General features: G+C 41.6%; 56 protein-coding genes (2 of these 56 only partly in view). 28 read left to right on the top strand and 28 right to left on the bottom strand.

Annotation, left to right across the window (positions count from 1 at the left end; genetic code table 11):
* The 8 genes from LEP1GSC050_RS09535 to LEP1GSC050_RS09500 all read left to right on the top strand — a co-directional run.
* A protein-coding gene (locus tag LEP1GSC050_RS09535; protein WP_010570994.1) for a TIGR04388 family protein crosses the window boundary here: on the top strand, positions 1 to 225 show its final stretch. The gene continues 4644 nt to the left of window position 1, outside the view; the window shows 225 of its 4869 coding nt (coding positions 4645-4869); its start codon lies off the left edge, out of view; its stop codon occupies positions 223 to 225.
* Between the two features lie 95 nt (positions 226 to 320).
* Positions 321 to 1076, top strand: coding sequence for a hypothetical protein (locus tag LEP1GSC050_RS09530; protein ID WP_010570993.1), 756 nt, complete (start codon positions 321 to 323; stop codon positions 1074 to 1076).
* A 215-nt stretch (positions 1077 to 1291) separates the two neighbouring features.
* A complete protein-coding gene (locus LEP1GSC050_RS09525) occupies positions 1292 to 1783 on the top strand; it encodes a hypothetical protein (protein WP_010570992.1) in 492 nt (163 codons plus the stop codon).
* Between the two features lie 138 nt (positions 1784 to 1921).
* A complete protein-coding gene (locus LEP1GSC050_RS09520; RefSeq protein ID WP_010570991.1) occupies positions 1922 to 2479 on the top strand; it encodes a hypothetical protein in 558 nt (185 codons plus the stop codon).
* The gene (locus LEP1GSC050_RS09515) at positions 2433 to 3065 is read left to right on the top strand and encodes a hypothetical protein (protein WP_010570990.1); all 633 of its coding nucleotides are present in this window, start codon (positions 2433 to 2435) and stop codon (positions 3063 to 3065) included. Before LEP1GSC050_RS09520 ends, LEP1GSC050_RS09515 begins: the two co-directional genes overlap by 47 nt.
* A gap of 560 nt (positions 3066 to 3625) precedes the next feature.
* Complete coding sequence (locus LEP1GSC050_RS09510) at positions 3626 to 4291, top strand: LBL_2463 family protein (protein WP_010570989.1); 666 nt, start codon at positions 3626 to 3628, stop codon at positions 4289 to 4291.
* 37 nt (positions 4292 to 4328) lie between these two features.
* Complete coding sequence (locus LEP1GSC050_RS09505; RefSeq protein WP_010570988.1) at positions 4329 to 5240, top strand: histidine kinase N-terminal 7TM domain-containing protein; 912 nt, start codon at positions 4329 to 4331, stop codon at positions 5238 to 5240.
* A gap of 472 nt (positions 5241 to 5712) precedes the next feature.
* Complete coding sequence (locus LEP1GSC050_RS09500) at positions 5713 to 6627, top strand: histidine kinase N-terminal 7TM domain-containing protein (protein ID WP_010570987.1); 915 nt, start codon at positions 5713 to 5715, stop codon at positions 6625 to 6627.
* On the opposite strand, the gene LEP1GSC050_RS09495 is transcribed toward LEP1GSC050_RS09500, so the two are convergent.
* On the bottom strand, positions 6610 to 7041 hold the full coding sequence (locus LEP1GSC050_RS09495; protein ID WP_010570986.1) for a hypothetical protein: 432 nt from the start codon (positions 7039 to 7041) through the stop codon (positions 6610 to 6612). The genes LEP1GSC050_RS09500 and LEP1GSC050_RS09495 overlap by 18 nt on opposite strands.
* Positions 7042 to 7145: 104 nt before the next feature.
* Here LEP1GSC050_RS09495 and LEP1GSC050_RS09490 point away from each other — a divergent pair, with 104 nt between their 5' ends.
* The 4 genes from LEP1GSC050_RS09490 to LEP1GSC050_RS09475 all read left to right on the top strand — a co-directional run bounded on the left by LEP1GSC050_RS09490 (position 7146) and on the right by LEP1GSC050_RS09475 (position 11128).
* A complete protein-coding gene (locus LEP1GSC050_RS09490; protein ID WP_010570985.1) occupies positions 7146 to 7499 on the top strand; it encodes a hypothetical protein in 354 nt (117 codons plus the stop codon).
* A gap of 548 nt (positions 7500 to 8047) precedes the next feature.
* Positions 8048 to 8974: a hypothetical protein gene (locus LEP1GSC050_RS20835; RefSeq protein ID WP_020987507.1), complete on the top strand. Its 927-nt coding sequence runs from the start codon at positions 8048 to 8050 to the stop codon at positions 8972 to 8974.
* Between the two features lie 45 nt (positions 8975 to 9019).
* The gene (locus LEP1GSC050_RS09480) at positions 9020 to 10147 is read left to right on the top strand and encodes a Kelch repeat-containing protein (protein WP_010570982.1); all 1128 of its coding nucleotides are present in this window, start codon (positions 9020 to 9022) and stop codon (positions 10145 to 10147) included.
* A 270-nt stretch (positions 10148 to 10417) separates the two neighbouring features.
* Positions 10418 to 11128: a hypothetical protein gene (locus LEP1GSC050_RS09475; protein WP_020987467.1), complete on the top strand. Its 711-nt coding sequence runs from the start codon at positions 10418 to 10420 to the stop codon at positions 11126 to 11128.
* Between the two features lie 548 nt (positions 11129 to 11676).
* Here the strand turns inward: LEP1GSC050_RS09475 and LEP1GSC050_RS09470 are convergent.
* Together LEP1GSC050_RS09470 and LEP1GSC050_RS09465 are read right to left on the bottom strand one after the other, a co-directional pair.
* Entirely contained in the window at positions 11677 to 12363 is a 687-nt protein-coding gene (locus tag LEP1GSC050_RS09470; protein ID WP_010570980.1) for an alkylmercury lyase, read from the bottom strand.
* On the bottom strand, positions 12363 to 12764 hold the full coding sequence (locus LEP1GSC050_RS09465; protein WP_020987563.1) for a MerR family transcriptional regulator: 402 nt from the start codon (positions 12762 to 12764) through the stop codon (positions 12363 to 12365). The genes LEP1GSC050_RS09470 and LEP1GSC050_RS09465 overlap by 1 nt, the downstream gene beginning before the upstream one ends.
* Positions 12765 to 12981: 217 nt before the next feature.
* Between LEP1GSC050_RS09465 and LEP1GSC050_RS09460 the strand changes: the two genes are divergently transcribed.
* Positions 12982 to 13176, top strand: a complete 195-nt coding sequence (locus LEP1GSC050_RS09460; RefSeq protein ID WP_010570978.1) for a hypothetical protein — start codon at positions 12982 to 12984, stop codon at positions 13174 to 13176.
* Positions 13177 to 14510: 1334 nt separating this feature from the next.
* Here the strand turns inward: LEP1GSC050_RS09460 and LEP1GSC050_RS09455 are convergent.
* Positions 14511 to 15290, bottom strand: coding sequence for a UvrD-helicase domain-containing protein (locus tag LEP1GSC050_RS09455; protein WP_010570977.1), 780 nt, complete (start codon positions 15288 to 15290; stop codon positions 14511 to 14513).
* Between the two features lie 170 nt (positions 15291 to 15460).
* Between LEP1GSC050_RS09455 and LEP1GSC050_RS09450 the strand changes: the two genes are divergently transcribed.
* Complete coding sequence (locus LEP1GSC050_RS09450; RefSeq protein WP_010570976.1) at positions 15461 to 16159, top strand: YwaF family protein; 699 nt, start codon at positions 15461 to 15463, stop codon at positions 16157 to 16159.
* Between the two features lie 88 nt (positions 16160 to 16247).
* Here LEP1GSC050_RS09450 and LEP1GSC050_RS09445 read toward each other — a convergent pair whose 3' ends face one another.
* Positions 16248 to 16442 carry a hypothetical protein gene (locus LEP1GSC050_RS09445; protein ID WP_010570975.1) on the bottom strand — a complete coding sequence of 65 codons (195 nt, stop codon included), beginning with the start codon at positions 16440 to 16442 and terminating at the stop codon, positions 16248 to 16250.
* Between the two features lie 304 nt (positions 16443 to 16746).
* On the opposite strand from LEP1GSC050_RS09445, the gene LEP1GSC050_RS09440 reads away from it, so the two are divergent.
* Positions 16747 to 17220 carry a MarR family winged helix-turn-helix transcriptional regulator gene (locus tag LEP1GSC050_RS09440; RefSeq protein WP_232225693.1) on the top strand — a complete coding sequence of 158 codons (474 nt, stop codon included), beginning with the start codon at positions 16747 to 16749 and terminating at the stop codon, positions 17218 to 17220.
* Here LEP1GSC050_RS09440 and LEP1GSC050_RS09435 read toward each other — a convergent pair.
* Positions 17203 to 17826, bottom strand: a complete 624-nt coding sequence (locus LEP1GSC050_RS09435) for a TetR/AcrR family transcriptional regulator (RefSeq protein WP_010570973.1) — start codon at positions 17824 to 17826, stop codon at positions 17203 to 17205. The genes LEP1GSC050_RS09440 and LEP1GSC050_RS09435 overlap by 18 nt on opposite strands.
* Before the next feature lie 105 nt (positions 17827 to 17931).
* On the opposite strand from LEP1GSC050_RS09435, the gene LEP1GSC050_RS09430 reads away from it, so the two are divergent.
* Complete coding sequence (locus tag LEP1GSC050_RS09430; RefSeq protein ID WP_010570972.1) at positions 17932 to 18750, top strand: acyl-CoA thioesterase; 819 nt, start codon at positions 17932 to 17934, stop codon at positions 18748 to 18750.
* 186 nt (positions 18751 to 18936) lie between these two features.
* Here LEP1GSC050_RS09430 and LEP1GSC050_RS09425 read toward each other — a convergent pair whose 3' ends face one another.
* From LEP1GSC050_RS09425 to LEP1GSC050_RS09405, 5 genes are all read right to left on the bottom strand, one after another.
* Complete coding sequence (locus tag LEP1GSC050_RS09425) at positions 18937 to 20781, bottom strand: OmpA family protein (protein ID WP_020987216.1); 1845 nt, start codon at positions 20779 to 20781, stop codon at positions 18937 to 18939.
* A 351-nt stretch (positions 20782 to 21132) separates the two neighbouring features.
* Positions 21133 to 21498 (bottom strand): hypothetical protein, encoded by a 366-nt coding sequence (locus LEP1GSC050_RS09420; RefSeq protein ID WP_010570971.1) that lies wholly within the window; start codon positions 21496 to 21498, stop codon positions 21133 to 21135.
* Positions 21499 to 21608: 110 nt separating this feature from the next.
* Positions 21609 to 21983 (bottom strand): hypothetical protein, encoded by a 375-nt coding sequence (locus tag LEP1GSC050_RS09415; protein ID WP_010570970.1) that lies wholly within the window; start codon positions 21981 to 21983, stop codon positions 21609 to 21611.
* The gene (locus LEP1GSC050_RS09410; RefSeq protein ID WP_010570969.1) at positions 21980 to 23152 is read right to left on the bottom strand and encodes a serine hydrolase domain-containing protein; all 1173 of its coding nucleotides are present in this window, start codon (positions 23150 to 23152) and stop codon (positions 21980 to 21982) included. Before LEP1GSC050_RS09410 ends, LEP1GSC050_RS09415 begins: the two co-directional genes overlap by 4 nt.
* Positions 23133 to 23993: a prohibitin family protein gene (locus LEP1GSC050_RS09405; RefSeq protein WP_010570968.1), complete on the bottom strand. Its 861-nt coding sequence runs from the start codon at positions 23991 to 23993 to the stop codon at positions 23133 to 23135. Before LEP1GSC050_RS09405 ends, LEP1GSC050_RS09410 begins: the two co-directional genes overlap by 20 nt.
* A 152-nt stretch (positions 23994 to 24145) precedes the next feature.
* Between LEP1GSC050_RS09405 and LEP1GSC050_RS09400 the strand changes: the two genes are divergently transcribed.
* The gene (locus tag LEP1GSC050_RS09400; RefSeq protein WP_010570967.1) at positions 24146 to 24493 is read left to right on the top strand and encodes a hypothetical protein; all 348 of its coding nucleotides are present in this window, start codon (positions 24146 to 24148) and stop codon (positions 24491 to 24493) included.
* Positions 24494 to 24534: 41 nt separating this feature from the next.
* Positions 24535 to 25182, top strand: coding sequence for a DedA family protein (locus LEP1GSC050_RS09395; protein WP_010570966.1), 648 nt, complete (start codon positions 24535 to 24537; stop codon positions 25180 to 25182).
* Here the strand turns inward: LEP1GSC050_RS09395 and LEP1GSC050_RS09390 are convergent.
* From LEP1GSC050_RS09390 to LEP1GSC050_RS09380, 3 genes are all read right to left on the bottom strand, one after another.
* Positions 25179 to 26696, bottom strand: coding sequence for a PAS domain S-box protein (locus LEP1GSC050_RS09390; RefSeq protein WP_010570965.1), 1518 nt, complete (start codon positions 26694 to 26696; stop codon positions 25179 to 25181). The genes LEP1GSC050_RS09395 and LEP1GSC050_RS09390 overlap by 4 nt on opposite strands.
* 54 nt (positions 26697 to 26750) lie before the next feature.
* Positions 26751 to 27668 carry a hypothetical protein gene (locus tag LEP1GSC050_RS09385; protein WP_020987201.1) on the bottom strand — a complete coding sequence of 306 codons (918 nt, stop codon included), beginning with the start codon at positions 27666 to 27668 and terminating at the stop codon, positions 26751 to 26753.
* A 115-nt stretch (positions 27669 to 27783) separates the two neighbouring features.
* Positions 27784 to 28614, bottom strand: a complete 831-nt coding sequence (locus LEP1GSC050_RS09380) for a hypothetical protein (protein WP_010570963.1) — start codon at positions 28612 to 28614, stop codon at positions 27784 to 27786.
* Positions 28615 to 29039: 425 nt separating this feature from the next.
* On the opposite strand from LEP1GSC050_RS09380, the gene LEP1GSC050_RS09375 reads away from it, so the two are divergent.
* On the top strand, positions 29040 to 30239 hold the full coding sequence (locus LEP1GSC050_RS09375) for a hypothetical protein (RefSeq protein ID WP_010570962.1): 1200 nt from the start codon (positions 29040 to 29042) through the stop codon (positions 30237 to 30239).
* Between the two features lie 105 nt (positions 30240 to 30344).
* Here LEP1GSC050_RS09375 and LEP1GSC050_RS09370 read toward each other — a convergent pair whose 3' ends face one another.
* Together LEP1GSC050_RS09370 and LEP1GSC050_RS09365 are read right to left on the bottom strand one after the other, a co-directional pair.
* Entirely contained in the window at positions 30345 to 31415 is a 1071-nt protein-coding gene (locus LEP1GSC050_RS09370; RefSeq protein ID WP_010570961.1) for a PA0069 family radical SAM protein, read from the bottom strand.
* Between the two features lie 196 nt (positions 31416 to 31611).
* Positions 31612 to 32241 carry a glutathione S-transferase family protein gene (locus LEP1GSC050_RS09365; protein ID WP_010570960.1) on the bottom strand — a complete coding sequence of 210 codons (630 nt, stop codon included), beginning with the start codon at positions 32239 to 32241 and terminating at the stop codon, positions 31612 to 31614.
* Positions 32242 to 32758: 517 nt separating this feature from the next.
* Here LEP1GSC050_RS09365 and LEP1GSC050_RS09355 point away from each other — a divergent pair.
* Positions 32759 to 33820: a PAS domain S-box protein gene (locus LEP1GSC050_RS09355; protein ID WP_010570958.1), complete on the top strand. Its 1062-nt coding sequence runs from the start codon at positions 32759 to 32761 to the stop codon at positions 33818 to 33820.
* 94 nt (positions 33821 to 33914) lie between these two features.
* Positions 33915 to 35828, top strand: a complete 1914-nt coding sequence (locus LEP1GSC050_RS09350; RefSeq protein WP_010570957.1) for a PAS domain-containing sensor histidine kinase — start codon at positions 33915 to 33917, stop codon at positions 35826 to 35828.
* A 27-nt stretch (positions 35829 to 35855) separates the two neighbouring features.
* On the opposite strand, the gene msrA is transcribed toward LEP1GSC050_RS09350, so the two are convergent.
* Positions 35856 to 36485 carry a peptide-methionine (S)-S-oxide reductase MsrA gene (gene msrA, locus LEP1GSC050_RS09345; RefSeq protein WP_010570956.1) on the bottom strand — a complete coding sequence of 210 codons (630 nt, stop codon included), beginning with the start codon at positions 36483 to 36485 and terminating at the stop codon, positions 35856 to 35858.
* Positions 36486 to 36644: 159 nt separating this feature from the next.
* On the opposite strand from msrA, the gene LEP1GSC050_RS09340 reads away from it, so the two are divergent.
* Positions 36645 to 38885 (top strand): SulP family inorganic anion transporter, encoded by a 2241-nt coding sequence (locus LEP1GSC050_RS09340; protein ID WP_010570955.1) that lies wholly within the window; start codon positions 36645 to 36647, stop codon positions 38883 to 38885.
* An 85-nt stretch (positions 38886 to 38970) separates the two neighbouring features.
* Here the strand turns inward: LEP1GSC050_RS09340 and LEP1GSC050_RS09335 are convergent, their stop codons facing one another.
* A complete protein-coding gene (locus tag LEP1GSC050_RS09335) occupies positions 38971 to 39372 on the bottom strand; it encodes a GreA/GreB family elongation factor (protein WP_010570954.1) in 402 nt (133 codons plus the stop codon).
* A 402-nt stretch (positions 39373 to 39774) separates the two neighbouring features.
* On the opposite strand from LEP1GSC050_RS09335, the gene LEP1GSC050_RS09330 reads away from it, so the two are divergent.
* Positions 39775 to 40368, top strand: coding sequence for a hypothetical protein (locus LEP1GSC050_RS09330; protein WP_010570953.1), 594 nt, complete (start codon positions 39775 to 39777; stop codon positions 40366 to 40368).
* Between the two features lie 400 nt (positions 40369 to 40768).
* Positions 40769 to 41299 carry an SET domain-containing protein gene (locus LEP1GSC050_RS09325; RefSeq protein ID WP_010570952.1) on the top strand — a complete coding sequence of 177 codons (531 nt, stop codon included), beginning with the start codon at positions 40769 to 40771 and terminating at the stop codon, positions 41297 to 41299.
* 43 nt (positions 41300 to 41342) lie between these two features.
* On the opposite strand, the gene LEP1GSC050_RS09320 is transcribed toward LEP1GSC050_RS09325, so the two are convergent.
* From LEP1GSC050_RS09320 to LEP1GSC050_RS09275, 8 genes are all read right to left on the bottom strand, one after another.
* Positions 41343 to 41930, bottom strand: a complete 588-nt coding sequence (locus LEP1GSC050_RS09320) for a DUF2179 domain-containing protein (protein WP_010570951.1) — start codon at positions 41928 to 41930, stop codon at positions 41343 to 41345.
* A 443-nt stretch (positions 41931 to 42373) separates the two neighbouring features.
* A complete protein-coding gene (locus tag LEP1GSC050_RS09315; RefSeq protein WP_010570950.1) occupies positions 42374 to 42685 on the bottom strand; it encodes an LIC_10461 domain-containing protein in 312 nt (103 codons plus the stop codon).
* A complete protein-coding gene (locus tag LEP1GSC050_RS09310) occupies positions 42673 to 43050 on the bottom strand; it encodes a Bor/Iss family lipoprotein (RefSeq protein ID WP_010570949.1) in 378 nt (125 codons plus the stop codon). Before LEP1GSC050_RS09310 ends, LEP1GSC050_RS09315 begins: the two co-directional genes overlap by 13 nt.
* Positions 43047 to 48836 (bottom strand): beta strand repeat-containing protein, encoded by a 5790-nt coding sequence (locus tag LEP1GSC050_RS09305; protein ID WP_010570948.1) that lies wholly within the window; start codon positions 48834 to 48836, stop codon positions 43047 to 43049. Before LEP1GSC050_RS09305 ends, LEP1GSC050_RS09310 begins: the two co-directional genes overlap by 4 nt.
* Positions 48837 to 49176: 340 nt before the next feature.
* Positions 49177 to 50679, bottom strand: a complete 1503-nt coding sequence (locus LEP1GSC050_RS09295) for an HTTM domain-containing protein (RefSeq protein WP_010570947.1) — start codon at positions 50677 to 50679, stop codon at positions 49177 to 49179.
* A gap of 12 nt (positions 50680 to 50691) precedes the next feature.
* Positions 50692 to 51648, bottom strand: coding sequence for a DNA-processing protein DprA (gene dprA, locus LEP1GSC050_RS09290; protein ID WP_010570946.1), 957 nt, complete (start codon positions 51646 to 51648; stop codon positions 50692 to 50694).
* Between the two features lie 40 nt (positions 51649 to 51688).
* Positions 51689 to 52573 (bottom strand): tetratricopeptide repeat protein, encoded by an 885-nt coding sequence (locus LEP1GSC050_RS09285; RefSeq protein ID WP_010570945.1) that lies wholly within the window; start codon positions 52571 to 52573, stop codon positions 51689 to 51691.
* A 374-nt stretch (positions 52574 to 52947) separates the two neighbouring features.
* Entirely contained in the window at positions 52948 to 53301 is a 354-nt protein-coding gene (locus LEP1GSC050_RS09275; RefSeq protein ID WP_010570943.1) for a hypothetical protein, read from the bottom strand.
* Between the two features lie 136 nt (positions 53302 to 53437).
* Between LEP1GSC050_RS09275 and LEP1GSC050_RS09270 the strand changes: the two genes are divergently transcribed.
* Positions 53438 to 53881 carry a GNAT family N-acetyltransferase gene (locus tag LEP1GSC050_RS09270; RefSeq protein WP_010570942.1) on the top strand — a complete coding sequence of 148 codons (444 nt, stop codon included), beginning with the start codon at positions 53438 to 53440 and terminating at the stop codon, positions 53879 to 53881.
* Here LEP1GSC050_RS09270 and ispF read toward each other — a convergent pair.
* Positions 53878 to 54360 carry a 2-C-methyl-D-erythritol 2,4-cyclodiphosphate synthase gene (gene ispF / locus LEP1GSC050_RS09265; RefSeq protein WP_010570941.1) on the bottom strand — a complete coding sequence of 161 codons (483 nt, stop codon included), beginning with the start codon at positions 54358 to 54360 and terminating at the stop codon, positions 53878 to 53880. The genes LEP1GSC050_RS09270 and ispF overlap by 4 nt on opposite strands.
* Complete coding sequence (nadA, locus tag LEP1GSC050_RS09260; RefSeq protein WP_010570940.1) at positions 54360 to 55331, bottom strand: quinolinate synthase NadA; 972 nt, start codon at positions 55329 to 55331, stop codon at positions 54360 to 54362. The genes ispF and nadA overlap by 1 nt, the downstream gene beginning before the upstream one ends.
* Before the next feature lie 246 nt (positions 55332 to 55577).
* On the opposite strand from nadA, the gene LEP1GSC050_RS09255 reads away from it, so the two are divergent.
* The 3 genes from LEP1GSC050_RS09255 to LEP1GSC050_RS09245 form a co-directional block, all read left to right on the top strand.
* The gene (locus LEP1GSC050_RS09255; protein WP_010570939.1) at positions 55578 to 56645 is read left to right on the top strand and encodes a lipoprotein LipL41; all 1068 of its coding nucleotides are present in this window, start codon (positions 55578 to 55580) and stop codon (positions 56643 to 56645) included.
* Positions 56626 to 57015, top strand: coding sequence for a LipL41-expression chaperone Lep (gene lep / locus LEP1GSC050_RS09250; protein WP_010570938.1), 390 nt, complete (start codon positions 56626 to 56628; stop codon positions 57013 to 57015). Before LEP1GSC050_RS09255 ends, lep begins: the two co-directional genes overlap by 20 nt.
* 336 nt (positions 57016 to 57351) lie before the next feature.
* Positions 57352 to 57671: the 5' end (the start) of a B12-binding domain-containing radical SAM protein gene (locus tag LEP1GSC050_RS09245; RefSeq protein ID WP_010570937.1), read on the top strand. Its footprint extends 1594 nt past the window's final position; only the first 320 of its 1914 coding nucleotides appear in the window; the start codon lies at positions 57352 to 57354; its stop codon lies beyond the right edge, outside the window.

Raw genomic sequence — 57671 nt, 5'->3', positions numbered from 1 at the left:
AGTACGAGTGGACCGGGCGATTCGAAGACGCCCACAACCACATTAAAAAATGGTTCCCCATGGCCTGAATATGGGTCGGGCGGAACGTTCGGTAATCTAAATCCTAAAAATAACTCAATAATTAGCAATCCAACTACGCCATTCTCTCCCGCACCAATTGGATTGATTCCACCTTTATTGACGACAACACCAAGTCAACCAAGTGGAATTTACCGAGCGCTTTGATAATAGAAATTTCAGAATTAAATTGTTCTTATTTACTTCTGGAATTTACGCGAGAAATATTATTTCTTAATGTAAGCGAAGGTTAATTTAATATTATGAACGCTGAGAAAAAAGGAGATAAATGTATCTTTAAAGTTATTCGGCAATCTTTATTGCTTTGTCTTTATTCTTTCTTTGTCTATAACGGCTGCGCGGTAATTGATTATCCGATTGTTAAAAGAACAAACAATGAAAATCTTGTAGAGTCAAATCTTAGACACAAAATCCGAATTCATATCGAGTTAAACGATATAGTAAGATATACCCAAATTGATAATCTTGAGAGAAGGTTAAATAATAAAATTGTAGCTGGAAGTGCACCGCAAAAGGATAATTTTCTCGCTTCATTAAAATATTATTATAGATACTCAAAGGAAGTTGCGGATCAGAGTAAATATTTTATTTATAATTCTAATGAAATACAATCCGAAACGGCTGTCATCCAGTTAAAAGTAGAATTCACGGAAAAATCTAGTACATTTCGAACAATAAGCACTTTTATAACGTTGTTCATCTTTCCATACATATTCGATTCTGAAATTATATTAAGTGCTAAAATTACAGGCAACAAGTATTGGGAGGGAAATGCTTCAAGACAATTTAGACAATACAATTTTATCTGGCCACCTATCGGTATTCCTGTAATGGTTTACATAAATAAGATTAAAAATGGAACAGGATATATTGATCATGAAGACATCTATAAGGATATGTTCTCAGAGATCTTAGAGAAATACGCTGAGCATCTGGAATCTGAGAAGAATCACCACCATAACCATGAATCGACTATGAATGAATTGCCTCAGCCTTAATATTATGTAAATTGAATAAAAAATTAGTCTTTAGCCTGGCAAAGGTCTTTAGATAAAAACTTGCAATTTCAAATTTTCGAAGCTTTACAAATACTATTTTTTATCTACTTTTACATTTTGACAAAATTTACTTTTAAAAATAAACATTAATTAAGATCCTGCTTTTGTACCTTTCCGACCAGCTTTATAAATCGAGAAAAGTACTAAGGAAAATAATGAAAAAAGTATTTTTGTTTACACTCTTAATACCTATATGTTTGTTTTCGTGCAAACACAACGGCGGTAAAAATGATGATTATATACATTTAGAACTCCTATATAATTTAAGATGCCAAATTGGGGCCGGTGCGATTACGACTAATTCGCAATTCATTAAATTAAATCAATTAAGCCCTTACAATTTTAGCGGATATTTTCAGGTAAATATAGCTGCAGGACAGAGTATCGGATTTAGTTCAACATCTACATATCTTAATGTAAGCAATCCAAATCCATTGACTCAGATTGTAGTATTGCCATTTCAAGATTGTAATACGCCAAATATAAATGTAGCAAATTCGATTGTTGCGGGGACAAATACGACGTATAGCGCCGCTTATAAATTTCAGCAAGCTTTCACGGGAATTTTGCTCGTAAAATTTTCTTACTCAATACCGAGTACTCAACCAATTATAAATCCAACAGATATTCAAGCGAATATTTTCTAAGATTTAAAGCTAAGCTAATTGGATAAGTTATCGTATCTTAAACTATTACGACATACAAGATGTGTCCTTTGAATTCAGAATAAATATACTCTTGGGAAATTTGAGAAAATACTTTAGAAATGGTTTAAGGAAAAACATGTGAGAATATTAATTATCGTTATCGTTTTTATTTCAGTTAATTGCGCTCCTCAAATCCGACAGGTAATTCCTACTCGGACATTTACAGGGAAGATAGGCAGCAGGGGCGTTGGGTTTTTCAAATTAACGACCCCATCTATGTCGATAATCGCTAAAGAAGCAAGATTAGGTATTAATACCAAGGATGGACTTTTAGTTAATTTCACTAGCGATTGGAATCTAGATTTTAGTATTAGGTCCGCGATGGTTAATGATTGCGGAATCATGATCGCTGATCCGAATCGAGAATATCGATTCACTGGGTATTTTGAAACCGTTTATAATGGGAATATTAGAACAACATTCTTTCCGCGGGTCTTTACAAAAAGAAAATTCTTACTAAGGTCAGATGAATTTTCTTACTTTGGAACTTTAAAGCGAGACCGATACGGTAACTTTACTCAAATAAACATTGAAAAAGATAAGGAATATTGCATGCAAGAATTGAAAAGGATATTCGGAGATCAATTCAATGAAAATAAAGTTAAGCCAAGGTTATTGGTTAAATATGATGATTAAAAATTTGAATCGAATAACAATTATATTCCTATTGATGACAATCCAGTGTACGACGATGAAAAGAGACGTTCCGAATGAATTTCCGATTCCCAGTGCGCTAATGACACCAGTATCGGTCTTTATTGAGACGAGTGAAGATCTAAAAAAAATGTCTGGTGAAAGACGATTGTTACTATATAATGAATACAGTAATTATATTGCCGCTTGTGCCTGCTTGGCGGAGTTTAATTTATTTATAAATCAAGAACCGCCAAAAAATGAAGTTTATGATCATATACTAAAAATAAATTTTACGAACACGGTAACTACGCCGAAGGTGGCTAAAGTATTGCTATACTTTTTTATTTTCTCCGCTGGTATAATTCCGAGTTGGATGTCGGACGACTTGAAATATGAATCAACGCTATATGATAATAATAGTAATGAAATAAGAAAATTTTCTTCCGAAGGCGATAGCACAACATATTTTCAATTATTGCTCGCCCCTGCAATGTTTACAAAATATTGGAAAAAGCCTCACCCGATAACATGGGCAATTCAAGACTTGTACAATTCATCGCTGATATCAAAAATTAACGATTATTGATATTACAACTCTGTAAGCTAAGGAAGTGGTCTCCTTGCAAATTTAGCGGGGAAATTTCAAAATAATCTTAAAATTCTATTATTATTTGGAGAAGGCCTAGTTAGATTCATCCCCTACGAGTTGCGGTTAATTTATCATCGACCCGTATTCTTCCCGCATTCGAAGACTAAAAGAAAGGCGCTCCGTGACCTACCTAAGATTGAGACCGAATATTTTTCAATTATGGTAACCCTCCTTTATGATTGAATAAAAAAATCACAACTGAAATTAAATGACAGAGGTTGAGGTTCAATTATGGCGGCAAATAATACGCACGTCTTTCAAAATTTCTTAAATACTGCTTAGCATTCATGGATGAAAAATTCGAATATAAATTTGGAGCAACGTATTCTACGATTTATAAGCAGCGGAGTTTCCAAACCTCAGCGTTCTAAAAAAAGAGGACTCTAAATCATACTAACTCTATTGGATTAGTCAGAATAGATTCAAAACAAAAGAATCAAACGGGTGGGTGTTTTTAATCTTGAATTTTTGGTTCATATGAGACATAATGTTGTTATATGGAACAAATCAAAGAATCCTACAGAACGTTAAAACCTTACGCAATTGAGACGACCGGTACGAGAATCTATTGTATTGATTACCTGAATAATCCTGAGATTGTTTTCGAACTCCGGAACTTTATCAGAGAAAATTACATTTCTCATGGATATGTTGGATTTTCGGACGATTTTGACAGTTACAATGACCCTCACTCTTGTTATTTATTCTCTACTTCAAAAGAAGGGGAGGTCTTGGCAGTCTTACGAATTATTTACAAAGCTAAAACGAACCTTTTACCATTTGAATGGGGATTAATAGAAGGGGAAACGAAAAGGTATGGGCTTATCGAAACGAAAGTGGCGGACCTAAATTCATTCATTTTTACAAGAGCACTGGAATCCCGAAAAGCAAGTAGGTGTTTATTCGGGTATGCTGCCAGACATATGCTAAAGAGCGGGATAACGAAAGCCTTTGGAATGTACGATATTTCCAATTTAGTTATTAAGAGCGTTTATGAAAAATACGGAGCGATCGACTCAGCCGACTACAATAAGGCAATTTACTTTCCAGATTATGGGGTCATGAGAGATAATAAATTTTATGTCTCATATTGGAGAATTATTGAGATAGCGGATTCACAGCTTGAAAAATTAACTCTTCTTGCCAATCCAATTGTAGAATGAAATATTTGTTGGAAAATAAGGTATTTCGGAGATTATTTTGGCACTTTTTTCATCTATTCTATTATTTGCCTCGGCCTATTATTTTTATAAATGGTCTGATAGGAATAATCTTTGTAAAACATATGCACTTTTGACATTCACTATATCTCTTTGGTGCCTGTTAATGTTTCTAGGTCAGCTTCCTTTTCCCGCTCAATTTAGAATTTTAATAGTGAATTTTACACCGATTCCAACTCTATTTGTTCCTCTCTGCGCAACCTACATTGTTCTAAATTATACAAGACCAAATGATTTAGTTTCTCCCCCTAAAATACTGACATTGCTGCACTCGATAGCAATTTTAGGTTTTTCATTTCTATCTTTGATTGGCTATGTGTCACCGGTCTATTTTGAAGGAGATGAAGTGCGCTTTAATGCAAGCGTATCCTATTTTTTTGTAATAGGATACATTTACTTTTCTCTTTTTATAAGCTTAGGAGTGATCGCTTATAATCTGATTTTTGGAAATTATTTCGTAAGGTTACACTCGATTTATTTATTTGCCGGTATTGTATTAGCTAGCATTGTTTCTTCAATATTCTTAGTATTTCTACCTCTTCTCGGAATCTATCTTAATTCATTATCTGCAATCGGAATGCTTGGGTTTTTGTGGCTTTCTTGGATACCGATTGCTAAATACAGATTATTTAATGTTGAATTAACAGAATTTGGCCAGGATTTTAGAAATCCGAAGCTCTCCTCTGTGATCATTACTATAAATCGTTACTTATTAAATTGGATGGACCCGAAAGCATTCAAGGAAATTTGTGATCAATTTGAATTGAGAAGAAGTGAAGAAATTTTCGGAATTCAGGCAGAATTTATTTTGGAAACTGCTTATAACGGCGAAAATATGACTGAACAGACACGAAAATTCTCAAAGAAAGTTACAAACATTTTTTTAAAGTAGGTATTCGTTTCTAAAGCCTTAATCTTAAAAGGATGACGTTTCGAAATATCTAAATTTTCTCATTCACATAGGATATTTCGTAAACTATTTCATTCAAAAGAATATTTTGTATAATTTCCTTTTTAACTTTTAGACCATTATCAATTGATGCCGACCTTAATTTGGAGCGGCTCTTTCTTAACTTCGAATATTAATAATTCCGATACTCCTATTTTGAGACCTTAACAACGATCTGTTATCATTTGGCCCTCGGGGATGGGTTCCCTTGATTATTTTTTGACATTTTGAAAAATAATTACTTGAAAATTGATAGAATTGTTTTTTAGGATGGCAGAGCGAAATGCACAACTTTTGAAGATTCTAATAAGCGAATTTACTTAGTTTTAATCTGCAAAGCCGCCGAAGGTTCATTTCGTACAGATAGGATTGTGTAAATCGAAAAATCTTCAAAATTTAAATGCGGAGACTTAACTTGGGCCTATTAACGTTCATTCTACTTTTATTATCATCAGTTATGTTTTATAAGTATTCGAAACGAAACGCCCTTTCTATCGTATTTATTATCTTAAGTCTATCGTTAGCGTTTTGGGGACTATTCGTCTTTCTTTCGGATATTCAATTTCCAATTTTGATACGGGTCCCGATTATAGATTTAATTGTAGTTTTTCCGCTCTTTATTCCAATACTTTTAACATATATAATCTTTAATTATACGAGACCTAATTATTCAATTTCGCCGCCAGTAACCGTTATGATAACCCATCTTGTCATAATTACCTTTTTCCTCTTACTATCTTGGGAAAGCAGGCTTACACCTTTTATATTGGAAAATGACGAAGTAGTATTTAAAGGTAATGTTTATTACTATTTATATTGCGGTTATTTGTTTGGATCTATTTTAATTTCACTAATTTTAATCATCAGAAACATTAATAGAGAAGAATATTTTGTTCGACTGCATTCCCTTTATATGTTCACGGGGATCACTGTTGGCCTTCTTATATCCACCGTGCTGACTCTAATTTTGCCTTTAATCGGTATTTCCTTAAATTCAATTTCGGTGATTGGTCTTCTAATATTTTTATGGGTAACTTGGATTCCAATAGCCCATTACAGATTGTTCAACGTCGATCTTCTTGATTTTAAACAGGATTTGCAAAACCCGAGAATTTCATCGGCAATTATTTCTATAAACCGTTTTCTGTTGAATCGACTGGAGCCTGAAGCATATAAGAAAATTTGTGAACAATTGGAAAACGAGCAGAAGCGAATTCTTATGGAAATGAGTGCTAACCTAGTGATCGACCATAGTATAAATCCGACAGGATTCGAGAAGAAGCTAATAGAATATATTGGGAAGGTTAGAAATCTATTTTTTAAGAGCTGATTTTATTTTTTTGCGATCCTTTTGAATTTTGGCTGCAAGTTTTTCAAAAAGTCCAAGCTCCTTTTCGCTAGCTGTACTTAGTATATCCACGATATTGCTAGTGCGAAGATCGATGCGAATTTTATTGAATATGTTCTTTTCAAGATGAAGTAAATCCAGTCTCTCCTGAAGAGTCGCCAACGGCTCGCCTGTATTATTTAAAATGAATTTTTTAGAGACTTCTTTTTTTAGCAGAAGGAGATCGAGCCTAGATTCCGATATTTTAGTTTTGTTTGAACAGTATTTGGCGAGCATATCCATTGTTATGCCCATTGCAGCCCAAGCATCTTTCCACTTTATTCCAAGAGTATGCAGTGCGTAAGAGAGCCTGTCTCCCGGAGTTAAAAGTGGCCAATGCGTTTTTTTTTGTTTCATATGTTAAAATAAACTTGAAATTCTATAATTATTATAGAAAAAATTAATCGTGCTTCAGTTTAAGCTTAATCTTTTTCTGGAATACCGGGCAATCTTAAAATGTTATGAAAACACCAAAATGGTATAGCGTAGCTCACTTTGAAGATACTTTAGGGTCGCCGTATTATGTCAGGGGTTTAAAAAAAGCCAATTTCTTGAGAGAGAAAATGTATCCTGGGAAAAGAATTTCGAGGGCCATTAAGAATGATCTCTTTATCTGGCGTCTCATTTCAAAATTGAAATTTGAGAAAAGAGAAACATTAAGATTACGTGAAGAATTGAAAGTTCTAGAGTTGGAATTATATAATTCAAAAAATTCCTTAATATTAGCGAAAGAGACAATTTCATTCTATAAAGAATGCAACAAGGGCATTTTCGAAAGTAACTCCTTGCTACCTCACTTCAAGAAAAAATTATGAAAAGGAATATACGAAATCGACTTGCGAATTCTTTCGACACTTTAGATTGCAAAAATTGAGAACGTTATCTAAATCAATCTTTCTAAGTGACTCCCGCTCCCGATTGGCGGTAATTCTAAGAAACGATGTATTTGAGAAAGAATTGAAATGGCAGTAAAACCTAATCAAGCTAAAGGTGAATGATCAGCAGTAAGCCTACTGCAAAAATCTAAACTTTCTCCGTGGCTATTTTTTGAAAAATGGGTTAGAAAGGTATTAGGAAATACGGAACATTTTTCGAAATCTCCGTTAAACACGCTTAGCATATTAAAGAATTCCATAAACGGTTTTAGACAGTTAAAAAATAACATTCCTCGACGCAATTATCACTTTTCTGTGCGATTGACATAAATTCTTCAAATTGCAGCTTGACTTTCTATAATTATTATAGAAAAGCTGTAATTAGAGCATTAAAAGATTCGGGTACTTAATTCAAAGTAGAAGGCCGTAGGCATTTTCTTTTGGAGATAACGTTCTATTTTTTTTAATTAATCGAGGAATTTGATAAAATGAAAAACGCAAAATATTTGCTAACTGTAGTACTTTTAGGTTTTGGGTTCCTAAATTGTCCCGGTAAAAGTAATAGCAGTTCCTCTATGGACACTCTTTTGCCTATTGCGCTACTCGGTGCTTCAAAAAAGCAAACTGGAGTCGGGACGGGCGGTTCAGGAGCAAGATGCTCTTCTTCCTCAGATTGTAATGCATCTACCGTGTGTGTTAGCGGATATAACTTAGATTCCGCGTTTAGCACTTCCATCTGTTATTTAATTCCAACGGCAAATATTATGACTGTTAATGGAACGGCAGTAACTGGCACAATAAATGATACTACTCAATTAGTTGATTACAATATTAGCATTCCATCTGCCGGTACATATCTTTTAGCTGCATTTGCGCCTTCAGTTTCATCTTTAGATTTGGTTATACAAATTATGCAAGCCGACGGTAGAACAATAGTAACCGGGCAAGTGGACGCAACAGGAAGTGGGCTGAGAGAAAGGACAATATATAATTTTCCAGCGTCCGGTATATATCGCTTACGGGTAGCTAGTTTTTATACATCCGGAACTTTCGGAGGCAGCTTCAGTGCACAAATAGTTTCCCAAGCTGTATCCGGCGGAGGAAGTTGTAATTTTATAACGAGTGGGGTTGGTAGTTACTGTCAGGATTTTTCTCCCGGATCTACTTTTAATTCTAGTGCGTGCTCAGGCGGTACGTTTAGCTCAAATCAATCATGTGCTACTGTAAATTCAGGAGCTTCGCCAACAGTGAGTGGACGTTGCACATACTCACCGAATATAGCTCTGTCTTCGGGACAGGGCTTTACGACAAGAGTTTATTATAGTGCTGGGACAGGAGTTGCTGTTCCGTTTTCTCCAAGTGCTGCCTCAACTGACTGTAGTAGTGTAGATTCTATAGACAGTATTTTCCAGTGATCAGGTTCTTAAATTACATAGAACAATATTAAGGAATCTAAAAGGATGCTAAGATTCAGATATTTAATTTGGTTAATAATATTTATTCAAAATATTATGTGTAAGCATAGTTCAACTAATGCTAATCCGGTTGAAGAGTTTATTATTTTCGGACTACTTGGTAACATGAGATTGTCAAGCACTGGCACTTTCAATAACCAGAGATACGGTTACCATACGGCACAATTATCGGACGGAAGAATCGTAGTTATTGGTGGAAGGAAGTCATACAGCAACGCTCCAGCAACGTTGGCATTCGAGAATACTGTCGAAATTTATGATCCTAGTACGGGAGTATTCAAAGTAACGGCAAACCAGACAAATTTAAATATCTACGGTGGACAAACTATTGTTTTACCCAATGGAAATGTCTTTTTATTCGGAGATTATACTGCTAACAATAATGCAGTCGTTTCTGGTTTTTCTTATAATTCTACCGTAGATAATTTTACGTCTACTAACAATACAATCTCAATATCTAATATTGGCAATTCTCCTGGAATCCTTCTTCAAAATGGGAAAGTTTTAATTCCGGGCGATTCAGCCGACAAGAGCACTGCATTATTTGATCCAAGCACGAATAACTTTTCTGTCGGAGCTAGTAAACAGGTTAGTCGCACATGGCCATCTTCAGTGCTACTTCAAAATGGCAAAGTATTAGTATCGGGTGGTCTCTCAGGGGTTAATAGAGTCACGTCTGCGGAGTTATATGATCCCGTTGGTAATTCCTTCACAAGCACAACTGGCTCAATGCTTGAAGCAAAAGACCAGCACACCTCTGTATTATTAAAGGATGGAACTGTTGCAATATTTGGTGGATCAATAGGCTCTTCTAGAATAAGTGAGATTCTAATTTATAATCCAAATTCACAGCAATTCTCCCAAATCGGTAGCTCAACTGTGATTTCGAATTTAAGTACAATAAACTTGCCGGATGGCAGGATATTTGTGGGGTGTGATCCTTACAATATGGGATTTTCTTCAGTAGGATTCATATATAATCCAAACACGGGTAGCGTATTTGTAGATCAACTCGCGAATGTTCAATGCACCTTCGGGGCTTTATTATCAACGGGAAGAATATTTATGTTGAGCGATAATGGAGCTTATTTGTATACACCTCCTTCGCAGTAAGAAAGCTACAATCTGACTGCTTTTTTCGGCTGGAAAAAGAAAGATAAAGAGGTACGTATAGAAACTCTGCTTTTAATAACGATTAAAATCAGGCAATACTCGAAATTTAATCGGGTAAAATCATTGGGAAATATAATTTATTTTTCAAATTCATCAGAAGGCAGAGCATAAAATATTAATGATTTGAAATAAATATTACAAATACAAAATATGCTGAATGTGAATTAAACTGAGTGATAAAATACAAACAAAATTAGCGAGGAAATATTAGTGCTAAATAAAATGCATCGAAAATTAGGGTATCTACTTTTAGGAACGGCCTTACAGGTATCCTGTTCAACACACCAAACTTGGATTTATAAAACCAATGCTAAACCGGCAAATGGACCTTCATTGTCTAAGGACGCGGTGGTCGTAATTCCTTTTAGCGATCAGCGTGCTAGTAACAACGATAATAAAACCGCTTTATATATGGTCCCTCTTATGCCGTTTGGCTGGGCAAACTACCAAGCTCCGGAAGGAGTACCTAAACATATAACTTCCGGGTTGTGGCAAAATTATAAACCTGTCGATGATTTTGCTAAAGCATTAGCTCTAGAATTGGAAAACGCAGAGCTATTTAAAGAAGCTAGTTTCGATAATAAAAAAGGGGATAAATACTATATACAAGGAACAATCATTAATACAGGCTATAAGGGTAAAATGTTTTCGTACCTACTAAGCATTTATGGACCCATCCTATGGTTAATCGGATTTCCTGCCGTAACTGTTGAAAATACTTTAACTTTAGAATTGAATCTGATGAATAATAGAACTAAAAAATCGTTATTCAGCAAATCTTATTCTGCTACACCGTTCAGCGAAGTTGGCTGGGTCTATGATCTCCCGAATGATTTTCGCTATGCAGAAATGGTAAAAGAAATTTACGGGCAATTTGTTGGAGATTTGAAAGCACAATTTCCAAAAGGGTTAAAGGATTAGTTCTTAATGTCATTTTTTGATTTTAAGGAACTGTAAAATAATCTCATAATAAAATGTGTGAAGGATGGGCATTTCTCCATCTTTCGCACATTTTAGTTTTATAAAAGAGGTGATGAAAGTGCCTTTAAAATTCGGATATAAAAGATTGCGTTGGCATGATTTTTAGAATCTAACCTAGTTACGTTTTAGGAGACACTTTTTAAGCAACTAGGATAGGGTTTCGCATACCCAAGAAATTCGTCCTATGAATTGCGGGCGATGCTCCTCGAATTCAAGAAGTAATGTATAGAAGATATGCTCGATAGCTGCTTCTAACGAAGGTTGTATTGAACTAGTTGAATTCATTACTCTTAATTTCTTTTTTCTGAAGAACTTATTCCGACTATTTTTATAAGACTCAAAATTCTCCCTGTTTCATTTATTGGATTTGAAAGGATGCATATAACAACCGTTCATGGGCGAATGTTTTTCATTGATAAATATCAATATGATTCGGTTTGGATCGATATGATTCGGCTAAAATTTGGCTACAGAATAGGCTCTTGAGCTTAACAGGTGCTACAAACTGCCTTCACTTTTCTCCCGACTTCAAATTTAGATAGAATGAATCCGAAAACGAAAAGTGAAATTCCTATTATGGATAAAGAATCCATTTCAAGGAAAAGTTTACTAAGACCTAGGAGTAGAATTCCAAGAAAGACAAAACTTGCCGACATCCATTTTTTTGTTCGATCATAATAAAGAGAAACTCCGATCACTGCAATAAGAGAAAGAATAAAAACAAAAGGCTTTAGATACGGAGTATAATCAAAAAAACCAAAACCTATACTTGCTAATACGCTTCCATACAAAGGATAACACGCAGGGCAGGACATTACCGGCAAGAATGCGCTACCTAACAAGGGTAAAAACGAGAGTAAAGAAAAATGAAGGTCCTTATTTGCTTTCAAAATTGAACGTTGTAATAATTCCTTTGAAGGGACTCCAGAGAGTTTTCCCAATTCATTCTTATAGAGTCGACATGCATTTCCACCCGAACCTGAATCGATGTCTTTACCGTCGATTAGAATAGTAGGGGAAGAAAATCGCTTAAAATAAACGGGAGTTTCAGGATCGTCTTTATTGATCTCTAAAAAATTCGCAGATATACGGTACTCCTCAAGTATTTCTTGAAGTAACTTTTTTGTAGCTTCCTTGTTCGGGCAGGTTGTTTCGTAGATTAATTCGATTTTCATTATACATCCTCCATAAAGTCCAATATAGGACATCCTTGCCTTGTCGCCTTTGAAGATTCGCAAATCTTTTGGATTTCAATTAAGGAACCCTCTAACTTTCTTAGAACGACAATCTTATCCTGTATTTCGTTAAGTTTTAAATTCACTTTTGATCGAACGCTATTGCATTGATTTTGTGTTTCCAGTTTCAAGTCCAAGAGTTCTTTGATTTCCGAAAGTCGAAAACCGAGGGCCTGCATGTTTCGAACGAATTGAATTCTTTTAGCGGAATCATCCGAATAAATTCTATATTTCGATTCATTTCTAAAGAGCGGATTTAGGAGTTTGAGAGATTCATAATAGCGAATCGTTTCGACCGACACCTGGGTCGCTTTCGCAAGCTCTCCGATTTTTAAGCTCATATTGGGAAGTATAAACCCTGAAGTATACTTCAAGGTCAAGAGGCGATTCAAAAAATTTAGTAAATCTAAAGAGCCAAGGCCCGGAATAGCGATTCCAGGGGAGTCTCGCAACAGAACCAAACTTAAGGAGAGGCTGGATAATTTTTGGAGAAAATATTCAATTTTATATCTGCACTAGATATCTTTCGGGACCCGGAAATAGCAGGAGGATTCAAAAATGAAATCCAAAATCATTTCATTAGCTGGATATAAATTACGTAGGGGATTTCCCGGTAACCTTGCAGAAAATAAAAAGTATAAGACTCAAATCATAGACCTAAATGAGTATAAGCGATCTCTCTGGGAATTAAATGAGATATCTAGGGATATCGATAGCCTGTTGAGAGAAATTGATGACTACGAAATACTGTAATTAGATCCATTTAAAGCGAGTTATCAAATTACAGGATTTAGTTCTGAAAGAAACAATGCGATTCCCGAAGATAGCCTTTAGGGCTAAGAAAAATTGGATTAGAAAATCATCTAGAAGCATCTTTGTAGACAATCTCGAAAATTCTCAGAAAGGGTTAAAAATTAGTAGTATACTTCGGCTATTTTCGCTAAAATCGCTCCAAATGGCAGTTACATTAAGTGGATATCCCTTCATCACCTTTCACAAATCGCAAAATGCCAGCACCCACACCTTCCTACGGAAAGTGCTGGGCACTGATAATTTGCCTACTGTTTCAGGTGAGAATGGATTAGTCGTAACCTCCGACTCGCGTCGCAGTAGTACTGTTAAGCAACTAAAACCTTCAGCAAAAACTCGCTTCAACAGTAAATTTCCTCATATCAATATTTTCTACCATACAGAACTAACGAAATCGCTTCTTAGAAATCTGTATCCTAAAGATTGTCCTAGCTGTAATGTTTCTCTTTCTAAAGATGTTTCTACGAGGGAGAATGTAATTCGATGCCCAAAATGCAAGTATCAGATTTCTAGGACTTCTGGGACACCCTTAGAGCATTTAAAAATTCCATTGTGGACCTTCAGCTATGTATTATTAGAAGCGATTCATAGATTTCCATTAGGATTATCTGCGTCGGAGATACAACGTAGGTTAGGGATTTCTAGTAGAACCTCAACTCTATTAAAGAGGAGACTACAGGTATTTTTAAGTGATCTTATACCATCAATTAAAGATGAGATGGTTAAAGATATTAAGAAAGCTTGGAGAGGTAAAAATTTGCCAGAAAATGGCGATTTAAGACCTTTTATCGAAGGTAAGCCAGTAGTAAGCATTGATACACTTGCTTTGTTTTCTGCTAGTCAAAGAGCCAATGGTTTTCGGAAAAGATTTAAGCATAAAGGTCAAACAGCAAGTATCTATTTGTCAGATGCCGTAGCAAAACAAAAGGGAGTTTATCAGATCGGGACCTTAGCATTAACCCAAGCTATTAAAGGTGGTCCAGTAATATTCGATTCTATTCCAGATCAAAAACAGAGAACTGTACAGCCTTTCTTAGATTATTTACCTAAGAATACAGTTACTTTTGGTGATGAAGGTTTTCCCTATTTAGAAAGAAATAATGTTAACTATCGCCAGGTGAATCATTCTTTAAGAGCGGTCGATAGTAAAAGGAATGTTTGGGGTAGAAATAGATGGTCTACAGAGGCAGGGGTAAATAACCAGTGCGCCGAAGGAAATCAAAGATCTATCAAGTATTCATTTTTAGCTTCTTACAGTTATTTTAAGCCATCAAATTCTATATTATATTTAAATGAATATTCTGCTTTAAAGGGAATTCGGGTATATGGTTTAGAGAAATTAAATAGTAAAAATCTAAAATTACTGCGAAATGTAAGTAGTAGATCACGACTAAAATTGAAGCGCTGTCCGACAAAAGCTTTACGAAAGCTAGCTGTTCATTATTGGTATCTTGAAATTCGTCCACCAATATTTTTTTGAGAGAGGATCTAGGAGTTTCAGTCCAAGCTTCTCTCTCTTCTAAAGCTTGCAGAAATATTGCGACAAGATCGTCGAAATCCATTTTTCCCTGATCTTTCTTGAACTTCGCATATTCCTCCCGTAATATCGGTAACCAATCTTTTGGAAATTCCTCCGGAAGCACCGAGACATTAGTAAGTAGCTCGTAAGGAATTCCGCCGATCAAAGAGGGATCTTTCCGAAACCAGTTTCGAAAAAATCCGTTACGTTCGGACGGTAGTAAGATTCCAGGCATACGTCTTTGAAAATCCGGGTGATGCCGGGCCAAAGACTGAAAACAAAAAGAGTGAAACGTATGAACTCGAACTCCTTTTTGTCCTGTATTGATCTGGATTCTGTGTTTGATTTCCCCGGCAGCTTTTCTCGTAAAGCTAAGTACAAGAATTTCTTGGGGAGCCGTTCCGTCCGAAATACACCTTTCTACAAAGCCGACCATCGTGCTGGTTTTTCCGGATCCTGCCGCGGCTATTACTTGAATGTATTGAGAGGAATCATTTATAATCTCTTCTTGAGCGGGATTGAATTTTGATCTTTGCATCCGAATATACGGGTAGACATTTTACGCTTATGCGTATCGGATTTTCTTTTGAGGGAATAAATCCTGCTCGAGTTCTCTTTTTGAAATCTATGGAACAAAACGGATATAATAGATTTCGCGATGTGACAATAAGCATGGATAATTAGAAAAATATAACTTAGGACGAAGCCTTGGAATCCCATTTCGAACATTGGTCGATCTTACATATTTTTATCTTATTTGGAACTTTTCTTTCTTTGGCATTTTTGATTTACGTCGCGAGGAGATACTCTAATAGCTCGGTTCCGAAGAGGCTAGGGCGGTTAATCGCTTCGATTCTGCTCCTTAATTACGCTGTCTATATAGCTTACAGAATCAGCTTGGGTTATTGGGAAATTCGATATGATCTTCCCATGGAATTTTGTGATTGGTCACTATTCGTTACTTGCGTAGCATTGTTTACTCGGAACAGAATGATGGCCGAACTTTCTTATTTTTGGGTCTTAGCAGGGTCGATCAACGGAGTTGTCACCCCCGATTTACGGGTATCGTTTCCGCATCTTTATTTTTTTATATTTTTTATCGCGCATTCCGGATTAGTTATCGGGGCATTGTACGCCGTATTCGGTCTAAAGCTATATCCAAGGAAATGGGCGGTTCCTCGGGTAATCCTTCTTTCACAACTATATTTTCTCTCCGCCCTTATAATCGACTTTTTGTTTAGGGCAAATTACGGTTATCTAATGGAAAAGCCGAACTCTCCATCTTTGATCGATCATTTGGGAGTCTGGCCTATTTATCTGATCAATATGCAACTCATCGGTTCGGTGCTGTTTTGTATTCTTTATCTTCCATTCTATTTTAAGAATAAAACAAACGAGCAACACTAATCCCGGCCAAATCCGATTTAGAACGTTTTGTCGGTAATCGGCTTTGAAAGAGTCGAGAACCGACTTTGTTTGAATCAGGGGTATCACATTATTCTTTTTTTATCTGCAATTCGATTTCCGATCCTTTCACTCCGATTTCCAGCAGCTTCTTGACGGCTGTGCAAATCAGAAGGGCTGAAATCGCTAAGCTTATAAAGAAAATTCCAATGCCGACCGGCGATCCCCAGCTATACCATTTGCTGAACATCTCGGCGTATTTCATTTCATCACTTTCTTCCATCATTGTTACCTCCTTTGGCATTCATCGTATTTTTAGTTCTTATTGATAGATTGAGAACTAAAACATTCCCTCTGGGCGCTTGCTTGATATAGTTAGATATATAAATAGTAATAAAATCTAACTATATCAAAATCAAACATATTTCGAAATGAGGTCAACTGTTTTTTATTAAGATTTACGGATTTTGTGAATCGAGAGAGGCAATAAATCGAAGCGACATTTCTCCTTAAAAAATAAAGGGTTGAGAAAACTTACGTGCAGCCGTCTTAATGAGGAATATTATCGTTGAAGTGCGATGAATCGAGAAATGGGTAAAAACGAATACATTCAGGCAATCGGGCAGGCCGTTCAGCTGTTTCAGGAAGCAACGGAGGCGTTTGACGACGCAGCTGCGGAAGTTCTAGGATTGAATCGGACGGATTTAAAATGCCTATCGATTATCTTTAAGAACGGATCGGTTTCAGCCAGTGAGATTGCAAGAATCACAGGTCTGACTCGAGGTGCGATGACCACAGCCTTAGATAGGATTGAGAAGGCTGGTTACGCCAAAAGAGTACCGGATCCGAACGATAGACGGGGAGTTCTTTTGGAACCAACGAAAAAGGGCGAAAATAATGTCGGAATGATATGGGGTCCGTTTTTTGAAGTGGGTAAAAGGCTGCTTTCAAAGTACACCGTTGACGAATTGAAAGTTATTCAACAATTCCTCATCGAATCTAGAGCGGCTCAATTCGAGCAGATGGATCAAGTCAAAAAATTGAAATTAGGCAAACGAACCTAAATCATTTTCGAGTTTTAAAAGTTCCTTTTCCAATCTGTTCAGGTATTTCATGTCGCCGCTCATTCCGTATAATTGCATCGCTCCTTGGTAGTACAATAGGATGGCTTCGGCCGTCTCGCGTATTTGTTCGAGCGTTGCCTTTTTCTTCTTTTGAATCCCTATTTCCGACAGGTAATTTTCGAAAAGCTTCTGCCATCGACGGATAAAGTCGGTTGTTAAGCGTCTAAATTCATCGTCTTCGTGAGTTTGATTGGCAAAGTTTGCAATCGGACAGCCGAATTGGTAGTGGGACTTAATTCCACGCTTTACGACTCGAATCCAAGATTTAATAAATTTTGAATATACTTTCTCCCTCCTCATAATTCTTTCGATAAGGGCAAGAATCGAAGCTTCCTGAAGAGACAGGTATGACTTTCCCAAATCCCTTTTGGAGGGGAAGTGGATATATAGAGTTTTCTTGAAAGAACCCGCAGTTTCTAGAATTTCATTGATTCCGGTATTAGGATATCCCTTTGCATAGAAAAGTCGCAAAGCCGCCGATATAATTCTGTCTCGCGCCGAACTATCGGTCGAAGGCGGGGAGGACGAGTTCGTTTTATCATGCATATGAAATTTCCTAACTAGAATATAAAACAGGTAGACAAATTTGTCTACCTGTTTTATATTCTCCTCAAGGGTAGACAGGTCGGTCTACTTGGATCGGAGGCATTTATGGAAACCCTAGAAATTCAGCGAGAAACAGACAATCTACGCACTCATACGTTTGATGTTCAGGTTCGTCGAGTAGATCTGGACGTAAACGGGCATGTAAACAACGGAACATACCAAAGCTATTTCGAGGAAGCGCGTACTGTGGCATTTTCAGAATCGGATGAAGATCGATTTTCAAAAACGGGATCGTCCGAGCTTCCGTCTGCTTTCGCATTCGTTTCTCTTGAATATAAAGCCGAACTAAGATATCCTAATTCCGCAAGAATCATAACCTTTTCACCGGAATTCAAGACGGACGAATTTGAGATCATCCAGGAGATGTACAGACTATCCGACAATGCGTTAGTGGCAATCGCTAGATTCAGATCCGTAAGTTCGGAACGGGAACGCCAATCCTACGGGTCGGAAGCGATTAAATACTTCGATCATAGTATCGATATTCGATGGACGGACATGAGTCCTGAAAATCATCCATTTCTTTCCGCTTTGCAGTATTATTTTGACGATGCGAGAATTAAGTCTTTCTGGAAGGTAGGAATCGATTTAAATAAAATGAATAAAGATGGGATTGGACCGGTAATTTATAAGGCAACCATTGAGTATTTCGATTCTCTTCATTTTCCCGAAACGATTTCCGTTCGAACTAGATTTGAAAGAGGTGAAAAGAATCGATTAGTTATCGTTCAGAATATTTTTAGGGAAAACGGCAAAGTCCATGTATGTCGCGGAAATTTTTACGGTCTTTTTATGAATCTCCACTCAAAGAGGCCTTATCGGTTTTCGGAAGAAGAATTTAATAAGTTTCTACTAAACGAGTAGGATTTCTGTAGGTTTGCTTATCGCGCCTTTATGCCTAGCTTAAGCGAATTCCCGAAAGATTTGCTTAATTGAAATAGGGTAAAATCTTCTGAAAATATCTTTCGATTCGGATCCGGTTTAAAGGAAAAGTTACGTTATGTGGTCTTATCATTGAATCGGACCGCCAGTCGATTTAGATGGTATCGATTATTCTACGATTTGAAAAACGACTCGTCGATTTTTTTGTCTACCTTCCGGGGTATCGTTGGGCGAAATAGGTTGCGAGTCTCCATATCCTTTGATTTGCACTCGATCTTCAGTGATTCCGTGTTTCATTTTAAGATATTCTGCGATTGCGTTCGCACGATTTTCGGAGAGAGTTTGGTTATCCGTTTTTTTGCCTACGTTGTCGGTATGCCCTTCCACAAGAATTTTTAAATTAGAATTTGATTTCAATAATTCGGCAAGTCGATTTAGTTCCGGTTCGGACTCTTTCGAAATTTCGAATTTTTTCGTTTCGAAAAATAAATTATTCAACTGAATTTGTCGGCCTACCGCTATGGAAGGCAATATGAATTCGACGGCGACTTTTTCCTGATCGGACGAACTTCCTAAATTTAAATTTCTAGATACGGTAAGAAATCCTTCCTTCTTGGCATAGAATCCGTATTTCTCGCCGTAAGGGAGTACTAGGCTGAAAGACCCGGTTTTAGGATCGCTTTTTGCAATACCTAGTTCCTTGAAGTTGGTTAAGGATTCGTAATGTATTTCGGCGGAAATCGGATTTCCGTTTTCATCAGACACTTTTCCGTTTACGACGACGACCGAATTCGGACGGAAATCTTTGGGTAGATACGCCATATATAGTTTGCCGTCTCTGCTGACATAAGCCCATTTACTATTTGCGGGGATGGAGAAAAAATTAACGCCTTTCAAATTTTCGGAAACTTCTATCGGCTTAGTCCATTGAGTCCAATCGCTCCCTACTCTCCGAGTCACATAAATGGAGATTCCTTGATGACCGTCGCTGGAAAAATAAAGAGTTCGATCGTCGCTTGCAAGAAAGGGAGCCATCTCTTCTTTTTCGGTATTGATCGAGCTTCCTAGACTCTGTCCAAACGAATAAGTTCCGTCTTCCTGTTGAAAGCTAATGTATAAATCGAGTTTTCCGACCGAATCTTCCCGTTGAACCGAGAAGATCATGACCCTACCGGAAGAAGATAATGTGGAACCGCCAAAAACTTCTTGAGAAGGGTTGCTACTTTTTCGATAGTTATTATAAAAGCCGGGAAAGTCTATGATTTTGGGAACTGACCAAGTACCGTTCTCGCGAAAGCTTTTATATAGAGGGACGCGTTTGGCCAAAGCCTCCCTTTTCTTCCGATGCTCCTTCTCTATCGTATCGAGTTTAGCGGAAATATTCGGGTCATTGTCGATATCTTGATATATTTCCTTTCTTTTATATTCCAATTCTTCATCTATTTTTTTTCTTTGTTCCTCTTCATCGTAGCTTCCAAAAACATAAAGTTCGTTTCCGCCGGGTAAAGCGGACAATACTGCGGACGGCATATCGTTATTTAAAGGGTAGGGCATTTCCTTTCCGTCTTTCCAGAAACCTTTTTCGTCCTTTTCCGCGTACCAAATTTTCTGAGTCCCGTGTCTTCCTTGGGGTCGAAATACTGTCCAGAATAAGTATCGACCATCGGGAGTGACTGTCGGGTTGATCGAATATTGATTTCGACTTACATAGTCAGGAATTTTCTTCAGAGTCCACGGATGAATGCCAGCATCTTCGTCAAAGGGAGATAAATCGAAACGCAACGGCATGCAATGCCGCTCCTTCATTTCACATAAAAGGCGAACGGTATGCTGTTGGTACTTTGAAAGTTCGGGACCGAGGTCGTTGGATTCGATTTGTATAAATTCTTCCCCGGAGTGGATGAGTTTTCCGAATTGAAGAAGCTTTCCTTCCACAATTTTCTCTTCCGCCAAGACGGGCAGAAAACTGGAAAAAAGAACGAAAGTATAGATACTCGATATCCGACACTTCATGCCATTTCCTCTTTGGGAATTTTATTTAGATCCGTTGTTCTGAAAAGAATTTCTTTGCCTTCAGGTTCGCGAAAAGCAATTTTGGGAAAGGCGAGCTGGTCCCGATTTAAGTGGCCAGTCATAGGTTATGGGGGGATGAATTAAGAACTAGTAGATTTTGGATTCAGATCGTCCGTCTAAATTTTACGTCAAAATGGCATAATTTAAAAAAGTCTTAGAACAGTTTTCTCAACTATTCAGAAAATGAAACGAAGTTAGTGGAGGGGAAATAAGAATCGAAAGAATTGCAAAGAGGCCTAGCTCTGAATTTCCGGAATTGCCGAATTGGATATGGTTGAATCAATCCGGCTCTTAAAATTCAAGATCGGAGGATTGCGAATCTCCGATGATCCTCATTCTAAAACCGTGAGGTAATTTATTCCAAACTGCGACGAACATTTTTTTCCAGATCATCGCTTTCGGTTTCCTCGCATTTGGTGTGATTTTCATGTCGCTTACCATTAACCGTTGATAGTATGTATGACGCGGAAAATCGTTAGGAATCACCCGTACTGATTCCGATTTCGGATTCGGAATTTCGGTTAGAGTGTCGAAAAAGGTGTTATGATTTTTCCGATTTTTTTCGTAACCGGTGGAATTCGCGCAAAACTTGGCCGCCTCCTGCTTTGCAGGACCAAGCTGCTTTGGGTTCGGGCAGTCACCCTCATCCCTTCGCACCGTTTTCCAGAGATGAAACTCGAGATCGTTAAACGCTCGGGACTGGCGCCCGACGCATCCTTGGCGGGATCATCAAAGTAGATTCAAGCGTACTCGAATGCGAATTTAATTTATTTCGAGTCACCTTCCGTTACTAGACGACAGCCCTCAGGAAATCCATGGAATCTTGCGGTTGCTTTGAATCGTCCGTTCGTCATGAAGAAAGATACGCTCAAAGAATTTTCGGTTTTATTCCATTCGTCGGGGGGATAAAAAACGGTCGCATATCGTTTGCAATACTGATCGTTGCCCTTGACGACAAAGAGACAAGAGCATCCTTCCTTTGCGGCAAACCTAGACTGTATCTGGGCCAATTCCCCCGGTACTAAGCGAAATAAAATTAGCAGATACAGGATGAGCGGCAGGATGGCAATTCCTATTAGGAAAATGGAAAGGACTTTCCGAATCCATTTCGATTTACGAAATCCGAAAAGATTCGGTCTCATTGAGTGCTTTCCTCGTTCTCCGAGATTGCCAAAAGGATTTTTTTAGCGAAATCTTTCATTGGAAATCTACCTAAGCGGTCGTTTCCAAATCTAACAATCACCAATTTCCTATCCGGATCAATGACTAAGGATTGTCCCCAGTGGCCCGATCCGAAGATAGAATTTCCGGATAGGAATTCGAATACCGGAATTTCAGGAGTTCCCCTCTTTCGATTCGAGTAAAGATGACCTCCCATTGACGGGATCGGTAAGTACGATAACGGAAACGGAAGTGCCGTTTCCTTAGGAAATGGACCTGAGGTCTCCCGCATCCAAGTTTCGGAAAAGATTCGTTTTCCTTTATGTAGTCCGTTGTGAATGTAGAGTTCCCCTATCCTCGCCAAATCTTTCGGCCTAAGATACGCATACGAAGAACCGACAGGAACTCCTTTGGAATCGGTTTCCCAAACATATTCTTTGATCTCCATTCTTTCAAAAAAAACTTTCGGAAATCCTCCTTCCCTTTCGTAGATCGAAGCGAGTACTGCGGAGAGAAGGTTGGAATCGCCGCTAGAATATTTTACGGCTAAACCAGGTCGAAAAGATTTCGTCGAAACGTAAGCGGCGTGATCGTCCGTGCCGATTCCGTAAAGCATTGCGAGGACATCCGATCTGAACGGATTCCATTCGTATCCTTCCTTCCAATCTCCTCCGCTGGCATGATAGAGAAGATCCTTTACTGTAAGCGTTTTTGGTAATATGGATTCCAATTCGGGTAGATAACCGGCGACGGGTAGCGATAGATCCAGTTTTCCTTCTAGAACGGCCATACCGGCAACCGTATTTAACAGAAATTTGGAAATCGACCAAAGAGGCTGCAGATGTTTAGGATCGAAGCCGTTACCGTATGCTTCCAAAACCGACTCACCATTCGATAAAACGTAGATCGCATTAGTTTGAACTCTGCCGTGAGTTTCCTCCGGGATATTGCGAACGGCTTCCGTAGCCGCCTCTTGAAACTTTATATTTTTAGTATATACTAGATTATATGAAGGGGACTCCGACGCTCCCCCGCAATGAACGCTAAAGAAAACTATCATTGCGAGTAGGGAAATAAGAATCCTTGAATTCATGATTTTTAATCGAATAAAGCGATAAAATCTGAACGATTTATTCTTCGGATTTCGCATTTTCCTGAGGCGTATTCAATATCAATGGCAAACTATCTTTTCCGGAAGGTACAATCATAAGTTTCGAGTTCGGATTTTCGAACGCTTTCAATTGCAGATATTGTTTAGTCAACTGAGAGGCGATCAATTTTTGAGCCTTCGCTTTTCCTTCTGCTTCTATGACCGTAGCTTTCGCTTTGGCTTCGGCATGAATAATCGTTATCTCGGCATCTTTCTTCGCGATGTTGATCTCGAATTTCATCTGTTCTTGTTCTTGCTCTTTCGTCAATTTTCCTTCGATAGCGGTTAAAATCGGTCGACTATATTCGATATCATCTATGATTACGTCGTCGATCTCTATATGCTTGCCTCTCAATTTCTCACCTAATGCCTGCCTGATATCCTGGGAAACTTTCGGAGTTTCCTTGGATATCCGAATCATACTGTACGCTGATAATGCGTTTCTTACCGAGGTCCTAAATTGCGGACGAACTACTTTTTCGTAGTAATCAGGTCCGATCTCGATTTGTAGATTATAGATTTCGGATGCGACCGGTCTCAGAATGACCGCCGCCACCACGTTGATGGTAAGATCGTCTCTGGTCAACACGTCGACTTTCTCTTTGTACGAGGTCCATTGGATCGGATAAAGATAAATATCGTTCCACGGTGCATACAAATAGAGTGCGTTTGTCAGAAGATCCTTTTGCAATCCGGATGTGAGAGGATGCCAACGGAGTCCGGCCTCTCCCGGGCGAATATTCGTAAAGCACCCGTAACTGGCAAAGATCGAAAGTAAGAGTGTCACGAAGGCGATCTTTTTTGCCCGTGACAATTTGTTAGGATTAAAGTTGGTTTGCATTGGAAAACTCCTAAAAAGCCGGACTTACGAATATTGGACCCGAATTTTGAAGGGAATGTTCCTAATAACTGGATAGGGAGACTCCGCACGCAAAAAACGATTGTCCTAAGAGAGGAAAGGATCGCTTCTTAGTCGCAGAACGGAAGAAGAATTTGAAGAAAGAGTTGGAAAACCTACCGAAAATTCGAACTAGATTCAGCGGGACTGTCGGTTCTGTCCTTATCCATAGAAATCCGGAACAATCTCGAATTTTGATAAGAGACATTCGATTACTAGTATCCGGTAGAAAAATTATTTCGGCGCAAGATTTCTATTACTCTTTAAGGTTCCGAAATCTTCAAGTAGTTGTGGGGGATAAGATCGAATTTGATGCAAGAATTCGACCCGATAAGAGAGGCGTCTCTTCCGAGAAGATTCGATTAAATTATCCGACGAAAATATTTCGTAAGGGCGGGGAGATACATTCTCTCTTTCCGGGAAGCGAAGTTGAAGACGTTTGACTTCTCCGGAGAGCCTTCGATCCTGACTGAGGAGGCGGCTTTTGGAGACGATTAAATTTATATTGGATTTCTTTCTTCATTTGGAACATCATCTGGATATTTTAATCCAGTCGTACGGCATTTGGGTTTATCTGATTCTTTTTCTTATTATCTTTTGTGAAACCGGCTTGGTTGTGACGCCTTTCCTTCCCGGAGATAGTTTACTTTTCGCCGTCGGCGCCTTTGCTTCCAGAGGTTCTTTGGACCTGATTACGGTCATTTTACTCCTTATTATCGCCGCAATCCTGGGAGACACGGTCAACTACACGATCGGCAATCTCGCGGGAGAAAAAATCCTAGCTCGGAAAAAAATTCCGTTCCTAAATAAAAAGCATCTGGAAAAAGCCCACCTGTTCTACGAAGTATACGGCGGAAAAACGATCATCATCGCTCGCTTTATTCCGATCGTTCGAACATTCGCGCCTTTCGTCGCGGGCATCGGAAAAATGACCTACTCTAAATTTATTATATATAATATCGTCGGCGGAATTGCCTGGATTCTAATTTTCAGTATCGGCGGTTATTTATTCGGAAATCTTCCGTTTATCCAGCGGAATTTCAAGTTGGTGATTATCGGAATTATTATCGTTTCGATTTTACCGGCGGTCGTTGAATATATTAAGGAAAGAAGAAAAGGCAGACTGTCTTAAAACAATTCGGGCTTTTCTAAGGGAAAGACGATTCTGAAAACAGATCCTTCCCCCGGGGTTCCCGAGGATTCTAGGGTTCCTGAAATTTTTTTCGCCATTGCCTCCACGAGATTCAATCCTAGGGAAGTCCTTTTCTTTCTATCCGGATTGAAGCCTTGTCCGTCATCCTCTATCTTAAGTTCAGCTTCTTTGCGATTCGATGTCAGCGAAATTTGAATTCTGCCGGATCGTTTGGGGAAGGCGTGTCTAAAACAATTAGTAAGCAGTTCGTTAAAAGCCATACCGAGGTGAATCGTTCGGTCGATATCCAACGGGACTTCCTGCAAGTTACATATCACTTCGATTTTATCCTGGTCGAACAGAATCGAAGATTTAACGTTTTCCGTTAATTGTTCAATATATTCCCTAAGTGAAATAGAACCTAGACTGCGTGCAGAATATAAGTTCTCATGAATTAAAGCCATTGATCGGATTCTATTTTGGCAATCCTCAAAGATCGGAAGAAGCGAAGCTCCGTTTTCTTCCTCGGATAACCTCATTTTTGAAAACTCGAATAGGCTTTGAATAATGGCCAAGTTATTTTTCACGCGATGGTGTATCTCTCTGAGCATCACTTCTTTTTCACCGATCATTGCCTCTAATTCCTTTTGGATTTGCTTTTGATCGGTGATATCGATTGCGGCCGTAGTGATACCTTTGACGGTTCCATCGGGAAGCCTTAACGGCTCTACCGTTAAATCAAAATACGTGTCTTCGCCTCGGTATGGAAGAATTACCTCTCCGCGGAAGGGCTTGCCTGTCCTGATGACTTTCTCTTTTAATCTGGTAATCCGGTATGCGGTTTCTTTCGGGAAAATATCGTATTCGCCTTTACCGATAATCTTTTCTTCGGAATCTCCGAGGTTTGGATGAAATACCCAGGTATAGCGCAACTCTATGTCTTGGGAAAAAAACATCACTTTCGAGTTTTTTAGCGCAAGATGGAACATCTCGAAATTTTTCTTCAATGCATCCTTGGCTTCGTTCAGCTTACTTACGCTTTCCACCAGCATCGAGTTTGCCGTCAGTTTATCTTTAACGACGCCGATTAATTGTTCCGCTTCTCCGACCGCATCGGGCGCGTCCGGAATCAAAGGAGACACGTAGGATATCATTGCCACCCTTCGATCTCCCTGAGTTATGAAACCGATTCGAGAATCAACGCGCGTTAGTTTACCGTCAGCTCTGATTGCTTCGGCCTCCACTTGCACGATATCCGGGTAGGATCTAAAAGCATCCTTATATTTGATTATTGCGAATTCTCGAGCGGCCTCGGGTAAGACGATACTAATCGATTTTCCGATAACATCTTTTTTGCTAACGCCGTAAAATCTGAAAAAAGCCGAGTTCACGAAGAGTATCAATCCGTCAGGATCGGTAATTACGATCGCTTCTTTAGCCGATTCAAAGATCGATAAAGGAACTGAAGTGATCGGATTGCTCTCTTCTTTTGTTTGAGTTACGACTGGTTCCATTGATTGTTCATTAGACAGAAAGTACTTTCAAAGAACTCCATTCGGAACGAATCTTTATTTTGGGAGACTGCAATCCCTGATCCGATCGGTATATTTCACCATAGGCCGATCGGAATAGTTTCGAAATGGAGCGGGCTCAAGTTCCCTCGCTTTAGATGAATCTCCTCCGGTCCCTACCGGACTGATCCCTACTGGACCGAAATTTGTGGGAGGAAAAAAGCAACGAGGGAACTCATTCGCCTTAGTTAATATTCCGTCTTTTCGAGTTATCTTCACGACCTGTTCACCGAGTCGAAGGTAGATCGAGGACGAATCCGCAGACCATCGAAGTTGGTACGTGGGGATTTCCTTCCAATCCGATAAAAGATTCTCAGAATAACCTTTATCTAATGCGGACGATTGCCCGTTCGTGTCGGCGAGGATCAATTTCGGAGAGATGACCTCCAGACTTTCGTCGACTTTACCGATTAATAAAGCCGCCGTTCCTCCGTCCGGAGAAGGCACAAAATGTAATATAGTTTGTTCATTACTTAAGAACCGCCTCGGCTCGAAGGATCTGAATCCACGGGGAGACCAAACGGATGGGGTTCTAGAATTTCCTCCATATTCGTCGTTCACTCCCTGGATCCAAAAGAGTCTTGCAGTCGAGGAATGATAATAAACTGATCCGGGTAATGTCCAATGAGCCGCTTCATAACTATAGATGGGAGGTTCTCCCTTGGGATCCGGCGCGCCGGTTAAATCGTATATTCTGAATTTCGTTTTATAATTTCGTTTTTGACTCGTTCCGGCTAAAGGATTCCAGGAAAAACGTTCTTCGTACGTGACTTCAGTTTGTACTAGTTCCTTTCCGGTTTCGGACCATCCACGTTCGATTGCGAGTCCGGCGGGGCGCCAAAGCATACGAGAGCAAGAAGTAAAAAGGAAAGTTGATAAGAGGCAGGTTATTTGAATTAGATTCTTCCGTATCAATCGATTTGTTCCGTTCATACAGATATATTAAGAACGATTCTCTTCGGTGGAAGAAGTTTATGGATTTTAAGATAAATAAGTTCGCCGCACAGCCGTACGGCGAACCATCGTTAAATTAACGCCAGCCTTCGCCTTCTAACTCTATGTGATCAAGGTATAATCCCCCGGATCCCACAGAAGGAGCTCTCGTGTGGCCCTGAAACTGAGTATAAGTTACGTTCGAATTGAACGGCCAAATACCTTCGCTTTGGGTTACGGAGGATTGACATACGCTTAAACCGCCAGCCTTATTGTATGCGCAAGAAGAATGGAATGCAACGGCTCCATCGTCGTTACCCGGAAGAATCCAGGAAGATGCCCCTTGAATTCCCGAAAATCCTTTATAACCTGGAACTTGGTACAGAGTCACTCCTGCGGTGACATTATGGTTGTATGCACCACGAGCAGTTCCAACGATTAAGGCTTTATCCATGGCATTTCCGCCGAAACCGAAAGTGATTCCGTTCAGTGCTGAAGCCAATTCGGATCCACCCGATGCCGAAGCTAATGCGGTCACTTTCGTGATATGATAGCCTCTGCTTGCAGTGGTAGCTCCGAGATTGGAAAGCCAATATTCCGTTGCATAACAGCCTGCACTGTGGCACACGATTTTACAAGAATTGGATCCTTTGCAATACGTGTTTAGGCCGGTAGTCAGGTTGGTTTGGGCTCTGGCTGTGCCATACGTTCTAGGGTCGCTCGTTCCATCGTATCCAACGAAAATCTTCGCTCCGGATACCGAATTAGGAGCGGTTCCCCAGTAGTTGTTCACATCAGTTGGGCCGACGCCGTTGTGGTTTGAGCTCGATTTTCCGTGCACGAATATTGTATATGTTTGTGCCGAAAGGGAACCAGCAAACAACAATGCGAAAGCTAACCCCAATCCCATACTCTTCCAATTTTTCATCTTCACTATTCTCCGATCTTTTGAGAAATTCCTGAACAAGTGTTCGTGAATTTCTCGTGATACTACTATGTACTATGTTGTGCTATGCGTCAAGTGATTGGAGAGTTTTTTAACATAACAGTTAGAATGTAAAATAAATGGAAGGCGTTCAAAATTATTATAAAAAATTTATATGTAATGGTCGTTACAATTTACGTACTGTGTTCGGCACTATTTGTAACATTTGTTTTACTTTAAAAACAGAGTCTTCAATGATATTTCACTTATATTTTTTAGGGAAGGTCGCTACTCGTTTCTACTCGTATATAAAATTAATCCGTTAGGATTACTAAGCTCACCAATGTCCTCGGACAAAATAAAACGGTTGAGCGGAAAGACATCTCTGAACAAACAGTTAGGCCGAGAGTGGAAGGAAAAATTAATTCATGAAGAATAAAAAAAATTGGATCTATGCAGGATTGCTAATCGCAAGTCTATTGATTCTTTTTGTATTATGGGAAGAGGCGAAGGAAGAAGGACTCTTTCTTACCGAGAAAGAGAAAAAAGAAAAAGCGGAATTTATGGCTAGGGGAGTATCCCCGTCGGCTTCCGGAACATCCGATTCCGGTTATTTTCAAAGTTTGGATGAAAGCATTCCACCCGAAAAAATTTTAAAAGATTATCTTGAATGGTCCGAGTATCCTCCGAATTCCAGACCTCTAACAAAATATAACGAAGATCTATTGAATCCGTACTTCATAGGCATTTCTGCAGTACCGATGGCGGATAAACCGACGGACAAACAACCTAACGGCTACTCCTGCAAGCTTCAACCTTTACAATGGGCGGCGATCGGAACCCGCGATCCTTTATACATTACTCTTGAATGTTACGATAATAAATTTCAAAGAGTTCCTTTGGACGTTCGAAATGTGAAATTAACGAGGGAATTTGACGGTAACAAATTCGGAGCTATAAGTCCGGACGGAAACGATAACGGGGTAGATGGAGACGTAAAAGCGAAGGACAATCTGTTTACGTTTCAATGGAGACCGACCTCTAAAGATTGGGGAGATATGTTTTTGGAAGTGGAATTCGTTTACGGAAAAGAGAAGAAGGAAGGCAAAATCATTTCTTCCTTCTTCTCCTCGCCTAATCAACCGGCGGAATGGAGCAGTTACTTTTCCGATTCTCCTTCCGACGGATCCCTTTCCGTTCGCGCGGCATTAAATGTTTTTAGATCCGGCACCTATCATTTGGAAGCGAATTTGATTCATGCCGCGAGTGGAGAACCAATCGCTTGGGCCTCCTATGACGGAAAGTTGAACGGGGGAAGACAAGAAATTGATTTCCTATTCTTCGGTAAATTGATTCGTGAGAGCGGTTTTGACGGGCCGTATGCACTCTCTCAATTGCGAGGGCATCGAGTGAATCTTCCGATCGATCCAGAATGGTTTTCACAGGGTGCCGACGGGATGAGGAAGATTCTCGCGGCTAAAACTACCGAGCCTGACAAGGAATTAATTGCTCCATACAAAGAAAACTACGTAACCAGGACCTACGATCAAAACACCTTCTCTTATAAAGCTTGGCAATCTCCCGAGAAGGAACAGCAAGTCAAACAACTTCAAGAGCATATTAAATGATCTAGTGCGTTCGGGTAGAATCCTAGTACGACTCTAGGAAGTTCAATTTTAGTATCGAATGCTCCCTTGCGCGCCGATTTCTGCTCCGGGTTCCGATATGGAATACTAAAAAAGTCCAGGCAATAGATCCTGATTTTTGCTCGGCTGAACTTGGTATTCCTCCGGAACTCGGAATAAGTCTTTGCGAAAGGAGGCCCTTTCGTTTAGATTGAAGCGTTTTGTCGCCAACCGGAATCTAGTTTGTAAAAGTTCTGCATACTTGCCCGTTCCGGTCATACGTTGGCTAAAGTCGGAATCGTATAATTTACCTCCGCGGGCTTCACTAAGCACTCGAAGGATCTTCTCCTTTTTTAACGGGTAATTGATTTCCAGCCATTCGACGAACAGTTGGGATACTTCGTATGGAAGGCGGAGAAGGACCATTCCGGCACTGGAAGCGCCGACATTCCTTACTTCTTCCAAAATTGTTTCCATTTCCGAATCGTTTAAAAAAGGAATCACAGGAGCGAACATCGCCCCAACCGGCACCGATCCCTTTGATAAACCGCGAATCGCTTCCAATCTCTTTCCAGGAGCGGGGGCTCTGGGTTCGAGCGTCGACCAAAGTTCTTTATCTAGCGTAGTTACCGAAACATATACTTTCAGGATGCCTAATTTTCCCATTTCCGACAAAATATCTATATCTCGTAGAATTAACGATGATTTGGTAATGATGGCAGTGGGTTGTCGAAATTTGAGTAAGACTTCTAAAATTTTTCTCGTATTCCGATAGGTTCTTTCCCCGGGCTGATACGGATCGGTTGCAGTTCCGAGGGTAATCGTTTCTACCGGGCCTTTGCGTTTTCTCAATTCATTGATCAGTAGGCGATCTATGTTCTTCTTTACGAAAATTTTGGACTCGAAATCGATCCCGGGGGAGAGATCCACATACGCATGATTTGGACGCGCAAAACAATAAATGCACCCGTGCTCGCAACCGCGATACGGATTGATACTCGCGTCAATAGGGATATCGGGAGAATCGTTATGAGTGAGAATCGATTTAGAATCTTCCGAAAAAAATTGAGTAGTTCGATTTCCTTCGTCTTCTTCTCTATCTTCATTCCAGATCTCTCGAGATACTGAATCGAATCGTCCTTCCGGTGCGGAAATCGTACCTCTTCGTTGCTTTTTCATCTGCTATCTCGAAGTTAAACTTTCGGGAAAAGAATACAATTTAGCTATTTATATGTAAACTAAAAATTTGTATAGTATTTATTTTTCCAATCAGAGCGGATGTATTTAGTTCTAGTAAGGAATTCCGGATTCCAGATCGTTTTTTAAGAAACGCTGAAATTGTGGTGAGAAGCTTTTTTACGATACCTAGGATTTCTTAAGCGCTCTCTAATTCTTTGGCTGCTTCCGCTTCCCATTCTTTATATGCGGGCAGTCCGGAAATTGTTCGAACATACTGGGAAGCTAGATCCGGAAGATTTACGTCGTACGTGATAAATCTGGAGACAACAGGCGCGTAGAACGCGTCCGCAACAGTAAAATCTTTTCCGAATAAAAATGGTCCGCCAAACGACTGTAAGTTTTCAGTCCAGATTTGAATGATTCGATCAATATCTTTTAGCGCCTCCGGGGGGATTTCTTTTCCTTTAATTCTTCCGGTAAAATTCATACCGAGATTGCTACGCAATCCGGTAAAACCGGAATGCATTTCCGCCGAAACGGATCTTGCTTTAGCTCTTGTCGAAGGATCCTTGGGCCAAAGCTGAGGGAATTTTTCCGCGATATATTCGCTAATGCTTAAACTATCCCAGATCCATAAATCCCCATCGTGGAGTACCGGTACTTTTTTAGAGGGAGAGTATTTCTCGATCACCGAGGAGTATTCCGGAGTAAAAAGTTTTAACGAAACTTCCCGAAACGGAACACCGGCTTGTTTAAGTAGTATCCAAGGTCGAAACGACCAAGAAGAAAGATTCTTATTTCCAATAACCAAAATGAGATCGTTCATAAAGTTATGATTCGTTCGTCCAAGATCGGTTGCAAGAAAGATCTACGCTGCAAAACAGGAGTTTTTCCGGTTTAAAGAAGAGATTCACGTCTGAGTTTGCGCCGGTAAAGAGGATATATAGAGCGCGTTCGTTGATTTTTGCGGTGATTCGTTTTATTTTGCGCCAGAAACGGAGTAGGTGATTATAAATATGAAACCGATTACGTTATTCGATGTTTCCTTCCGGAGATCGGATTAGATTTCAGTATCAAAAAGGTTCCGTTCTATTGCTTCACTATTCCTAGAAAAATTGCAATTCTACTCGCAATGATTTTAAAGAAAAAGTCGTCATAAAATAACAAGTTAGAACACCTTTCTTGCGCAGGAAATTCTCCAAAGTTGTTGGATTTTGTAGGTTTTTTTTGTCCTACGTAGTGTAAGAAGGCGAGAGTTTTCCCCCTCTTCATTTTCTTGGGAAATTTCGCGTCCGTTTAATATAGTTTCCCGAAACCTCACGGGAGCTAGAAGGATCGAGAGATTGGAAGATTTAAAGGAATACGTTCTAAAATACGAAACCTTACCTGACATCCTACTGATCTGCGACTTGCAGGGCCAAATTATACATATAAGCGGCAAAGGACTGGAAATTTTAGGACTTCATTCGGGCGACGTATTCTTCGGAAAAAAATTCATGGATTTTTTCTCCGATGCGGATCGTGCTTATATCGCGTCCGAGGTCTTCCCATCAACTTTACGGGAAGGGGAATGGCGAGGCTACGTCTATCTTCGTAAAAAAGGCGGGGAAGAAATTCCCGTATTGCAAATCGCTCCTGTGCTGCCCAACTCCCAAAAACGACTCTCTTTATTTCTTTTCTTAAAAGGTGGATCCGCTTGCGCTTCGATGCGTAACGAGGCGATTTATAGGGCATTTAGACAATCGCGTAATGCGATGTTTTTAACGGACAAAAGCGGCACTATTCTCGCCGTTAATCGGCAATTTGAGACGCTTTCAGGATTTAAAGAGGAGGAATTGGTCGGAAAGACCCCTAAAATCTTTCAATCTGGCCAAACGTCACGGGAATTCTATGATGAATTTTGGGAAAAGATTCTGAGCGGGAAAGAGTTTCATGGCAGTTTTCTGAATCGAAACCACGCCGGAAAATATGTACAATGGAACCAGGTCATTTCCCCAATTCAGGACGAAGAAGGAAAGATCTCAAGTTTCCTTAGTATGATTCTTTCTAATAATGAAGTGGGCGGCCTTGTAAAATTGCGGGGGTCCATGGAAATCGGAACGGAACCGATTTCACCTCCGGATATATTTCGTAGATACGAAGGCTTGGACAAAGCGGCTCTCGTACGGATGCTTCGGGAAAAAACCAAGCTTACTCGAAAGGAGACCGAAATATGTGCCGGGATAGCCTCTGGAAAAGATAAGAGTCTAGTTTGCGAAGAACTTGGTATTCATCAAGGAACCATGAAAAATCACCTGAAGTCGATCTATCGAAAAACGATAGATCTCGAAAAAGACATTCCCGGGCCTGAACGAGATAAATTGCAAAGATTGACGATTTATCTATTCCGCCTTCTGGGAGACTAGCTTTTCTTTAAATATTGTCGCTTAAGGGACAATATTTCTTCTCAATTCTCTATCATACTGTTAAAATGTCATTTTCAGCGCTAGGAAATTTTCGATGACTTTATTCGGTGGAGAATCTTCGAGCGAAGATTCTCCCATTATAGGAGACAGCACGCCCCCCGAGAATTTATACTATCGAACCCTTAATTTATTGCAGGAAGCGATTTATCTCTTAGATGGCAAGGGAAGAATCATGTTTGCAAATGATAGGGCCTTGCAATGGTTAGGCGGTACGTCGAACGATTTAATCGGACACCATTTCTATGAATCCCCCTGGAGGATCGTTCGGGCAGCCGGAATACCCTTTCCAAAGGAAAATTTTCTGGAGAAAATTCTGGGAGAAGAAGCGGGAAGTTTTCCCGATTTAGAAATCGTTACCGCATCGGAACTTTCGTTTTCAACCTCTTGTAAATTCGATACTATTAAAACCGATAACGGACAAATATCGTACATTTTACTTTCCTTCTTTGATGAAACGAATAGTAAAAAGGTGCAATCGCATAATCTTCAATTGGCGGCAGCAGTAAACGATACCGCCGACGCGATTTTTGTAACAAACTCCGGCGGCAATATAGAATTCGTAAATCCTGCATTCGAAAAACTTACGGGATACAGTTTATACGAGATCCAAGGTTGCTCGCCCAATCGATTAAAATCCGGATTACAAGATCAGACTTTTTACAAACGGTTATGGGAAACGATTTTGAACGGGGAGACCTTCCGGGCAACCGTTGTAAATAAGAAGAAAAACGGCGATTTGTTTTATTGCGATCAAACGATTTCTTCGACAAAGGATTCCGCGGGTAAGATCATTTCCTTCGTTTCCATCCTGAAAGACGTAACCGAACCGATGGAAATGCAACGAACATTACGAGTAACCACTGAGCGGCTTCGATCCTTATTGGATAACGCGCTGGAAGGTATTTTTGCGGTTTATAATCGCCAAGTCATCTACGGGAATCCTACCTTCTTCAAAATGCTCGGTTACGATCCAAATTCTTCTTCCGCACTGATTCGCGTGGCCGACATTTTAGTGGATCGCGATCAGAGAAATGTTCTTAACGGGCTATTAGCCGAAACAGGTAAAATACAAGGTGAGGAAGTACACCTACTGAAAAAAGACGGTTCTCCTTTTTATGGAACCTTGCGGGTATTTGCACACTCGCAGAATCCGGGCTATTTGGAAGGATTCTTGTTGGATCAAACTGAACGAAAAATGATCGAGACGGAGAAGGATTCCTACGAATCGATTTTACGTAGGAGCCAAAAATTGGAATCCATCGGGCTCATTGCGGCTGCAATGATTCACGAGATTAACAATCCGCTTACGATCGTTCTGGGCTACTCCAATCTATTGGCAAAATCATTAGTCGATCCCAAACTTCTGAAATACGTGGATATTATTTCGGCAGAAACGGATCACTTATCAAAACTGGTTAAGGATTTACTATTATATGCGAAGGGAGACGGGACAAGCTTCGAGAAGGTCGATCCGTATAACCTCCGAGACGATGCCCTAGCTCTAGCGGATCCACTTTTGCAGATCGAGAAAATCAGAGTGGAGGAAGCGCGAGAACGCGAATCCCTACCTCTTATTTTGTGCCAAAGTCAGAAAATTAAGCAGGTCCTGCTCAATCTGTTAATCAATGCAAAGGACGCACTTTGCACCGAAGTAACGGAGAATAAATTATTGGGCATCGATATCTTCGGTATCAAAGGGCAATCGGGCATCGTGGAAAAAATTCGATTCGAAGTTTGGGATAACGGTCCGGGTGTTCCCCAATTTATCCGAAGCGCGATATTCGACGCGTTTTTTACGGCTAAGGAATCTCGCGGGACGGGACTTGGATTGGCCATTAGCAAGAAAATTGTGGAAAGCCATCATGGGAGTATCGGACTCGCGGAAAAATTCGGCAAATCCTCCTGCTTTTATTTCGAACTTCCGATCGATTGCAAAACTCCTGTTTGAATTCCCGGCTTCGGTTTCATCGATGGCTTAGGATCCGTTTTGACCCCAGGTTTTCTTAAGGTATTCCTCTCGGCCCGATCCCCTTCGGTAGGCTTTATAATGTTCCGGATTCTTTTTATAATAATCCTGGTGATATTCTTCGGCGGCATAAAATTCTCCGACCGGTAATAATTCCACCGTGATCGGCTTGGAAAATTTTCCGGATGAGATCAAGGCCTGCTTCGATGCAGCTGCTAATTTTTTTTGAATATCATTTTTATAGAATATTGCCGTCCGATATTGGTTTCCTCTATCGGCGAACTGGCCGCCGTTGTCCGTCGGATCGATTTGTTTCCAAAACGTATCCAGTAGGGTCTCGTATTTTATTTTTTTAGGATCGTAAGTGACTAATACCGATTCTCGGTGACCTGTCCTGCCGTATCCCACATCTTCATATGTAGGATTTTTCTCCTTCCCGCCCGAATATCCCGAGACGACTGAAATTACTCCGGGAAGTTTTTCAAACGGACCTTCCATACACCAAAAACAACCTCCTGCAAAAATCGCCGTCTCGAATCTAGCGTCTTCTTTTGCATGGAATTCTCCAGGAATGAGGACTAACGGTAATATTAAGAACAAATATAAACGTAATATTATTCGAATGATTCGAAATTTCATAGATTAACCTCGGTGTTCGAATGCCTAAAAAATCCTGGCTTTTTACAAAGCGTTAAGATAATTAGCACTCATTTAAGGATTCGTAGCGCACTCGTTGTTCGTTACACTTGAACGCGTTTACGGAATTATAATTCCGATTTTTTTTAGAACTTCTAAACGATGCGATCCAAAATAGATACATTTCGAAAGAATATTCTCTTTGATGCTCTCGCCGGGCTGGCGGTATTTATAGTTGCAATTCCGCTTTGTTTGGGGATTGCCCACGCTTCAGGAGCTCCTCTCTTTGCAGGAATCATCAGCGGTTTTATTGGCGGAATCATTGTCGGTAGTTTAAGTCGTTCTTCTTTTAGCGTTTCGGGACCAACGGCAAGTTTGACAGGGATTGTTTTATCAGGAATCAGTGATTTAGGAAATTTCGAAACGTTTTTATTATCCCTTCTTATCGCCGGTGGAATCCAAATTATTTTAGGAATATTGCGGTCCGGAAAACTCGCCGCTTACTTTCCCTCTGCGGTAGTTACCGGAATGCTCGTGGCGATCGGGATTATTCTTATCATTAAGCAATTTCCTCACTTAATGGGTTATGATATCGAAGAATTCGGAGTGGAAGAATTCGATCTTACGAAGCAGGATATTAATGAAACTTACCAAGATAGCCATGAACCTATCGAAAAAAATACGTTTACCGTCTTACTACATTCTTTCCTAAATTTTCGAAGCAATGTATTCGTTATAGGTTTTCTTTCCTTGGTCGCTTACGTTATCTGGGAGAAAAAAATTGCCGAGAAGTTTCGATTTCTACCTGCTTCTTTGATCGCTATCGGAACCGGTGTATTGTTGAACGTATGTTTGGAAGGATTTAATCCGGAATTTGCGTTAGGAAGAGATCATTTGGTTCAGCTCCCGATCTTAAAAAATCCTTCCGACTTATTCGGCCAACTCACGTATCCGAATTTTTCTGCATGGAGAAATCCAAGTGTTTGGAGTTTGGGGCTGCTGATCGCCTTAGTCGCTTCCGTTGAATCCTTGCTTTGCGTCGAAATTATCGATCGCTTGGATGAAGAAGGGAGAAAGACACCTATGTCCAGGGAACTACTAGCACAAGGCGTAGGAAACATCGCGTGCGGATTGATAGGCGGGATTCCGTTGACTAGCGTGATCGTTCGGGGTTCGGTAAATATCGCTTCGGGGGCTAAATCCAAAGTATCGGTTATTTTGCACGGTGTGTTAATCGCGCTCAGCATATTGCTACTTCCTACTCTGATGAATCGGATTCCTTTGGCTTCCCTTGCAGCCATTTTAGTGGTGATAGGAATCAAATTAGCGAAGCCAAAAATTTTTCGAACGATCCTCTCTCGTAGAATTTCTCAATGGTTACCTTTTTTAGGAACGGTAATCATTACCTTATTCAGCGATCTCCTTATTGGAACGTTTTGTGGGATTATCCTTTCCTTGGTTTTCGTCCTGTACGAAGACCACCGGACCGTCGTGATTAGGATCGAGGATCATGGAAAATTCAGAAGAATCGTATTGGGAGAAAATTTAGGATTTTTCCATAAGGCGAGGATCCGGGAAATATTAGAGCAGCAACCGGTAGGCATTACGTTGGAAATCGACGGAAGTCGCACCTTACACATAGACCAAGACGTTACGGAACTAATTCATGAATTTCGGAATCGGGCAGCGCGTAAGAATATTTCAGTGATTCTAGGAGGCATTCCGAATATGAACAATGATATACAGGACCTTAAGGAAGAAATGGATCGCTCTTATCGTAAGCTTCTGAACAATAATCGAGATTGGGCCAAGGAAAGGACTGATCAGGACCCTATGTTCTTTTCTAAACTGGCAGAAGGACAAACACCGCAAATTCTTTTTATCGGATGTAGCGATTCGAGGGTTCCGATCGACGTTATCACCAAAACCGATCCTGGAATGATTTTTACTACTCGCAACATCGCTAATATAGTTTCGGTGGACGATATTAGCTTATTTAGCGTAGTGCAGTACGCGATCGAAGTCTTAAACATAAAACATATTATCGTTTGCGGGCATTACGAATGTGGCGGCATAAAGGCCGCATTGACGGGTCGATCTACGGGACTTATCGATAATTGGATCACTCATATCAAAGACATTTATTTAAAACATCGCTATGAGCTGGACGCCCTAGGAGAAAAGGAGCGGGAACGAAAGCTAATCGAATTGAATGTCGCGGAACAAGTGATCAATCTGTATAAGACAAGTCTAGTCCAATCGGCTTTGAAGAAGTACGGCTTCCCTCGAATTCACGGTTGGGTGTACGACCTCGGTACGGGGAATCTGAAAGAAGTAGAATACCGGACGCTTCTCAGGAAAGAATTAGGCGGATTTTACGAAATAGAACTGGATCAGCTCTGACAAAATCATAACTAGTGCGATTTTATCGAAGACTCGATATGGTTTACGTCCGCTTCGAGTCGAATTCCTACAGGACGGCAGGCGATTATTGTGGTTGAAAAAGTAGTTCCTGAACTCTCAGATATTTTTCATTTCCGTCGATCAACCAGCGAACGACTTCCCCAACTCTCGCGCCTAAAACGGCGCTACCATAAGGGGAAAGTACGGAGATTTTTCCGTTAGTGGGCGTATGATCTCCCGAATCTTCGGGATAGACCAGGGTAAATTGAAAGGCCTCGGCATTCCCTAAATCCCGAAGAACGAATTTCGAATTCATCGTAATCAAATCTTGGGGGATCTCCCTAGGATCCAGCTTTTTGGCCTTGGAGAGTTCTTTTTTTAAACTTTGAATGAAGTAAGGAGGGACTGGGTGAGGAAGCTCCGGACTCTCTAAAGTGGAAAGGATTTTTTGATGATCAGGTTTCGTTACAAGCCGTTTCGCGCTCATAGAACTTCTCACCTCCCGGTAGCAATGTGGAAAAGTTAAGTTCGAAATCTAAGAGCGTGCGGATACGCTTCAAGCATTTTTCAATTTTTATGTATTTACTCACTTAAACGAGTGAGTATGAGACATAGCAAATGCTCCGTTTTTACTGCAGCGGTAAATTCTAACCGAATGTTGGAGGTAGGTTGATAATGTATATTAATAAATTGTAATATTAATCGTCTATTTTCCCTATTCCTCGGTAGTCCTAAATAACGAGAGAATCGCGGTTTAGGGCCGAGCATACCCGATAGGACAAAGTAGCTTTCCGTTTTAATGAGCATTCGTTCGAACAAAAAACGGTAGGAAGAAGCCTCTCGGTTTTTGTTCGTAAACGAGGGAAAATACTATACGGAAAAGTAGGTATTGGTAGAAGAGGTTCGAGCCATGCTACTTACCTTATTCTCGTTCGATAAAAGACGACCCTTGTTCCTGCTGAGGTGGCTCACTCGCCTCGTGGAAAGAAATGTGCAACCGGTTTTAATTCTGCCTAAGGGAAGTCTGAGTCTGGAGGACGGGTTAAAATTGGGAAAGCTTCTCTCCGAATTCTCGCGACCGTCCGTCCCGATCTTGCTGGGGTTTGCCGAGTCGTTGGCACAAGCCGAAGCATTTTGTAAGGAAGTGAAGAAAGGGAAATTGGGACAAACGGTTCCTAGAGTTTTGCCGGTATTTTTGAATGCTACTCGATTGAAGTCGGATAGTAGGGGCAAAGATTTTTCCGATCAATTGGAAGGTTTGGAAAAAGATTGGGAAAATTCCTTTCCGCTCACTTGTTTTATCGAGTTCGGAAGAGATCCCTCCCATCTTGCGGAGGCGAGCGGACGTACCTCCTTGTTCGAGTTATCTTCCCTTGTTGCCGAAGTCGGGTTCGGAAAACTTCGCCTTCTGAAAAGGGAAGAGAATTTTTCTTCGCCAATCGAGTGGACCGGTGAGGTTCTTTCCTCACTCCGCTTAGAGTGAGGGTTTCCGAGTCGAAAAGAGAAGAGCGTTCCTTGAAATTCGGCGGGCCGGAGCTTGACACATATACTCCTATTTAAATCTTGCTGATTATTTTTGCGTGCCTTGAGAGCCAAAGACACATCATCTAGCTCTTTCTTCCGTTAACAATTTTATTTTCGGGTCCGAAGACGGACTATAGTCCCGATTCGGTCGGATCATCCGGAACTTTTCCGTTCCTTCAGGGCCTTTATTTTTTTTGGGAAGCGACTCTGAGCGTCGCATCCCATCTCAAAAAAGAAGAAATCTCTTTTTCCGGTTCTAGGTGGGGGGTATTTCATATTTTTAATTGAACTTTTTTCGATCCCGGTCTTGACTGATTAAAATTTTGCCCCCTTCCGGGGGAAGAGCAGGTTGATCTTGCATGATCGAAAGACGCACGAACAAATTCGGGGAGAACGGAATTTTCGCCTCGTCACCTATAGCCTCAGGGACTCTCCTTTTTAGCTATAGCGAGTGGATCGAGGACGAAGAGTTCGGCTGGAAAGTACTGACCGTTACCGAAGCGGAAGACTTACCCGAATCTGAGAAGGAAATCTTCATGAAATACGGATATGATGTAGACTTTGGCCTCGTAACCGGTCCTACCGGACCCCAGTTCGTCATTAACCATTCCAACTTCATGAACCATTCTTGTGACCCGAATATGTGGTATGATCAGAACGACAATATCATTGCTAAGCGGGATATTAGACCGGGAGAAGAGCTTACCATCGACTATGCTAATTTCGTCGTGAACTTTGACCAGACCTTCGAATGTCGCTGTGGAGCCGCAGCTTGCAGAAAATTCATTCGCAAGGACGACTGGAAATTACTTCTGCCGGAGTATCATCTGAACTTCCCGGCATTCATGCACAAAGAAATTAAAAAGTTCCTGGTAAAAGTTCCGGCATAACCGGTTTGGCGCTTTGCCCGGGTATAGTTCCCTCCCGGGCATTTTACTTTCTAATTCTGGATTGCCTTCGCCAAAGGAGGCTGGCTAAAAATTCTCCTCCTGGCTCTTCCTTCCAAATCCCTGGATCGCTGGTCTTACGTGCATTCTCGAGCGTGTAAAAGGCTCCAGGGGCAGTTTGTCTTAAGATCTCTAAAACAAAAGGAACCTCTTTTCTACGTAAGAAAGAGAGAATCACGGTTACAGGTCCCCTGGCTCCCTGTGCATCCAGTCTGGTGGTTCTAAAGCCGGATTCGGTGAGTTTTTCCACGATTTTTTCCCCTTTTCCGGTAACGATGATCCGGAGTAGGGAATGTCCAATCGCCAGTTTTTCCTCTACCACCATCCCTAAATACGTCCCGGTGGCAAATCCTCCCGCATATGCAATATAGCAGAACGCATTGCTGAGATTCCGTATGATTTGAGTTATCACGATGAGCCAAAGGAGAACTTCTACAAAACCGAGGAAAGCCGCTAAAACCTTCTTTTCTCGGGAAATTAATATGATTCTCACAGTTCCGATACTTACATCAGTGACGCGGGCAAAATAGATGCAAAGCGGGAGAATCAGGTATTCGAAAGCCCAGGGTGGCATGGCTTTCTATTAAAATAGAATTCGAACAGTTATGCCAGTACTATTCGAGGGGTTAGAAGGTAGAGGGATTGCTGCCTTAAGTCAAATCGATTCCATGTATAAAATATTGCGCCCACTCGCAAAGGACAGATCTCCGGGCTCACGGCTCTGCAGGAGCTCCTACCAAATTCATTTTGAAAAAATTGTTGTCGGGGGAATCGTTTTGCGGTAGAGGAATTTTTCCACCGCTTCGCTCCGGCCCCCACCCACAGGGCGGGGTTTTTTAAGTAAATTCTACTCTCCGGGTCCCGTCCTTGTGGAACTCTTTCAGAAGACTGAGGACAGGGTTTATTAAGTGAAGTCGGCTCTCCGAACTCAGGGTCCCCCGTGAACTCCTCACGTGCAGAAGACAGAGGTCAGAGGACTGAAGCTGCTCGAAGTTAGAAATGCTACAGAGGACACTGTTATTTTTTACAGCGCACTTCGACGGTCTTGGTAGTGTAAAAAGGTCCGATCAAAAAATGAATGACGGAATCCAGAAATCCGGTCACCAGTCGGACTTCCGGATGCGAGTTTGTGCAAGACACTTCCGCCGCAGATCCAGAAGGGTAAATTCCAAATAAAAAGCTCGCTTGGCGAAATTTCCGGTCAGGTGCGTCCTTCGCCAAAGAGGCCGGAGGGGAGTCCGCTTCCTTATGCACCAGGATCGTTGAATGGCAATTAAAAAGAAGCACCGCTGCGGTGAATAAACAGAGAAAGTATTTTAAAGATAACATTCTATCTCCACTGTCTGAGGTGAATATACGGTAAAGCTTAGCTGCTCCCAAACCCCGTTCCAAAAACTCGTATATTGATGGACCAATTTGGGACCTTTAGGACAAAATTTTGCCGTGTCAAGAACCCGTGCGCCCGGATAGATTCCGAAAAAGTAATAATCTTGTACAATCCTATGTTTCTCGCTTGTTTGGTTCTGATCGGCATTTCGGAGTTCGAGAGCTTTCTTACATTCCCGCGAGGTAATCGAAGTGCGACAAGCTTCCGGAGTCATCGGGGGATAAACCACCATCGCATGTCTGCAAGATCCCAGGAGTAGAATTAGTAGCCATATGAAGCCGAATATTTTGTGCGATTGGATTCTCATTGGTTCTGTTGCCTATAAACTCGGACCGGAGTATTGTTTTTACCGACGCTCAGATACAAGTAATTCAAACCTCCGACAGGGACGGAAACGGCGGAGAATATCTGTTGGACATTCGTAGAATCCGTTAATCCATTTCCGGCCACTTGAGTCCAGGATGAGGAGGAGCTACCTGGGCTTGTGGTATTAGTCCGATAAATTCGAGCTCCCGATGGGTTATCGAACCCTACGTATAAGTAAGAACCGTTTTTAGCTACCATGGTGATTGTGCGGTTCGTAGAATCTCCGAAATTCGTGAGACCTGTTCCATCGTCCGCAACGACGCTCCAATCCCCGGAATCACAGTCGGTCGCACTCCCAGTTATCGTAGGATCGCATTTCCAGAGCTGTGCTCTTCGATTCGTATCCGTTCCATCGGTACATCCTGCGACCGTTCCTGCACCGGTTCTAAAATCCGTAGCTTGAGTTCCCTGGACGCAAAGGGTACGTGTCACATATAAATTTCCGTTAAATTCGGCGAACTGCGCAAATGCACGATCGGCCGGAATCAGATCGTAGAATTTGACGAGTTCCAGAGAGAACCAATTATTGGTGGCGCTATTATGCCATTTGCTATTTGCTCTTGGTCCGATTTCAGTCCAGTTCGCGCATGTATCATGCGAGGAGCAGGCAGTTGTAGGATCCGCGGTATTAGAACGTATTATGGATCCGTTATGGCCGACCGCATGTAGGCCGCCGTTTGCAGCATAAATTCGGTTATTAAACACGAAGAGAGAATCGACCCCTACATAATAGGCCCAGTTCGGGCTGGCATTATTTCCTCCGGAACTGGAGGCCCCGCCAAAATACGGCATGTAATCAATTCGGATCCTTCTACCCTTGCTTCCATCGTAGGCGTCACAATTGGAACCTGCCGTACAATTACCGGTACCGGAATCGGCGGAATTAAAACTTATAAAACCGAAATCAGGTGCATTAAATCCCGAAGTTCCATTATAATTCGGTTTTGCAAACCCCGGAAAGACTCGATCGTTTTGAACCGTAATTGCGGAAGTGCCGGCAGTCACGGTTCCCGTAATCGTCGACATATCGATGTATTTGAATCCTAGGTTTGAGGAAGTATCCGAAGAGTAGTATAAGTAATCGAAATAATAGTTTCCGCTACCGTCGGGAGTGGTTCTCGCTGCAGCAATGAATATGTAAGACGACCCGCTCAAAGTGCCGGTCGTAAATACCCCGCGACCACTCTCATTATCCGGCCCGCATCCGTTTGTAAGAGTCGCGTCATTGGCAGTACATCCCGAATGTCCCAAGGTAACGTAAGGAGGAACTGCTATGCTATTTTCTCGACTTGTTGCGGAATTCGTACTGGTCCTTGGATTGTCTCCCGAGCCTGTGTTTTGGACAATCGTATCTTGCGTGAACGTAAATTGAACCGATTCCGGAACCGAGCCGTCATACGCAAATCTCAGTGCACCGTTTCCACCGTTGTTCGGTCCGGTGTAAATCTTGCTATTAAAGTCGGCTAGATAACCGAACGTGGATCCGTTCGGGTCTACCGATACCGGACCGTCCGAAAAATTCACAGGAGACGTTCCGCAACCTGAAAAGGTGGCCCTGTCCCTCGGAGAGGCTTGGACGTTTTCGGAATTTCCCGCGTCGCGCACGGATCCCCAACTACTATTATCGAATCCATCCCCGTCGACAGCATTGGCCGATATGATCGTATATTGAGCTCCGGTTTGGAGTAGGGCGTGGGTAATGCAAACTTTTGCGGCGTCTGCGGGAGTTCCGTTACATACAGTTCCATCTAGAATTTTCGCGGAAGAAATCGATCCCAGATCAGTCGTTCCGACGAATTTATAGCGATTGGCACATTCCGTACTGTTACTACATTCCGCGGACCCCGAAGAATTGTTTCCGGAAAGTACCGGCTTGGAAAAATTGAGAACGACTGACGAGGTTGAAGCGCAAGTAGCAGAGCTAACTTTGAGTTGCTCCTGTCCTATAAAATCCCCGTAATTCGGACATGCGAGCGAATTCGGAATCGCCGATAAATCTTGAACTCCCGATTTGTTTACAATCAACGTATAACTTGTTCCGGAAACCTGAGAGCTAGACAATGTAATCGTAAATATGGATCCGGTTCCGGTTACCGATGAAATACCGAGCGCAGAACTCGAAGAGAAATTACTATTGTCAGAACAAGATCCGCTGACCGAAGAGGTCAATGCGAGTTTATAATTGGAAGCAGTCGTAGCTTGAGCCGCATTCACCGATTCCGAGTACGTGACTCGTACCGTCGTCGGGCCGAGAGATACTGTATTTAATACAGTCGGCGGTGTCGTATCCAGATATACAACGGTCAAAGAGGTATTTCCGCTAACGCTTCCGAACGTCGCAGATATCGTTACTGTTCCTGCAGCTACCCCGGTAACTTGACCTTGGGTTCCGTTAGCATTGCTGATCGTGGCTTTACTAGTGTCGGATGAAGCCCAAACCGCTTGAGAGGTTAAATCCTGTGTGCTTGAGTCGGAATAGGTTCCGGTTGCGGTAAAATTCTTCGTGTTTCCGGTATAAACCGATGAACCGTTCGGAGCAACCGATATGGAAACTAATACTGCCGCGGTTACAGTTAATGTGGTTGATCCAGTTACGGATCCGGATTGGGCTGAAATTGTCGCCGATCCTATAGCCACAGCAGTTGCCGTCCCTTGTTTCCCGTTCCCATTGCTAATTGTTACGGAGGCGGTATTGGATGAACTCCAAGTGACTTGAGTTGTCATATCCAATGTCGTTCCATCCGAATACACGCCGTTTGCGGTAAATCCGGTCGTATTTCCTTTAGGAAGATTCGAGTTTGCAGGCGTAACTTGAATCGATTGAAGTACTGCGGCAGTTACGGTGACTGCCGTATCGGAACTTTGGATCGAATTTAGAGTGGCGGAAATTTGTGTGCTCCCTTCCAATAATGCGGTTAATGTTCCCTGAGTTCCGGCTGCATTACTTACAGTCGCTTTTGTTTGATCAAAAGAGGACCAGGTTACTTGAGTCGTTATATCCTGAGTCGAGTTATCCGAGTAATGCCCGGTTGCGGTAAAATTCCGAGTTAATCCTTTAGAAATACTTAATGTCGGAGAAGGAGCGATCGTAATGCTAACTAAAGTCGCGGCTCCGACTGTAAGTACGCTAACCGGTGATACGACGGATCCTGATTGGGCGGTAATATTCGAAGTTCCAGTTTGTAAGGTAGTTGCAGTCCCTTGGGCGCCGGAGACGTTACTGATCGTCGCGACGTTTGTGTTTGATGAAATCCAAGTAACTTGCGACGTTAGATCTTGTACCGATCGGTCCGTATAGGTTCCGGTGGCGGTGAAATTCTTAGTCAAGCCGTCCGCTACCGTCGGATTGGTCGGATCCACTTGAATCGAGACTAAACGCGGTGCAGTGACGGAAAGATCCGCGTATCCGCTAATGGAATTTAAAGTCGCCGTGATTCTCGAAGATCCTTGGCTACCGCTACTTGGAGAGTTCAGTTGCTTTTTAGGTCCTGATAAGAGAATACCGAGTTGAATGATCGAGGTTTGAGAAGAAGTCCAAACGACTTGGTCGCTTACGTTCGAATGAGTTCCGTCGGAGTAAATTCCTACCGCTTCCGCTCGGGTGGAAGTTCCTTTTGCGATCGAAGAATCGTCGATGGAAACTTGGATCGAATCTAATATGGCGCTCGTCACAGTGAATGTGACTGCACCCGAAATGGAACCGATAGCGGCGCCGATTGAAACGCTGCCTTGTGAAATACCCGAAGTCTTACCTTGATTTCCGCTAGTGTTGTCAACTACTGCGATCGAAGAATCCGAGCTCGTCCAAGTCGCTTGGGTCGTAAGATCGGAAGTGCTTCCGTCGGAATAAGTTCCGGTCGCGATTAAATTCTGACTTCTTCCTTTAGGTATACTCGGTAGGGAAGGAGTGATCGTGATGCTTCGCAAGGTTGCCGCTGTGACGGTCAATGTGTTTACCGGAGAAGTTACGGATCCGAGAATAGCCGTGATATTAGAAGTTCCGATCGATAGCCCCGTAGCCGTTCCTTGGGCGCCCGACGCGTTGCTGATTACTGCAATACCTGTACTCGAAGAAGCCCAAGTAACCTGAGTGGTAAGGTCCTGAGTCGTAGCATCGGTGTAGGTACCGGTTGCCGTAAAGTTTTTCGTCAATCCCTTGGCGACACTAGGAGTTGTCGGGTCAACTTGAATCGAGATTAACCTTGCGGAAGTAACCGTAATATCCGCGTATCCGCTGATACTACCTAACGTTGCGGTAATTCGCGCGGAGCCGAAACTTCCAGTATTTGGGGAAAGAACTCCTTTTTTCGGAACGCCGTTTAACGATCCTAATTGAAGTGTGGACGTATTAGAAGTCATCCAGGAAACCTGGTCGCTGATATTTTGAGAAGTGCCGTCCGAGTAAATTCCCGATGCAAGAACGGTTGTCGAAGTTCCTCTCGGAATCGACGAGTCGTCGGGTGTTACTTGAATGGAAGTCAAAACTGCCGCGGTTACCTGGAAAGATACTGTTGAAGAAATTCCACCGATTGCAGCAGTTACGTTAGCTGTTCCGACATTCACCGCGGTTGCGCGTCCTTCGAGTCCGGCGCCGTTATCTACGGAGACGAAGCCAGCGTTGTCGCTCGACCAGGTCACCTGTGTGGTAATCGTGGAACTACTACCATCCGTGAATATCCCTGTAGCTACGAGGTTGAGGGTACGACCTTTAGCGATAGAAGGATTTGCAGGGGTAATCGAAATACTCTCCAATAGGGCCGCAGTAACTGTAATCTGAGTTTGATTGTTGATAGATCCCAGAGCCGCCGTAATTGTTGCACTTCCCTGCGCTTGAGTCGAAAGAAACCCTTTGTTTCCGGGCGCATTTCCGATTTGAGCAATCGAAGTGTCGGAGGATGTCCAGGTTACTTGCGAAGTTATATTCTGAGTGGAATTATCCGAATAGGTTCCTGTGGCCGTGAATTGCTGGGTTTTGCCTAACGGCAATGAGGAATTGATAGGTGTCACCGAGATAGCAACAAGGGACGCTTGGCTGATTGATAAGGGTAAACTCGCTGTAAGCCCTTGGTATCCTGCGCGAATCGAAGTTGAACCGACCGTAACTCCATGTACTAATCCATTTGTATCGACGGTTGCAATGGAAGAATTCGAGATGCTCCAAGTAGTGTTCGGATCGAGAGTTAAATCCTGAGTCGTTCCATCCGCAAAATTTCCTGTAAGAGAACATTGTCGAGAAGATCCCTTGGGAAGATTTGAATTCTGATCGGTACAAGTTATCGTTAAAGTGGATAGCGGTGCCGGAGAAACGGTAAGTTGAATCTGGGCTGTCTTGCCTTGGTATTCGATGGTTATCGTGGTAGAGCCGACTCGCATTCCTTGAGCCGCTCCTCCCGAAAGCATTTGAATCACGGAAGAATCCGCGGACGACCAATTTGCATCGCCGGTTATATCTGCATTCGTGTTATCCGAATAAATCGCAGTGGCTTTTAGAGGAATCGTGGTCGTTTTAGCAAGGCTTGAGTAGGGGGAAGAGATTTCGACTCTATTCAGCGTGGCCGGTTGGGAAGTTGCGCTCCCCGGCAAAAAAAAGAGAGGCCCGCTTCCCGTTTTCCCGGCTGCTAGTCCGACGGCACCCGTAAGTAAGGGCCATGCGGCGCATCCTTCGAGCAGGAAAAATAAAAGGATTGGAAAGCTTGCTCGCTTTGTATTTTCGATAATGCTGTACATTCTATTTCTCTTTTCGGATTAATTTCTCCCTAATTAACGCCGTAGTATTTAATCGGACGATTTTCCGGTATATAGTACTTCACAAAAAAATAAATTAAAAGGATTATACGTTTATAATAGAAACGATAGGTTATTTTTCTATTATATTTTCTTAAAGAGACATACATTCTTGAATCGAGTATCACTTAAGTATAGTTCGAGATTTTTTTTCTAAGAAAAGACGCGAAGGCTTGCTTGCGATTCATGAAACGTCGAATGACGTGCGACACAAAGGTGTGGCAAATTAAATAGTTTTGACTTCGGAATATTTTTCCAGAATTTTGAACGGGAAAAAGAGGATCTATTTTTCGTCCGAAAGAATCCAATCTTTATTCGAAAACCCGTCTTTAACTTTCATAAGGTCTCTTGTAGGATCAATGAATGTTCTACTTTTTTCCCCGTTTAAAGAAACGGTTATGTCGGCGTATACAGCGACATCGTCGCCGGTTTTCTTTCTCTCTTTTTCACCCAAATAATGAGCGAATTGTAGAATCAAATCCGGCTGGGTGCTCATCATGGTTTTTTGAAATTCGGTGAGATGCGATTCGGGAAGAACGAAGTGGACTTCTCCCGATCTTAAATTCGTTACCCGAAAAGATGCGATTCCGTTTTTTTGAATCAACATTATATGCCATGCGAATCGGAATCCTTGTTCTGTCCAAAGGTTGTTTCCAGGGTATAAAAAATGCCTTAACGGGAAAAAAATCTGCAGTAGAATATAAATGGACCAGAACAAGGTTCCTATTTTATTAATCGTTTTTGGATCATACTTTGGAAATTTATAATATAGATTACGTCCCCAGAGATCAGGTTTTTCCAGGTAAAGAAGCGCTTTTAGAAAAAATCCCGCCGAATTGAAGCGAAATGGAATCGGCAATTTTTGCCACACTTCTTGGAAAAGATTTCTTAGTTCGCCGTAAGGAAAGATTCCCCTTTTTTTTAGAAAGTTTCTGAGCTTTAACGGCCAGGACGGAGAAAAGAAAAGTGTGGCTGAAAGCGACATTATCCAGGGGAACATTCCGATCGGGAAAAGTTTCCAAGTCAGCGCGTGAAAAATAATCACGAGACAATACGCCCATATACGAAATTTCGCCTTTAAAAGAAGGAACGGAACGAAGAGATCGAATAATAATCCGGCATAACTGAAAACGTAACCGGCAATGGGATATGTAAAGAACTTTCCGAGTACCGGAAAATCGGTGTTCCGAATCAACCAAATTCTTAAAGGTTGGGCATGAAAAAGCCAATCCGGGACGATCTTTGCCAGCCCGCCGAAAAAATAAACGCAACCTATCTGAAATCGCAAAAGCCAGAGCGACCAATTTTGGATCTTTGGATTTGACCAGCGTCCGGTTCTATAAGTCTGCAAGAAGTGAGAGACTGATAGGCATCGATCCGCAGGAATCCAGATCATAATCCAAAGCAAGAGGACGACTAAATAATAATGGTTTAAATAGGTGGATACATCTAGTAAATTGAAATAAAGAAAACCGATCAGATATATGATAAGACAAATTCTATAGAGTATCCCAAGAGAGATTCCTATTCCGGCTAGAATCAATGTCCAGAAGAGAGTATATAATAACCAGCTCGGCAGTACCGGAACCCAATAGAATCCGTAATATTTGAAATGGAATTCGGGCTGCAAAAAATATTTTTCCACCCAATCGTATGCGAGATATCTCAACGCTAGGAAGGACAAAAGAATTCCAAAGACAAATCTAAATAAACCCACCGACCATGCAGGCGAATTACCCGATAGCTCCGTTCGAATCTTATTTAATAATGAAGACATCGATTTCATTCGTACCGATTCCTATGTTTCGGATCTTAGAAACCCATTTCCTAAATCAATCCAATTGCCGTCCAACGTCTCTTTTCCAAGACGGCTGAGCGTTGCCGGCAGGTCCTGAAAATTAGTAGGTAAAATGTCGTTTGCGTGAAAGAACTTTTCTTTTCGTCCGGAGAAAAGTGGAAAAAGAATTTTATTCGCACCGTCCGATAACAATTTTTTTCCGCCTTGATTGGAAAATTGAGCCGGATGATCGAAAATATAAACTTCCCTATTCTGCGAGACTGCACTAAAAGCTGAAGAAACCGCTCCGCTTTTTTCGGGCGCTTCCATAACGAGCAAAGAATCGCTGATACCTGTGATGATTCTGTTTCTTCTCGGAAAAGCATATTTTCTGATTTGAAATCCGGGTGGGTATTCGGTTACGACAAGAGCTCCCTCGGTGGTTTTCATTTTTCGATACAAATTTTTGTTCTCGTGCGGATATTCCCGGTCGGGTCCGGTTCCCATCACGCCGAGAACGGAAAGATTATTTTCCAAAGCATGTTCCATAGCGGAAGCATCGACGCCGATTGCGAGTCCCGAAACGATTCCTTGGTAACCTCGCGATGATATCGTAGACGTTAAATTTTTACAAGCTAGGCGAGTCACCGGGGACGGAGACCGAGTTCCTACGACTGCAAGCAGGTTCCTGTCTAGAACGGACGGATCTCCCATACAAAACAAATTGGGAGGAGGGTCGTAGATTTCCCGAAGATAGCGAGGGTAAATCGGGTCATAATAGCTTACGATAAAAACATTCAGCTTTTCTAAATAGGATCGATATAGTTTTGCGTCCGTTTCCGCTTCCGTCCTTACGCTTATCGGTAATCTTTTAATAAGCGTCTCGATTACCTCTTCAGGCGAGGAATAGAGAAAAAGAATCCGGGAGCGAATTACGAACGAATAAACTTTAGGGGAAGTTAAAGCGAGAAAATCCATTCTTAATTCGGGGGATAGGATTTATCAATATGGAAGAATATTATTTTTCCTGCACACTGAGTTTTTTTAAGTCTTCCTGGACGTTTCGATAAGAATCGTTCTCTTCCAGGTTTTCCTTAATGAATCCGTCTTTTTTAAGACTTTCTAATGTAGACTTAATGTACAAGTACTCGTCCTTCGCCGCCTCGGATTGACCGAGCCTGTATAAAAAATTGGCCTTTGCGAATCTAGTAGGAATGTTCCGGGGTTCTTTTTTTAGAATCGAATCCAAAATTACGAACGCTTTTTCCTGGTCGTGAAACCCGGCACTGATTCCTTCCCATGCAGAATCCACCATGGAAGAATCGAAATAGATCAATGCTAATTGAAACGGAAACCGCGAATCGCGAGGATCTTGTCGAGTTAAAGCCTGAAAGATTTCGATTGCAGACTGTCTGCGCGTCGGTTCCCAACCTCGATCTTTGGCCGCATTTGCATAAGCTAATCCCGTTTCGAATAATAATTGTTGATCTACAGGCATTTGCAACAAGGCCCTGTCAAAATAAGGAAGTGCGGATTCGAAGAAATGAACATCCGCTCCAACCACTTCGGATCGTTTTCCTTCCGACTCTTCCTTGAGGGCTTTATTATAATATTTGGCCGCAAGATCATAATCTCCGATTTTCATATATCCTTGTGCGATCTTCCAACTCAGAGCTCCCGCTGACCGGGTCTTGGAGGCGAGTTCTCGAATTTTCTTTTCCAACTCGATGATTTCCGCTTCATCCATTGCCAAGCGTCGCTTCCAGGCATCCAAATCCTCGACAGTCGGAGGTTTATACGTGCTTTTCGATGCGAATTTGCTTAAATTTTTGCACGCGGAAACTAGGCTTAAAATGATAAGAGCCGAATATAAGGCGGGAAGGTTCAAATTTATCTTTTTCATACTCATCGGGTTATAGTGAATACGGTGTAAGTAAACCTCGCATTGGTCTATGGAAAATCAAAATATGAAGAAGAATTTTCTTTTCTGAATTTAAAAATCCGCTCCGTTATCAAAATGGAGTTATTCTTATTGTGGGAGCTCCAACACGAAAGATATATCGTAAATGACTTGCGTGTTTTCCACAAATATGATATAGGGTCGAGCGCTCCCACGAGGCCCTCCTCCACCACCCGAACCAGGGTGGGGGCCGGCGGTTCTTCATCGGCGGAATCGCCATTCAGTGAGGTGAGTAAGGCAGAAACAAATGGAATGGCGATTTTAGAGGATAAAAAGGGGGGACAATTCCCTCCCTCGTTACTGGAAATTCAAACCGATTAATCGTTATCTTTGGAGATACTTGCAATCACCAAAGCTCCACCTAACAATCCTAAGTCTTTCAATAATGCCGCGACTTCCTGCTGATTTCCGCCGGCTGCAGGGCCTAAATGAATTAGGACGATATACAAACCGAGTAAAACCGCCAATAATGTCATCGCGAGCTTCGTTTTTTTATTGATGAAGATGCTTACTGCAGCCGCTATCATTGCCACACCAGTTAAATAAATCCAAACGACTTGAAACGGTATGTAAGAAGGTACTAATCCCGCCATCCCCGGTGCATAGATCAGGTGGAAGATCCCGAAGATCAAAAAGGGAACTGCATATAGGTATTTACCTGCGGTTTTCATAAATGAGATTCTCCTAAGAAAGTGTCCATTCGCAAAAAATCAACCGTTGCCTTGCTCGATAGCAATGGGAAAATCCTTCCCGAAAGCGACCGTCAATTCATATTGCTATTTTTGACGCCTGCAAGGAGAAAACGGTTTGCCATTTGGAAAAAAAAAGATTCTTTCTCCGGGTTGGAGAGAAGCTAATATAACGGACGTCGAATATTTATTTGCATTGGAGAAGCTCTGCTTTCCAGATTCTTATTGGTCGAAGGATGGGATAGAAAGTCATATAAAATCTTATTCAGCTTGGCTTCGAGATGAATTCGGGTATATGTTTTTTTTGGATTTAGGCGAGGAAGCCGAGTTATTACGGATTGGAATCCTTCCTTCTCAACGCCGGAAAGGAGAAGCGAAGTTAATATTGCATAGGCTTTGCTTCGCCTTCCAACGGGTATTTTTGGAAGTTTCCAATTTTAATGTCTCCGCCATAGAACTTTACTCTTCTTTCGGCTTCAGAGAAATCGGAAGAAGAAAAAATTATTACGCGTTCGGAGACGATGCGATCATAATGGAGTGGAGTAGTCGTTTAGATTCCTAGTTGGACTTCAGAAGTATGACGCATGTCGCGCCGATTCCTTCTACTCTTCCTAACGCTCCCATTTTTTCGGTGGTTGTCGCTTTTACCGAAACGCAATCCTGCGGGATTCCTAATAGACCGGATAAGGTACGTTGGATTATTTCTCTGTGAGGAGCAATCTTAGGGCGCTCTCCGATAATCGTACAGTCTATGTTTATAAGAGAGAAGTTTCTTTCTCCCATTAGGTCCAAGGTTTTTTTTAAAATTATCTTGGAGTCCATGTTTTTGAGAGAAGGATCCTTGTCCGGAAAATATTGCCCGATATCACCCAACCCTAATGCACCCAGAATAGCATCGGATAACGCATGTAAAATGATATCTGCGTCCGAGTGACCGATTAATGCGTATTCCGAATCGATAGTTGCTCCGCCTAGTATTAAGGGACGGGAGGAGTTTAATTCTAATTTATGAAAATCTAATCCTTGTCCTATTCGGAACATTATTTATAACTAAGCTCCAGCATTCGTTGTACAGCCATTCTTCCTTTTTCTATGACCTCTGGATCCAACTTGATTTCGTATTGTTCGTGCAATAAAGAATCGCGTATTTTTTCCAACGTGATTCGTTTCATATGAGGGCAGGTTCGGCATGAAGATACGAATTGTCGATCTGGAAATTCGGAGCGCAAGTTATCGCCCATAGAACATTCGGTGACTAAGAAGACGTCCTTTGCCCCCGAATCTTTAATAAATTTCGACATTTGAGACGTAGAGCCTGCAAAATCCGAAACGGCGACGACATCCGTGTTGCATTCCGGATGAGAAATCACCGTGACTCCGGGCCATTGTCTTCTTACGGAAAGAATGTCCTCCGCAGTATACATCTCGTGGACCATGCAACGTCCAGGAAAGGAAATGATATTCTTTTTGGTTTGGTTTCTTACGTTTCCTGCTAGATATTCGTCGGGTAAAAAAATGACGGTATCCGAATCCAGCGAATTTACGATATCTGCAGCGTTTGCCGATGTGCAGCAAATATCGGTTTCCGCCTTAACATCCGCAGTGCAGTTTACGTACGTAACTACCGGAACTCCAGGATGTGCGGCCTTTAATTTCCTCACGTCGTCGCGAGTGATACTTTCCGCTAAGGAACATCCGGCTTTCAAATCGGCTATCAGTACTTTTTTTCCGGGCGACATAAGTTTTGCGGTTTCTGCCATGAAGTGAACGCCGTTGAAAACAATAATATCCGCATTTGTTTCGGCCGCCGCCTTGCTCAGATAGAGTGAATCGCCGACTATATCGGAAACGCCGTGAAAAACGTCAGGAGTCATATAATTATGGCCTAAGAGAACTGCGTTTTTTTCCTTTTTGAGTCGATTAATTTCCTGGATTAAGGGAAGTTTTTCCTCGATCTCATGGCCCATATACGTAGATTCTAGCGTTTTGCGGATTTCATCTACCGTTTTCATCTTGCCCCCGGGTGTCTGAGACGCCCTTCTCCTTTTCGACCTCTTCCGATCGGTTTTCGGATACAGAGAAATTTCAAGATTAGGTTTTGTTTCCTATCGGGTTTTGCAAGTGGTTAATCTGTGCTAAAACAGGTCAGACTCGTTTTAAACCCGTTTCGTTCACAAAATAAATTGACAGGAAAAGAATTCTCCGAATCAATACGATGTTACTCCTAAAATCATCCATAAAGGATTGGTATTAACCCAATGAAAAAAATCGCTTCTCTGCTTTTTGCTGGAGCGTTGGTATTGTCACTTTCTAATTGCGGAGAACGCATAGAAGTGGAATATCCCGTATTCCCGAAATCAAAGGAAGGGCGCCAACTTCAAAAATTCCTTGGCACCATTCGGAACGTCGGTCTTGCCGTTGAAAAACCCCAAAAAAGTCTTTGGGAAACCGTCTTCGGAGCAGGTTCCAGCTTTATCGATCAAATGCCTTCGAAAGTGTTCGAAGCTTTTGATAAAGAATCTTATTATAAACTGATCGACTTGAGCAAGCGTGCAGATTCTATAAACGAAGCAACTCTTACTCTTGCCGGAATCACAAAAAGTCGCGTAAAACTCGGAAACCAATTGGGAGCCGAAGCAATTCTGTATATCGGATACCAAAAACCTTATACTGAGTGCGGTAGCGAAATGATGGTCGATTACGGAGCGGCAGCGCTTAAAGTAGGCGGCGCAATCGCTTCCATGGCTTCAGGTAAGAATGTCGATACTGGCAATGCTCCTATCACCAAACCGACTGCTGTTCGCTATATGTTGATTCCTCTAGATGCGACTTTGATCAAAGTCGAAACTGGAGAAGTTAAAAAAGCGGTCGTATCTGATCCTGCAAAAATCGACGCCGGTGTAGGTAACTTGAATTGTCCTTCGGTCCTCGATTCTTTCGGTAAGGCCTTAGACCAAGCTGCAGGTTATATTAAAGACCGTTTATCTCCACAGGTTAAAACTGAAAAAATTAAAGTTTATACTAAGGACGAAGATCCGGACGTTGCTGGATTCCTAGATGATGGATACCAAGAAATCACCGGAGAGACTCCAAGCTTTAAGAAAGCCAAAGAAGCTTGGGAAAAAGCCGATAAGAAAGCTGGCGGAAAGTCTGGCGGGGCAAAAGCTAACTTGGGAACATATTATTTCTCCGTAGGCGATTTTGATAAAGCGATCAAATACTACGAAGACGCAATGAAACTCCAAGGCGTTAACAAAAACGATATCAGAGAACTTCGTAAACGTGTTGAAGCGGCCGCTGCCGTCGATGATAACACTGATAAGTGATCGGATTTCCTGCTTTTTTGGAAGCGAGAAAAGCGGACGTTTAACGTCCGCTTTTCTTTTTTGTATCTTAGCGCTTTTCGCCGTAAGCTGCAGGACGAAACCGAATCCGGAAGAGTGCATGGACGCCCAGGTTCATATCGTGAAATTAATCGCGGACGATGAAAGTATGCCCAAACAGGTTCAGGCATTAATGCTTCGAAGCGTATTGAAACCGGAAACTAACGAAGCAATCGTTAAAACCTGCGTTCAGAACAAAACATTGAAACAAGTTCAGTGCGAGCTCTCGGCGGTTAAGTTTGGAGATTTGCAATCTTGCAAACAGCATGAAAAAATAGAAAACTCGGACCCGAAAGCTAAAGCGGGCAGTTAATTCAGAAGACAGATGCGTTCGCTTGCTCACGCTAGACAGAAGCTGCTATTAGTTGAAAAACTAAATGTTATCTCATACAAAGAGACCTCGGGTCCGGGGGTTTGGAGTAGACGATTCCCCGGAGAGATGGAGTTAATTCGAATGCAGTTTGTTTGATTGAAAATTTGACTTCACTTCGTTCAGTCACCCTTCGGGAATCTCGCTCCCTAAGGGTCGCTCGATTTGGTAGCGGAAGACGCGTGTAACGCGGCTGCAGTGCGGGGGAGACGTCCCCCGTTAGTCCTCAGTTAAGGATTGTCGCCAGTTGCTTTAGTCTAAATCCTGTAATTAGGATTCATGTCTAAGCTCAAACTTGTGCAACTTCCGGTCCCTCCTCCGACCGCCTTTGCCGCGACTGGGAACGTTCCTTTGGCGGCGGGTTGCCTGGCTGTGTCCGCAAGAGTTAACGGCTTGGAAAGAAAAGGTCTGAGCGTCGAAGTTCTAGACCCGTTGATCACGGACCAGGAAGGCGACAGCCGATTGGCGGATCGCATTGCAAAAGACGAACCTGAATTCGTAGGTTTTTCCCTCTATCTTTGGAATTCGGAAAGGAGTCTTCATCTTGCTCGGGAAGTGAAGGCTCGATCTCCTAATACGAAAATTCTCATCGGCGGCCC

Source organism: Leptospira broomii serovar Hurstbridge str. 5399, from assembly GCF_000243715.2.
Lineage (GTDB): Bacteria > Spirochaetota > Leptospiria > Leptospirales > Leptospiraceae > Leptospira_B > Leptospira_B broomii.
Note: the sequence above shows the minus strand (reverse complement) of the source record. Positions and strands in the feature narration are given on the sequence as shown.

Bases quoted from the DNA above. Each gene is read 5' to 3' on its own strand.
- LEP1GSC050_RS09430 (WP_010570972.1), top strand. From the start codon at position 17,932: ATGGAAACCCTAGAAATTCAGCGAGAAACAGACAATCTACGCACTCAT.
- LEP1GSC050_RS09405 (WP_010570968.1), bottom strand. From the start codon at position 23,993: ATGCAAACCAACTTTAATCCTAACAAATTGTCACGGGCAAAAAAGATC.
- LEP1GSC050_RS09530 (WP_010570993.1), top strand. From the start codon at position 321: ATGAACGCTGAGAAAAAAGGAGATAAATGTATCTTTAAAGTTATTCGG.
- LEP1GSC050_RS09295 (WP_010570947.1), bottom strand. From the start codon at position 50,679: ATGAAATCGATGTCTTCATTATTAAATAAGATTCGAACGGAGCTATCG.
- LEP1GSC050_RS09365 (WP_010570960.1), bottom strand. From the start codon at position 32,241: ATGAACGATCTCATTTTGGTTATTGGAAATAAGAATCTTTCTTCTTGG.
- LEP1GSC050_RS09370 (WP_010570961.1), bottom strand. From the start codon at position 31,415: ATGAAAAAGCAACGAAGAGGTACGATTTCCGCACCGGAAGGACGATTC.
- dprA (WP_010570946.1), bottom strand. From the start codon at position 51,648: ATGGATTTTCTCGCTTTAACTTCCCCTAAAGTTTATTCGTTCGTAATT.
- LEP1GSC050_RS09455 (WP_010570977.1), bottom strand. From the start codon at position 15,290: ATGCAAAGATCAAAATTCAATCCCGCTCAAGAAGAGATTATAAATGAT.
- lep (WP_010570938.1), top strand. From the start codon at position 56,626: ATGATAACACTGATAAGTGATCGGATTTCCTGCTTTTTTGGAAGCGAG.
- LEP1GSC050_RS09470 (WP_010570980.1), bottom strand. From the start codon at position 12,363: ATGAAAATCGAATTAATCTACGAAACAACCTGCCCGAACAAGGAAGCT.
- LEP1GSC050_RS09515 (WP_010570990.1), top strand. From the start codon at position 2,433: ATGAAAATAAAGTTAAGCCAAGGTTATTGGTTAAATATGATGATTAAA.
- LEP1GSC050_RS09465 (WP_020987563.1), bottom strand. From the start codon at position 12,764: ATGAGCTTAAAAATCGGAGAGCTTGCGAAAGCGACCCAGGTGTCGGTC.
- msrA (WP_010570956.1), bottom strand. From the start codon at position 36,485: ATGAAATTTCGAATCATTCGAATAATATTACGTTTATATTTGTTCTTA.
- LEP1GSC050_RS09415 (WP_010570970.1), bottom strand. From the start codon at position 21,983: ATGAGACCGAATCTTTTCGGATTTCGTAAATCGAAATGGATTCGGAAA.
- LEP1GSC050_RS09340 (WP_010570955.1), top strand. From the start codon at position 36,645: ATGCGATCCAAAATAGATACATTTCGAAAGAATATTCTCTTTGATGCT.
- LEP1GSC050_RS20835 (WP_020987507.1), top strand. From the start codon at position 8,048: ATGAAAAACGCAAAATATTTGCTAACTGTAGTACTTTTAGGTTTTGGG.
- LEP1GSC050_RS09495 (WP_010570986.1), bottom strand. From the start codon at position 7,041: ATGAAACAAAAAAAAACGCATTGGCCACTTTTAACTCCGGGAGACAGG.
- LEP1GSC050_RS09310 (WP_010570949.1), bottom strand. From the start codon at position 43,050: ATGAGAATCCAATCGCACAAAATATTCGGCTTCATATGGCTACTAATT.
- LEP1GSC050_RS09335 (WP_010570954.1), bottom strand. From the start codon at position 39,372: ATGAGCGCGAAACGGCTTGTAACGAAACCTGATCATCAAAAAATCCTT.
- LEP1GSC050_RS09255 (WP_010570939.1), top strand. From the start codon at position 55,578: ATGAAAAAAATCGCTTCTCTGCTTTTTGCTGGAGCGTTGGTATTGTCA.
- LEP1GSC050_RS09275 (WP_010570943.1), bottom strand. From the start codon at position 53,301: ATGAAAACCGCAGGTAAATACCTATATGCAGTTCCCTTTTTGATCTTC.
- LEP1GSC050_RS09440 (WP_232225693.1), top strand. From the start codon at position 16,747: ATGGGTAAAAACGAATACATTCAGGCAATCGGGCAGGCCGTTCAGCTG.
- LEP1GSC050_RS09375 (WP_010570962.1), top strand. From the start codon at position 29,040: ATGAAGAATAAAAAAAATTGGATCTATGCAGGATTGCTAATCGCAAGT.
- LEP1GSC050_RS09460 (WP_010570978.1), top strand. From the start codon at position 12,982: ATGAAATCCAAAATCATTTCATTAGCTGGATATAAATTACGTAGGGGA.
- LEP1GSC050_RS09435 (WP_010570973.1), bottom strand. From the start codon at position 17,826: ATGCATGATAAAACGAACTCGTCCTCCCCGCCTTCGACCGATAGTTCG.
- LEP1GSC050_RS09525 (WP_010570992.1), top strand. From the start codon at position 1,292: ATGAAAAAAGTATTTTTGTTTACACTCTTAATACCTATATGTTTGTTT.
- LEP1GSC050_RS09490 (WP_010570985.1), top strand. From the start codon at position 7,146: ATGAAAACACCAAAATGGTATAGCGTAGCTCACTTTGAAGATACTTTA.
- LEP1GSC050_RS09410 (WP_010570969.1), bottom strand. From the start codon at position 23,152: ATGCGAAATCCGAAGAATAAATCGTTCAGATTTTATCGCTTTATTCGA.
- LEP1GSC050_RS09305 (WP_010570948.1), bottom strand. From the start codon at position 48,836: ATGTACAGCATTATCGAAAATACAAAGCGAGCAAGCTTTCCAATCCTT.
- LEP1GSC050_RS09350 (WP_010570957.1), top strand. From the start codon at position 33,915: ATGACTTTATTCGGTGGAGAATCTTCGAGCGAAGATTCTCCCATTATA.
- LEP1GSC050_RS09285 (WP_010570945.1), bottom strand. From the start codon at position 52,573: ATGAAAAAGATAAATTTGAACCTTCCCGCCTTATATTCGGCTCTTATC.
- LEP1GSC050_RS09510 (WP_010570989.1), top strand. From the start codon at position 3,626: ATGGAACAAATCAAAGAATCCTACAGAACGTTAAAACCTTACGCAATT.
- LEP1GSC050_RS09380 (WP_010570963.1), bottom strand. From the start codon at position 28,614: ATGAAAAATTGGAAGAGTATGGGATTGGGGTTAGCTTTCGCATTGTTG.
- nadA (WP_010570940.1), bottom strand. From the start codon at position 55,331: ATGAAAACGGTAGATGAAATCCGCAAAACGCTAGAATCTACGTATATG.
- LEP1GSC050_RS09315 (WP_010570950.1), bottom strand. From the start codon at position 42,685: ATGTTATCTTTAAAATACTTTCTCTGTTTATTCACCGCAGCGGTGCTT.
- LEP1GSC050_RS09425 (WP_020987216.1), bottom strand. From the start codon at position 20,781: ATGAAGTGTCGGATATCGAGTATCTATACTTTCGTTCTTTTTTCCAGT.
- LEP1GSC050_RS09325 (WP_010570952.1), top strand. From the start codon at position 40,769: ATGATCGAAAGACGCACGAACAAATTCGGGGAGAACGGAATTTTCGCC.
- LEP1GSC050_RS09390 (WP_010570965.1), bottom strand. From the start codon at position 26,696: ATGGAACCAGTCGTAACTCAAACAAAAGAAGAGAGCAATCCGATCACT.
- ispF (WP_010570941.1), bottom strand. From the start codon at position 54,360: ATGTTCCGAATAGGACAAGGATTAGATTTTCATAAATTAGAATTAAAC.
- LEP1GSC050_RS09445 (WP_010570975.1), bottom strand. From the start codon at position 16,442: ATGATGGAAGAAAGTGATGAAATGAAATACGCCGAGATGTTCAGCAAA.
- LEP1GSC050_RS09480 (WP_010570982.1), top strand. From the start codon at position 9,020: ATGCTAAGATTCAGATATTTAATTTGGTTAATAATATTTATTCAAAAT.
- LEP1GSC050_RS09320 (WP_010570951.1), bottom strand. From the start codon at position 41,930: ATGCCACCCTGGGCTTTCGAATACCTGATTCTCCCGCTTTGCATCTAT.